This is a genomic window from Hymenobacter persicinus (assembly GCF_004167665.1).
Lineage (GTDB): Bacteria > Bacteroidota > Bacteroidia > Cytophagales > Hymenobacteraceae > Hymenobacter > Hymenobacter persicinus.
The window spans coordinates 1-41,364 of the sequence record NZ_SEWE01000037.1; the positions used below are offsets into that span (position 1 = coordinate 1).

Genomic DNA, 41,364 nt, shown 5'->3' on the forward strand with positions numbered 1-41,364 from the left:
ACCGTGGACCGGATCCGGGTGGTGGGCGCCAACCGCACCAACTACCGCCTGAACCCCGTCAATGGGACGCTGGCCGCCACCGACGGGCAGCTCACCTACACCACGGGGACCAACGTACCTTCCATCGGGGCCGTGGCCTATACCAACAGCTTCAGCGGGGCCAACGCCAACTCGGGCACCACGCTCTACAACTACGATGAGCTGCTGAACGTGCTCAACACCCAGGCTACGGCCAACCCGCCCGCCGATGGGCAGCTGACCACCGTGGGCGCCTCGGGCATCACCGTCAACGCTGCCGCGCCCAACGTGGACCTCGACATCTACAGCACCGGCATCGGCTTGAACACGGCGTACATGGTGGCCAACCCCGGCTCGTCGGTCAACAGCAACTTCTACACCGTGAACCTGGCTACGGGGGCCGCTACGCCCGTGGGCACCACCGGCCAGATCGGCAACGGCATCACGGTCCGCGACATTGCCGTAGCCGCTGCTTCCGGCGTTTCGACCGGGGCCCGCAGCCGCGCGGAGTTGGCCGCCACCGCCCTGGGTGTGTACCCCAATCCGGCCGCAGACCAGGCCAGCGTGGCGTTCCGCCTCACCAAGGCCAGCCAAGTGACGGTCACCGTGTTTGACGCCCTGGGCCGGCAGGTCGACGTGCTGACCACGGACGTGCTGGCAGCCGGCAACCAGCTGCTGCGCTGGGAATCGGGTAAGGCCCGTGCCGGCCTCTACTTCGTGCACCTGACCCTGGATGGGCAGCCCGCCGGTATCCAGCGGGTGGTCATCATCCACTAGCGCCCGGCGCTGAAACGCAAAAAAGGCCCTCCGAATCGCTCGGAGGGCTTTTTTTGCATTGGGTATTCGTCTTAAGCGGGCTCGGCAATCAGATGAGCATGGTCGCGGAGAATAGTGCGCAGGAAGGCTTCGTCTTGCAGGTCGGTCTGGATGCCGGTCAGGGCTTTCACTTTGTTGGCCACTTGGTTGAGCAGCTCGAAGTCGTGGCGCTTCAGGCTCTGGTGCAGCAGCCGGCGCACCAGGTTCACGTCGTGGTCGGTGAGGCCGCCGGCCTGGGGAAACACGACCTGGTAGCCACTGAGCAGCTCAACCTCCGCGCCCAGCTCAGTGGCCGCCCCCGGCTTGAGGCTCACCACGACCGTATTGGCGGCTAGGTCGCCGAGGCGCTGCCCGCGGCCGTTGAGCAACACGGCTACCGTGGCGATGCTGCCCGCTGTGGCCGTAATCTCGATCAGCCCCAGCAGCCAGCGCAATAAGTAGTCGCCGGCCTGGGGGCGGGAGCCGTCGCGCTTGGTCACCTTGATTTGCCGGGCCCGCTTGCCCAGGCTTTGCCCGTTGAAGAATATCTCGCAGAGCGGATGGTACAGCAGGATGGGCAGCCCCACCAGAATCAGCAGTAGAATCCGGCGCTCATCCCCGACCTCGGTGACTTTGTCGACCAGAAACGATACCACGGTCGTCACGACCAGCAGCACCAGCCAGTCGAGCAGCTGGGCCAGAATTCGGTCGCCGACGCTGGCCACTTCGTACTCGAGGGCCACATTTTGGGCGGTTTGCACGCGAATTGTACTCATTGCTGCTGCTTATTTTAACGGCCGGGCGAAAACGCGGCGGCGGCGCGGGCTATTTTTTTATATTTGTCAGACGCTGCTATTAGCGCCTATTTCTATTTATCCGCGGGTCGGCGCCGTATGCGCGAAGTTGTTTTTCTGCGTCAGAACCAGGCCAAGTGGCAGCACTACGAAACCACGCCCGCCAGCGGCCCCGATGAGCTGGCGGCCCGCTTCATTGAGCTCACCGACGACCTCTCCTACGCCCGCACCTTTTACCCGGATTCCACCACAACGGCGTACCTGAACACGCTTACGGGCAAGCTACACCAGTCCCTGTACAAAAACAAAAGCGTGGGCCGCAACCGTTTCGCCCAGTTCTGGCGCCGGGAGCTGCCTCTGCTCGTGGCCCGTCACCACGGCACGCTGGGTCTGGCTCTGCTGTTTTTCGTGCTCTGCACCGGCCTGGGCATCCTGTCGGCCGCCCTCGACGACACCTTTGTGCGCGTCGTGCTCGGCGACCAGTACGTCAACCAGACCTTGGCCAACATTGAGCGCGGCGACCCGATGGCCGTTTACAAGGGCGGCAGTGAAAGCGTGATGTTTCTCTACATCACCCTCAACAACATCAAGGTGTCGCTCTACGCCTTTGCCGGGGGGCTGCTGCCCGGCCTGGGCACGGGCACGATCCTGTTCAAAAACGGCATGATGCTGGGCGCCTTCCAGTATTTTTTCCACCACAAGGGCGTGCTGCTGCCCTCTCTGCTCACTATCTGGATTCACGGCACACTGGAAATTTCGGCCATCGTGCTGGCCGGGGGCGCCGGGCTGGTCATGAGCCGCGGCATCCTGTTTCCGGGCACCTACTCGCGGCGCGAATCCTTTCAGCGTGCTGCCCGCGACGGCATGCAGCTCGTGCTGGGCTTGGTTCCGATTTTTATCACGGCCGGCTTCCTCGAAGGCTTCGTGACCCGCCATACCGAAATGCCCCTGTGGACCAGCCTACTCATCATCGGCGGCTCGGCGGCCTTTATCGGCTGGTATTTTATTCTGTATCCACTGCTGCTGCGCCGTCGGGCCGGCGCCCTTTCCTCTATTTCCTGAGTATGGCACACCTGCCCTTTACCCGTCCCTCCGACTTTATGCGCGAGCGGGACTTCGGCCGCAAGATCGAGGCCTCGTTCGACTTTGTGCGGGCGCACTTCCGGCCCCTGGGCGCCTCCCTGCTCTACATTGTGCTGCCCCTGTTTCTGCTGCAGGGCATTGCCAGCGGCCTGCTGCAGGCCCGCCTCGGCGGTTTCCTGGTTTCCTGGCGCGCGTCCATGATTCGGGGCAAAGCCAATAGTGCTGAGTCGCTGCAGCAGTTCTCTGATATGATGAGCAGCCCCGAATACTGGGTTGCGGTGGTCGGCAGCCTGTTTTCGTTCACCCTGCTCACGCTCACTGTGTACGGCTACCTAGTGCTGCGCCTGGAGAAAACAGATCCAACCGAGCCCGTGACGGTGCGCGAGGTGTGGGCACTGGTGCGTAGCCGCTTCTGGGGGGCGCTGGCCTCGTTTTTTGGGCTGGCCCTGGTGATGATTGTAGCCGTGCTCGGCATGGCGACGGTGCTGGGGCTACTCTCCTACCTGCTGCAAGGCAATCCGGCCCTGGTCTTTTTCGTGATTTTTGCGCTCTACATCGGCATGGCCTACATCATGGTTGTGCTGAGCCTGTTTTTTATCGTGCAGCTGCGGGAGCGGACCGGCTTTTTTGCCACCATTGCCCGGTGCTTTTCCCTGGTCTGGGGCAAGTGGTGGTCCACCTTCGGACTTATCGTGGTCATGCTGCTGCTGCTCGTTATGCTGATTGTGGTCGTCTACGGGCTTACCTCGCTGATCAGCAGCCCGTTTGCGGCCACCCCGACCCAGTCGCCCACGGCCCTGGCGCGGGTGCTGTCGGTGGTGGCGGCCTGTTTGAATTCGGTGGCGATGCTGGCGCTATATCCCCTGCTGTTTCTGGCCCTGGCGTTTCAGTATTTCAACCTCGTCGAGCGCAAGGAAGGCCACGGTCTCTACGCCCTGGTTGATTCCATTGGCGGCCAGCCCGAGTCGGCCGCTACCCCGCAGTCCTTCCGGCCCGAAGATGAGGGCGAGTACTAGCCGGCCGCTGGCCGCCTCCCTGCTGGCCCTGCTGCTGACAGCAGCTGCCCCCGCCGTATCCGGTGCGGGTGATTCTGCACGCCGGGTGGAGCTACCCGCCGACCGCACCACGCCGGTACGGCTGCGGGAGCCCGCTGCGGGTCGGCTGCGCGCTTTCCGGCAGCAGTCCGAGTTTCAGTACGTGGAGCCGGTGCCGGCCGAAACCAGCGCCTGGAGTCGGTTCTGGCGGCGCTTCTGGCAGTGGCTGGGCGAGTTGCTGTCGGGGCCCGGCTACCGCACCAGGGGCCGTTATGTGGTGTACGCCGCCTTTGGAGTAGCCTTCCTGATGGTGCTGCTGCGCGTGCTGCGCCTCGATTTCACTAATGCCCTGGGGCGGACGGCCCGGCCCCTGCCGCTGGCTTACGAAGCGGCGGCCGAGGATATTCACGCCATCGATTTCCCCGCCCGCCTACAGGAAGCCGAGGAAGCCGGCAACTACCGCCTGGCCGTTCGGCTGGGCTACCTGCACGTGCTGCACACGCTCACCACGCGCCACCTCATCGACTGGCAGCCCGACAAAACCAACCACGAGTATCTGCGAGAGCTGGCCTCCACGCCCTGGCAGGACGCTTTTGCCACCCTCACCCGGCAGTTTGAATACGTCTGGTACGGGGAACTGGCTCTGACCGCCCGGAGCTACGCGCAGGTGCGCGAAACCCGGCAGCAGTTTCTGGCTGCCCTCACCAGCCGCGCCGCCTGATGACCAGCTTCCGCACCTTTCTTATCGGCCTAGTAGTGCTGTTTGCGGCCTTTGTGGCGGTGGAATACTACCGCCCCGAGCCTACCAACTGGCAGCCCACCTACCAGAACCGCGACAAGATTCCCTTCGGCACCTACGTGCTTTACGACCTGCTGCCCGACCTGTTTGGGCGCCAGGCGGTGAGCACCGTGCGCCAGCCCATTGCCAATCAGCTGCTGCCCAACCTGGGCACGCAGGAGTTTGCCAACCAGGATACTGTGCTGCCCGCCACGGCCCCCTCTGCCCGGGTGCTGCGCACGGCGGCCAACTACGTGTTTGTCCACCACACCTTCACCATCAGCCGCCTCGACCGGGACGCGCTGCTGCGCTACGTGGCCCGGGGCAACCACGCCTTTATTGCCACCGAATACCTCGACGAGCTGCTCGCCGACACGCTGCGCCTGCACCTGGCCAGTGGGGAGCTGGGCCTGAAGCGCCGGGCCCGTCGCCGGCCGGCTACCGAGCGCACCGCCGCCGACAGCACCACGCTGCACCTGCTCAACCCGGCCTTTGCGGCTCACGCCCGGTTTCGGTTTCCCAGCAGCGAGGCTAGCTGGTTTTTTGAGCCTGATAGCGCCTGCCGGGCCATAGTGCTGGCCACTAACGCCAAGCGGCAGCCAGTGCTGGTGCGCGTACCCTACGGGCGCGGGGCGCTGGTGCTGAGCTCCACGCCCGCCGCGTTGAGCAACTACTTTCTGCTCCGGCCCGCTACGGCCGGCTTCGGCTTTGCCGCCTTGTCGTACTTGCCCCAGCGGCCGGTTTTCTGGGATGAATACCAGAAGCAGGGGCCCTTGGGGGAACAGTCGCTGTGGCGGGTGGTAAGCCAGCACGCGGCCTTGCGCTGGGCCGTCGGGCTGGCGGCCGTGGGCCTGGCCCTATTTGCTTTGTTTGAGGCCAAGCGGCGGCAGCGCGTGATTCCTGTGCTCAAGCCCCTGCCCAATACCACACTGCTGTTTACGCGCACGGTGGCCTCACTCTACCGACAAAACGACAACCACGCGCTGATGGCAGAAAAGAAAATCAGTCTGTTTCTCGAGCTGCTCCGCCAGCGCCTGCAGGAGCCCGCCCTCGACTTGAATAGCGAAGCCACCCGGAAGCGGCTCACGCAGCTATCCGGCTTTTCCCGCACCCAGGTGGATGAACTGATCCGGGTGATTCACTACGTGCGCACGGCACCCCAGGTGCGGGATGCTGAATTGCAGAAGCTCAATGCCGTGCTAAGCAGCTTTCGGAAAGCCGCTTTTTCCTGATTGCACTATGACTATAAATTGACTTTAACCGTTTTATAATTTTTCCAATAAGCGCAATTATGCGCCCCTATCGAATATTATACATCCATAATTCAGAAACACCTATGTAATTATCCTGCTACTCTTTTTTCCTAACGTTTCTCGCTTTTCCCAAATATGGATAACAATTTCCCCCTTACCAACCCGGATGCTCCGGAGCCGGCCGCCTCGTTTGCTCCTCGCTCCGACTTTAGCTTGCTTACCACCAGCGCCGAGGCTATTCGTCGGGAGCTGGGCAAGGTCATTGTCGGCCAGCACGAGCTGATTGAGTTGCTGCTGACCGCCATCCTGGCCGACGGCCACGTGCTGCTGGAAGGCGTGCCGGGCGTGGCCAAAACCCTGACCGCTAAGCTGCTAGCCCGCACTTTGAGCGTGCCATTCAGCCGCCTGCAGTTCACCCCGGATTTGATGCCTTCGGATGTGCTGGGCACCTCAATTTTTCGGCCTAACAAAGCAGATTTTGAGTTTCGCCCCGGGCCCATCTTCGCCAGCGTGGTGCTGATTGACGAAATCAACCGGGCCCCGGCCAAAACCCAGTCAGCGCTTTTCGAGGTGATGGAGGAGCGCCATATTACCCAGGATGGAACCACATACCCCATGCAGGAGCCGTTTCTGGTGCTGGCTACCCAGAATCCGATTGAGCAGGAAGGCACCTACCGCCTGCCCGAGGCCCAGCTCGACCGGTTTCTGTTCAAGGTTCAGATTGGCTACCCCACGGCGGAGCAGGAAGTGGCCATCCTGCAGGGCCACCACGCCGGCTTCGGCGGCATGCCGCTCGATTCGGTGCAGCCCGTGCTCAGCGCCGCCCAGATTGCCGAGCTGCGCCAGCAGGTGCGCCGCCAGCACGTGGAGCCCAACCTGCTCGATTACATTGCCCGCCTTGTGGGGCAGACCCGGACGCATAAATCGCTGTACCTGGGCGCCTCGCCGCGGGCCTCGCTGGCCTTGCTCAACGGCGCCAAAGCCCTGGCCGCCCTGCGCGGACGCGAGTTTGTGACGCCCGAAGACGTGCAGTACTTGGCTCCGGCCGTGCTGCGGCACCGCATCCTGCTCACGCCGGAGCGTGAAATGGAAGGCACCACCCCCGACGAAGTCGTCCGGCAGATTATTCAGCAAATTGAGGTGCCGCGCTAAGGCCGGCAGCCATTCTTCCTGACTCCAATGCGCAACCTTTTTCTGACCGGGCGCTTTTTTGCGGTGGTAGCGGCCCTGGTCGGCGCGCTGGCCGTGGCCTTCTTCGTGCCCGTGCTGCTACTGCCGCTGCAGGTGCTACTCGGGGTGCTGGGCGTGCTCACCGGCCTGGACCTGCTGCTGCTTTACGGCCCCGGGCGCGGGGCCCACGGCAGCGTGTTCGGGCGCCGCGTGCTGGGCGAAAAGCTGGCCAACGGCTCCGACAACGAGGTGGCTATTTACCTCGAAAACACCTACCGCTTCGCCGTCCGCACCGAAACCATTGACGAGATTCCGCCCCAGTTTCAGCGCCGCGACGTGCTGTTTCAAGCGGCCCTCAAGCCCGGGGAAACCCAGATTATCCGGTACCAGCTGCGGCCCGTGAAGCGGGGGGAATACCATTTTGGGGCCCTGAACGTGTTTGCAGCCTCCCCCTTGGGCCTCGTGCGGCGGCGCTTTCGCTACGGGCAAGCCCAGATGGTGCCCGTGTATCCGTCGTTTTTGCAGATGCGCCAGTACGAGCTGCTGGCCATCAGCAACCGGCTCACGGAGGTGGGCGTGAAGCGCATCCGGCGGGTGGGCCGCAGCATGGAATTTGAGCAGCTGCGCTCCTACGTGCCCGGCGACGACCCGCGCACTATCAACTGGAAAGCCTCGGCACGGCGCAGCAGCGCCGAAAACGATACGCTGGTCGTCAACCACTTCCAGGATGAGCGCGCCCAGCAGGTGTACTGCCTCATCGACAAGGGCCGGGTGATGCGCATGCCCTTCGACGGGCTGAGTTTGCTCGACTACGCCATCAACGCCACCCTGGTGCTGAGCAACATTGCCATCCTCAAGCACGACAAGGCCGGCCTAATCACCTTCGCCGACAAAATCAGCGCCGTGGTGCCCGCTGACCGGCGTGGGGGCCACCTGCTGCGGCTGCTGGAGGTGCTCTACAAGCAGCGCACGAAGTACCTGGAAACCGATTTTGAGCTGCTTTACACCAACGTGAAGGCCAAAATCCGGCAGCGCAGCCTGCTGATGCTGTTTACCAACTTCGAAACCCTCAGCGGGCTGCAGCGGCAGCTGCCCTACCTGCGCCGCTTAGCTAAGGACCACCTGCTGCTGGTCGTGTTCTTCGAAAACACCGAGCTCCGCGAATTTCTGCATGCCCCGGCCGAGACGACGGAGGACATCTACAACCAGACCATTGCCGAAAAATTCGCCCAGGAAAAGCGGCAGAGTGTGCTGGAGCTGCAGCGCTACGGCATTCACGCCCTACTCACCCCGCCCCAGGAGCTGACGGTCAACGCCATCAACCGCTACCTCGAGTTCAAAGCCCGCGGTCTGATTTAGCTTTCCCGGCTAGTCCTTGATACCAATCAAGGTCAGGTCGTCGAGCACGATGCGGTTGGTGCCGCCCCCGTTCCACAACGACACGGTTACGTTGTCGTAGGCCTCGCGGGGGGCGCGCACGTCGATGTGCAGGTCGTCGGTTTGGTTGTTGTTCAGGGCGCGCTGCAGCCGGATGAGCTTTTCCTTCACTACGGTGGACCCGTTGCGGAACCGGATTGTGTACTGGGTCATTTTCCACATATCCCATTCTTTCTGGTCGCAGTGCACCAGCACGCTGGCCCGCACCCAGTCGTAGGTACCCGGCTTCAGGGGCACCACGTACTCCTCGCTGTTCTGCCGTTGGCCATCCAGCGCCAGGGAGCAGTTGCCGCGCAGGGCGGGTCCGTCGCAGGCGGGTGGGTTGGCACTCTCGAAGTCCTGGGTCCAGAGCACGTGCTGCACGGTGGGCGTGCCGGTGTAGTCGGCGTTGCTGTCGAGCAGCAGGCGGGCTTTTTCGGGCACCTGAAACCGTCCCAGAATCCGCCACAGGTAAGCCCGGTTCATGTCGCCGGCGTAGTAGAGCGAGCCCAGGTGGGACATGTGGGTGAGCCAGAGGTTGAAGTAAATGCCCAGCAGCACCGCCACCCGGGCCACTTCGGCCCAGCCGCGGCGGTAGCCCAGCCAGTGCATCAGTGCGGCCAGGGGCCACACCATCACCCCGTAGCTCTGCACCATGGCCCGGCCGCCGTACCACCAGATGTCCCAGGCGTAGGCCACGTAGATGGCGGCCAGCATAAAGATCAGAATGGCCCAGAAGCCCTCGGGCACCTGCCGGCGCAGCACCAACAGGCCCAGCAGGGGCAGAATCGACAGTGGGGAATACAGCAGCCAGCCGCTGCGGAAGCTGAAGAGCCCATCCCAGAGGTGGGGCCGCAGCCAGCTGAAGCCCTGGTCCTGGTAGCTGTACACAATCCAGTCGCCGGTGACGTAGTGCCAGTACAGGGGCTGAATGCTGACAAACAGGGCCCCGATAACGGCTGCCCCCACCAGCTTGGGCCAGTGCTGCTGCCAGAATTCAAGCCGCCCGCGCAGGCTGTCCACGCTGGGCTCCAAACCCCAGAGCAGCGGAATCAACACGGCCATCAGTTCGGTAGGGCGCGTCAGGGTCATCAGGCCAATAACGCCGCCGATGGCCAGGGCCCGGCCCATGGTGGGGCGCTTGTAGAAGGCCGGCACCACCAGCATCAGCACGGCGTACCAGGTAAACAGCCAGTTGTGGGTCATGGCCCCGTTGATAGCCGCGTAGTCGAGGTAATTGGTACCCAGCACCAGCACCAGCAGGGCCAGGGCCGTGGGCCACTCCCCGAACCGGGGGCGCAAAGCCTTGCGCACCAGGAACAGTCCTAACAGACACATCACGATGCTGGCAAACTGCAGGGCAAACTGGTAGGGCGGCGAAAAACCGTCGGCCGGATAGCCCAGGCGCTCGGCCACGGCGTGGGCCACCAGGAAAAACGGCAGCACCTGCAGGGCCAGGCCCGACGAGTACTTCATCACGTAATGGCCACTGCCAGGGTGCACGAAGGCCTGGTCGAAGGTGGGCGAAGGCTGGTACTTGGCAATGACCTCGTCGCGGAACTTGACGTCCTTCAGGTCGTGGTAGATGAAGATGGCCGGCAGGTACATGTAGTACCCGGAGGCGTCCCAGCTGATGCTGGCTTCGGTGTTGGGCTGCTTCCACTTCGGATAATACCAGAACGAAACCAGCACAATAAATACGGCACTACAGAATAGCGCCAGCCCCGAAGGAGATTTCATACCGTAAGCTTAAAGCCCAAACGCGCCGGGGTGAGCCGGCCGTGGGAAAGTAGGATGCCGTAAAAAGCCCCAAATTAGCAAGGATAGCGCTGCCACGCTAACGGCGGCCGGGTCCTTGCGTATCTTTCGGGGTTCACTTTCCCGTTCCCGATGCATTTCTCCCCGCTGGTCTGCCGGATTGTAGTGGCGCTGCTGCTGCTGAGCCCCGTTCCCCACTTGCTGTCTGCCCAGAGCCTGCCGGCCGAAACCCGGGCCCTGCTGCCCGTGCCCAGCATGCTGCGCTGGGGCACGGGCCGGTTTGCGCTTAAAAGCCAGTGGCGGGTCCAGATTCAGGCCCTCAACGTGGACTCCGCCGTGCAGCCCGCCGTGGCCGAGTTCGGCGAGTGGCTCAGCCGCCAGACCCACGACAAGCGTCTGACCACCCAGCTGGTGGCCGTGGGCGCCCCCGCCGACCTGACCATCCGCTACGGCCGCGTGGGGCAGATTACGGAGCCCATCCAGGACGAAATCTACAGTTTGCGGGTTACGCCGATGGGCATTGCGCTGTCGGCCAACACCAGCTTCGGGGTGCTGCGGGGCCTGGCCACGTTGCGCCAGCTGCTGACCGCCGACAAGAAAGCCTACTATTTTCCCGAAACTGAAATCGGCGACATTCCGCGCTTTGCGTGGCGGGGGCTGCTGATTGATGCCGTACGGCACTTCCAGCCCCTGCCGGTCATCAAGCGCAACCTCGATGCGATGGCCGCCGTGAAGCTCAACGTGCTGCACTGGCACCTCTCCGACGACCAGGGCTTCCGCGTCGAAAGCAAGGTGTTGCCCCGCCTGCACCAGGTCAGCGGCCAGTACTACACCCAGGCCCAGGTGCGCGAGGTGCTGCGCTACGCCGCCGCCCGCGGCATCCGGGTGGTGCCCGAGTTCGACATGCCCGGCCACACCACGGCCTGGATGGCGGCTTACCCCGAGCTGGCCTCCAACGACTCGACCTACGGCATTCCCCAAACCTGGCGCACGCTCAACATTGCCCTGGACCCAACCAAGGAAACCACTTACCAGCTCATCGACAAGGTGCTGGGCGAGATGACGGCGCTGTTTCCCGACCCCTACTTTCACATCGGCGGCGACGAAAACGACGGCCGGCAGTGGCGGCGCAGCCCGCGCATCATGGCCTGGGCGAAGGAAAACGGCTTTGTGAAAGACAACGGCCAGCTCGACAAGCACGGGCTGCAAACCTACTTCAACCGCCGGGTGCTGCAGTTCACCAACAAGTACGGCAAGATCATGATTGGCTGGGACGAAATCCTGGGTCCGGGCCTGCCGCCGGAAGCCGTTATTCAGAGTTGGCGGGGCCGCAAGGGGCTCAACGAGGCCGTGAAGGCCAACCACCCCGCGTTGCTGTCCAACGGCTACTACCTCGACCTGAATTACAGCGCCGCCGCCTACTACCTCAACGACCCGCTGCCGGCCGACGCCCCGCTCACCGACCAGCAGAAGCGCCTGGTCTTGGGCGGGGAGGCCGCCATGTGGGCCGAATTTGCCGACAGCGTGATTCTGGAAAGCCGGATCTGGCCCCGGGCGGCGGCCGTGGCCGAGCGGCTCTGGTCGCAGCCCACCGTGCGCGACGTGCCCGACATGTACCGCCGCCTGGCGCTGGTGTCGGATGAGCTCGAAACCCTGGGCCTGCAGCACAAGCGCGTGCCCGAGCAGCTGCTCACGGCCCTGGCCGCGGGCAAGAGCGTGGCCCCGCTGCGGGTGTTGGCTAACGTGCTGGAGCCGGTGAAAGAGTACAAGCGGCACTTCCAGGGCCTGTTCTACACCCCCCAGACTCCCCTGAACCGCCTCGTGGACGCGGCCCCGGCCGAGTCGGAGGACGCCCGGCAGTTTGGGGTGGCCGTGGCGGCCCTGCTGGCCCGGCGGCCGGCGGCGGGACCTTTGCCCCAGGACGCGGCCACGCGGGCAGCCGTGCAGGCCGTGCAGGGTCCGCTCACCCGCTGGGCCACCAACGACCAGCTGCTCCAGCCCCTGCTCACCACCGTGCCGAGCCTGGCCGAATACGCGCCCCACTCCGTCCGGCTCAGCGCCCTGGCCACGCTGGCCCTGACCCGGCTGCAGCAGTTCGAAAAAGGCCAGCAGCCGACTGCCGCCTGGCTGGCCGCGGCTCAAAAGCAGCTCGAAGCCGCCAAAGCGCCCGCCGGACAGGCTGAGCTGGCTCTGGTGCCGGCCCTGAGCCGCCTGCTGCTGGCGGGCAAAGAATAATTCTGAAAGGATAGTAGCCTCACGCCGCTTTTATTCAGAAATTACCGTCACTATGTTATACCAGGAGCATTTTGCGGGCGGCACGCTCTTTCAGCGCAGCCTGTTTTCGACCAAATATTTCAGCTTCACCGACCACAAGGTGCTCATCCGCGAGAAGAGCCTGGCGGGGGAAAAGTCCGTGCTGGTGCCGTTCGAGGAAATCGGGCGCGACCGGCTGGTGGCCCTGCGCCGCAAGCCCGAGTTTCTGGTGGTAGCGGCGCTGGTGTTTGGCGGCAGCCTGCTGGGGCTCTACGACTACCTGGCCGGCAGCGGCGGCAGCACCCTCGAGGGCGTGCTGGAAGGCATCGTGGGGGCCGTGGTGCTGGCTCTGGCGTTTTTCCTGACCCAACAGCGCACCCTGATCCTGGTCAATGACGACCAGAAGGGCGTGGTACTGTTTCTGCCCCTGAAAGGCGAGGCGCCCGCCACCGAGGAGTTTATCCGGGTGCTGCTCAAAAAGCGCGACCTGTATTTGCGCCAGCAGTACGGCCACCTCAGCCACCTGCTCGACTACGACCTGCAACTCAACCGCCTCACGTTTCTCTACAAGGCCCACGTTATCAGCCAGGCTGAATTCACGGCCCGCCGCGACAAGCTCGACGCGCTGTTTCCGCAGAAAACGGATATGCCCTCGGGATTCTCATTTAGCCTGAACTAAACCAGACCGCCCCCACTTTTGGGTGCCAGCCGCTTCTAAAACAGCACCGACACCTGCATGCGACCCGTGTGCACGGCGTTGAGGCCGTTGGCCTTGCGGCCATCGTAGGCTACGGTCACGTTGAGGCCGTTGCTGAGGCGCTGCTCCAGGTTCAGATTCCAGGTGTAGTTGCTGCCGGGCCGCAGGGCATTCAGAATTTCCAGGCCCACCAGCGAGGTTTCGGAGCCGCCCTTGAAGCCGACACCCACGTAGCGCACGGCACCCGTCACGGTGCGCTTGCTGACCTGACTCAGCCTTGTCTCCAGTCCCAGCTCGTTGAAGGTGCCCCGCGTATCCTTGTTAATGCCCTCGCGGGTGTTGCGCTTAGTGGTGTGCAGGTAGGTGCCGGTGAAGCGCAGCGAGTTGCTGGGCTGGTAGCTGAGTTCGGGCGCCACCTCGTAAATCAGCAGGCGAAAGTCGCGGGCAGCCTGGGCGTCGGGCAGGTTGGCCAGGTAGTTCGACAGGCTGGCCCGCACGCTACGCGAGGTGCTCAGGCGGCCCGTGAAGCTCTGGGCCAGCGTGCGGCGCAGCAGCACCTGCTGGCTGGCCAGGTTGCGCGTGTCGGTGCCGTTGGTAAGCAGCACCTTCTGCTGGGTTTGCTGGACCGTAAATTCAGCCCCAAAAATCGGATTGGAGCGGTTGAAGTAGAGCGTGTTGCGCAGCAGCTTGTTCAGGGACAGCAAAAACAGGTCGTCGGTCTGGAAGGCAAACGGGTTCAGCCGGGAGCTGAGCGAGGTGTCGGTGGTGCGGCGGTCCAGCGTGACGGTGGTCAGCACCGAGAAGCGCCCGAGGAGGCTCAACAGCCCATCGGCGTCGCGCCACTGCCGCGGGGCGTTGGTGGTCAGGCGGTAGCTGAAGCGGTTGGTAAAGGCAATGATGTAGTCGTCGGTGGGCAGGTATACCTTGATATGGGTGCGGTACTGGGCGTCGGGCGTCTGGGCTTCGAAAAACTCCTCTTTGTCCTGGCGGCCGTTGCCGTTGGCGTCGCCGCCGTAGTAGTGCGTGCCCTGCCCGTTCACAACCGGGATAAACGAATAGTCGCGCTTGAGCTCCCGGCCGGTGGCAATGCTGTAGCTGAGCTCGGAGCGCAGCACGTTCTCGAAAAACGACGCGTTCCAGTCAATTTTGCTGAGCACGGTGCGCTGGCGGGCACTGTCGCGGGCGGCCAGGTCGCGGTAGGCCAGCAGCACGTTCAGGTCCTGGTACTGGCCCAGCCGGCTGGTGAAGGTGCCCTGCCAGGTCTGGGCCCGGCCCCGCTCCCGCAGCTCGTTGCCCGTGGGGGCCTGGTCGCGGCGGTAGGTGTAGTCGAGGCGGAAGCGGGTTTTGGCGCTGTCCTGGCTTTGCAGGAAAAAGGCGTGCTCGTCGTAGTAGTTGGCCGACGTGAGCGAGTCGCCATTGGGCAGGGCCACCCGGTTTTTGTCGAAGCGGTAGGCGTAGCCGGGCACCACGGGGCCGCGCACGTAGCGGGCCGTGGCCTCGCCCCGGGCCCAGCTGGAGTGGCGGCGCCCGGCTTCGGAGCTGAGCAGAAACAGGCCGCTGCGCACTTCCACATCCCCAATTTTGCGGGCCACGTCGAGCCAGTTCTGCACCCCGCTCACCTCCCCGGCCCGGTAGCGCCGACTCAGGCGGTAGTTGAAGTTGTTGTTGATATCCTTCACGGCCCCCACCGAGAAGTTGAAGATGTTGTCTTCGCGGGCCGCGCGGCGCACGGCGTTGCCCTGGGTGGTGCTGGTCGTGCTCCAGTTGCGGTCAAATTCCACGTCCCGGTACCGGTCGATGGGCGCAAAGCGGTGGCTGGTGTACTCGTAGTCGAGGGTGCTGCGCAGCTTGTAGTCTTTGAGCACGGGCAGGTTCAGGGGCCGGTCGAGCACGGCGTAGCCCACCCGAAAGGCCTGCCCCTGGTCGGCTGCCGGCGAAAAGCGGTTCAAGTCCAGCTGGGACGAGGCCACATCCACAAACACCGTGGCCGTGGAGTCGACGCGGTAGCTGGTGCCAATCGAGACGAGCTGCTTTTGCAGGGGCGTCGGAATCAGCCGCTCGGCCCGGTAGCTGCCCCGGTTGGGGCCCACGTACTTGAACACCCGGCCGTTGGCATTGGCGTTTTCGGTGCTCAGGCTGTAGTCGCCCTGGCCCGTGCCCACCTGGGTGAAGCGCACGTTGTAGACGTTGGTTGAATCGGTGGGCGGGTACACGAACGTCTCGACCGGCAGCCCGGTGCCGGGGTCCGTCACCACCACGCGGTTGTACTGCACCTGCTGGCGGTCGTAGCTGGCGCGCACCCCGCCGGCCAAACTAAGCTGGCTCACGTTGCCGGGCAGCTTGCGCAGCGTGTCCTTCTCGGCGGCCGTGAGCGTGAGGTTGGGCGAGTTGTCGGGATTGTCGGCCTCGCGGTAGTAGTTGGCGTGCACGCTGAGCCGGCCCAGCTCCTGGTAGTGACTCAGGTGGGTCAGGGAACGGGAATAGTTGAAGTCGGAGTACTCGAAGTCGACCTTGATGCGGGAGTTGCGGGTTATCAGGTGCTTGGGCGAGAAGGTTACCTCGGCCTGGTTGTAGTCGATGACGTAGTCGAAGTCGAAGCCCCGGGTCATCAGCCGCCCGTCCAGGTACACCCGCTCGGAGTTGGCCAGCACGATGATGAACTGCTCGCCGTTGGGTCCGCGCAGGCGGTAGGGCCCCTGCACGTTTTCGAGGGAGGGAATGTCGATGGAGGCGAATTTGCCCTTGGCCACGCCGGCCGCCACCACCGAGCTGCTGCGCCGGCGCGGGGCGCCCAGGTTTACTTCGGCCGCGGCGCCCTGCACGTTTTTGTAGAAGCGCAGGAAGTAGTCGGGCTTGTTGCGCAGCACTACGTCGCCGGCCGTCAGGTTCCAGTTGGGGTGACTGAGGGTGATGTAAATTCGGTCGAATTCCTGGAGCTGCTGGGTGTTGCCCTCGGGCTGAAACGGCACGTTCTGGTCGGAAATAGCCGCCGTCAGGTTGATTTTGTCGGTGAGCTTACCCTCGAGCTGCAGGTTGAGCGAAGAGTTGACAAACACGTTTTGGGTGTTGCCAAACGAGACGCCCCGCGACAGGTTGCCGGTCTTGCTGATGCCGGGCGTACTCAGAATCTGCTCTTTCACGGCAAAGTCGTCGTATTGCAGCAGGCGGCGGGTGAAGCCCAGGCTATCCATCAGGCTGCGGGGCCGACGGTAGCGCGCGGCCGTGAGCTGCACGGGCAGCACCCGGTAGCACACCAGCACCGAGTCGGGGCCCGGGGCCAGAATCAGGTCGGGCTGGCCGGGCTCGGGGCTGGGCAGGCGGCGGCCGGGCTGCACGTAGCGGTACTGGTCGGTGCGAGCGTCGTAGGCCAGGCTGCGGCCGTCCACGTTCACCGACGTCGGCACCACCGTAAGCGTATCGGGCAGGGCAAAGCTGGTTGTGTCGCGGCCCGGGGCAAGGCGCACCCAGCGGCAGCGCCGCGACGAGGGCGCCCCCAGTTCCTGGGCCACGGCGGCGTGGGCGGCCAGCAACGTCAACAGCAGCAGGCAGACGGGCAGAAGCCGATGCGTAAAGCTGCGGATCATAGAAACGGGGTGCGGTGGGAAGCGGAACGAGCTGGCTCCACAACGTGCAAAGGTCGCCGATTCGTGCCAGCTTCCGCCGGGAGTTGCCCGGGACTTAGGCCGGGGCCAGCGGCAGCTCAATATAGAACTTGGTGCCCACTCCTTCCTGGGTTTCAAACCAGATGCGTCCTCCCGCACTTTCGATGCCGCGCCGGGCCACGGCCAGCCCGATGCCGGAGCCGGTTTCCTTGGTCGTGAAGTTGGGCACAAACACTTTTTCGCGCACGTGCTCCGGAATACCCGCCCCGTTGTCCTGGATGCAGATGCGCACGCGGTCCGAGCCCACCAGGTCCACGGCCGCCGTAATGGCGGGCTTGCGGCTCTCGGGCACCGACTGCAGGGCGTTGATGAGCAGGTTGTTAAAAGTGCGCACCAGCAGGTTTTCGTCGGCAAACACCAGGTACTGCCCCTCCCCTGCTTCGCGCAGGTGAATGGCGCCGCCGTGGGCCCCGCCCTGGTGCAGGGCCACGCAGCGCCGCAGAATGGCGGCCACGTCGAGGCGCTCGGGGCGCATGGCGGGTAGGTTGGTGAAGTTGCTGAACGAGGTGGCAATGTCGTTGAGCACGTCGACCTGGGTTATCAGGGTCTGGGAAATCTTGCCGATCAGCTCCTCCACGTTGGGCCGCTGCTCGTTGATGGCCTTCTGCAAGAATTGCAGGCTCAGCTTCATGGGCGTGAGCGGGTTCTTGATTTCGTGGGCTACCTGCCGGGCCATTTCGCGCCAGGCGGCCTCCTTTTCCTGGGTGGCCAGCTCCTGCTTGCTTTCCTCGAGCTTGAGCAGCATGGCATTGTACTCGCGCACGAGCAGCCCGATTTCGTCGGTCGACTCGTAGGCCAGCATCTCGTTTTGCCCCGTCAGGGTGGTGTGCTTCAGCTTTTCGGTGATGATCTTGAGCGGGTTGGTCAGCAGCCGCGAGGCCACGAAGGTGAGCACCAGAAACAGGATAAACATCACGGTGAAGATGTTCAGAATGGTCGAAATCAGCTCGACGAGCTTGTTGTCCAGCTCCTTCTCAGAGTCGAAGAACGGAATGCCCACGTAGCCCGCCACAGCCCCCGTGCGGCCATCTTCCAGGGTGGTGTGCAAGGGCAGGTACAGGGCATTAAACGACAGGGTTCCGGCCCGCTCCATGAGTAGCACCCGGGGCTGGCCCCGCTCGGCTAGTGCGGCCACCGCCTGCGGGTTCATCAAGGGGCTCAGCAGCCCCGACTCGAAAATCAGGGGCTGACTGCTGACCAGCAGCATACCGTGGGAATCGTAGAGGTTGAGGTCGGTTTCGGTGAGGCCGGCCACGTTTTCGGCCAAGTCAATCAGCGGAGCTTTGCTGGCGGAGTCGGCGAGCAGGGCGTCGTGGCGGAGCAGGTTTTCCTGCACGGCCTTGCCCCGGCGCTCGTAGGTGCGGAGCAGGTCGCGCTTATACGACGACGTCACCTGGCTGGCCGTGGCCACGCTCACAATCACCAGCGGCACCAGGATACCGAAGTTGAGAAACAGCTGAATCTTGGTGCTGAAGTTGGTCTGGAACACGTCCACGTACCGGCCCCGGCTGAGCATGTAGAGCCCGATGCACAGCAGCCAGAAAAACGTGTGGGTCAAAAACAGGAAGGAGAAGTTGGCCAGCCAGTTGCTGAACGAGTACGTGGCGGTGGTCACGACTACCGTACGGTTCTGGGGCCCGCGCACGGCCAGGTGGTGGAAGCCGTCGACCGACAACCCCGTCGTGTACAGGCGCGGGTCGCGCAGCTCCGGACCGGTGAGGTTGTTGACGTAGTCGAAATTACCCTCGTTGTACACCAGCCGGCCGTTTTCATAGCCCGCGTAGCTCAGTTCGGGGCCCAGGTTGGGCTGGAAGAACTTCTGGTCGACCAGCAGCTCGGGCACCACGCTGTTGGCGGTCAGCTTTTTCAACGACAGCTCCAGCACCACCGTGCTGACGCCCCGCTGGGAAGTAGGCACCCGCACGAAGGCCACGTAGCGCCGGGTGCTAAACGAGTTGCTGCCCCGCACCAGGTACAGGTTGGCCTGGTCGGTGGACGAGGCTTTGCGCAGCAGGTCGCGGCGTACCTGGTACAGTGACTTGGCCTTGCCGACGCTGTCCACCGAGTTGCCGTTGGGGTCGAAGAGCGACACGGCAATTTCGTACTTGTCGAAGTAGTCGCGCAGGTAGTACTTCACGATTTTCTGCCGCACCATGTCCTGGTTGGCAAACGGACTGGCCAGCTTGGCGCGAATCAGCGGGTCGGCAGCCAGCTCCCGGGTGCGCTCGGCCAGCAGGTACTCGCCCTGCAGGTCGTTATCGACGAGCAGGTTGCCGGCAATTTTCTGCTTGCTGAGCACCAGCTGGTTGTCGAAATGCTCGTAGAGGGCCAAGGCGCCCACCGCCGAGCTGACGCCCAGCATCAGGAAGATGAACAGGTAGATCTGGTAGGGCACCACCGCGGCCAGCTGCTTGAGCCCGGTGAGGCGCACGACGAAGAAAAACAGCAGCGTAATGCCCACCAGCACCAGGTCAATCTGGTCGAGAGCCAGGCCCAGGGGCAGAAAGATGATGGTGCAAATACCCAGCAGCGCGATTCCCAGGCGCTTAGTGCTGGGCCGCACGATGGAAATAAACATCTGCGACAACACGTAGAACCCCATCAGGTAGCCGCCGGTGTGCAGCACGATGGCCAGGCAAAGCAGGAGCTTGAAGCCGCTGAACTGAATGTTCTGGGTGATGTCGAGCACCAGCTGGGAGTTGTCGAAGCTGTTGCCGTAGAACTGGAACAGCAGCTCCATCAGGCCCAGAAACAGCAGCACTACAATGCCGCCGAACAGGGCCCGGCTGGGCAGGCCGTAGATGTGGCGTCCCCAGCGCACGACCCCGTAGCGCCGAAACAGCAGCAGGCCGTAATAGGCCCAGCAGCAGCAGCAGGGCGTTGATGAGCAAGTCGCCGAGTGAGGGTGCCAGCCAGGAAGCGGCGTACACCCGCGGGTCGAAGAGCGGCACTTCGATAAAGGAAAACGGTAGCCCGAAATACAGCAGCGCCACCCGGAACGCGCCCAGCGGCACCACTACCGCGGCGGCAGCCATTAGCACCTCCCCGCGGGCCAGTAGCTGCCGGGCGCGCTGCAGCCAGCCCCACAGATACAGCCCGAAGCCCAGCAGCAGCAGCAGCAGCGGCAGGTATTTGCCCGTCACGGGGTTGGCCTGCACGCTTTCCACCGAAAACAGGTAATTGCCTTCGTCGGAGTATATTTTGGGCAGGGCCCGGCCGCCGGGAATGCCGGCCACCAGCCGCACATTCAGGCCCCGGAACAGCGCGTTTTCTTCCCCTTCCTTCAGGTAGCGGTTGCTGATGCCGTAGTGCTTTTCCAGGGGCACGTAGGTCAGGATAGTGTAGGGGCCGGCCAGGCGGCGCAGGGCCAGAAACTTTCCGAACTTCATGTCCACCAGCTTCTCCTCGAAGTGCTGGCCGACGTTTTCGGGCTCGGGCTGAATGGTATGGTCCGACCAGTACCAGAGCTGGTCGCCGCGGAAAATAAAGCACGGATAGGTGGTGCGGCCCACGAGGGAGGTAAAGCTCACCTGCCCTTCCAGAAGCCGGCCGGCCACTTCCTCGGCTTCTTGCTCGGCCGTGCGCTCAGCATCCACGACCAGCGCCTGGAGGCGGGCCACGTCGGCCTGGAGCAGTACGGCGTCATCCTGTCCGTAATGGCTGCTGAGGTAGGCACCGGCAAAGCACAGCATGGCCCCAATCAGTAGCAGTAACGGAGACAGGCGGGGCGACTTCAAAGGCAACTGGGGCTGGGCCGGCGTAGGCGCCGGGGCGGAAAACAGGAACCGGGCACCAACAAAAATGCCGCCAAAGGGCGGCATTTCCTAGCTTTCCGGCCTTTCTGCCGGGCTGGGTGCTGCGTAGCTGAAGCCGGCAACCCAGCGTCAGGAAGCTACTTTTTCTGCTGGTGGGTGTGGCGGTACCAGAAGTAGCCGACGGTACCGATGAGGATGTAGGGCACCGTCATCAGGTACAGAATGCCACTATTGAGGCCGGAGGTGTCGTATTCGCCCTTTTCGTCGCGGGCCGACTCCACCTGGGTTTTGCACATGCTGCACTGGGCCTTGCCGGCCAGCGGCGCCAGGCTCAGCAGCACACTCAGCACCAGCGCAAACAAGCTAAAAATTGCCGTCTTTTTCATCTCTCTGCTAACAGCCCGGGCTGCGTTAAGTTTCCCTGTTCTCAGGTATAATACGGAGCAATCATGAAGTAGACAATCACGCCCGTTACGGATACGTAGAGCCAGATCGGGAAAGTCCAGCGGGCAATACGGCGGTGCTTGGCAAACTGCTCGGTAAGGGCGAAATACAGCGTAAAGAGCACCAGGCCTACCGTTACGGCCGCCAGCACGATGTGGCTCAGCAGCAGCGTAAAATATACGGTCCGAATCAGGCCCTCGCCACCAAAGCGCGTGGAAGGCACCTGGGAGTGGTAGACCACGTACGAAACGAGAAATAGGGCACCCAGCAGAAAGGCCGTTCCCATCATGGCGCGGTGCTTCAGCACTTCCTTACGGCGGATGAAATAATAGCCCAGCAGCAGAAAGACGGCCGTCAGGGAGTTGAGCCCGGCGTTCAGGGCGGGCAAAAACTTCACCTGGGCCCCGGGAATGCGGAACGTTTCGGGGAAGTAGTGCAGAATGGCCACCAGCAGGGGCACTACCGCGGCCAGAACGGCCATCGTCACCCTAATCTTGGTGTGGTTGCCGGGGTTAGCGGCCGGGCTGGTTGTGTTCATATTCGTACAGCATGACGCTGATTTCGGTAATGAGGCGGTTGATTTCCTTGGCCTTGGTGCCGTCGTAGATGCCGCGCACCCGCTTGTCCCGGTCGACCAGGTACAGATTCTGACTGTGAATCAGGCCGGGCGCGGCGCCGGTGGGGGCTGGCAGCCGATAGTCCTGAGTGGCCAGCCGGTACAGGTCCGCCTTGTCGCCGGTCAGGAAATACCATTTGCCGGCAATGGCGCCGTACTGCTCGGCGTAGCGTTCGAGCACTGCTACCGAGTCGTGCGCGGGGTCGACGGTATAGGACACCAATTTCACCCGGGGCTCGTGGCGGAATTTCTCCTGCACCTGCATCAGTAGGCTGTTCATGCGCGGACAGGCGCCGGGGCAGGTGGCAAAGAAAAAGTTGGCCACGTAAAGGCCACCATCGAGCTCCTTCTGGGTCACCACGCGCCCGGTTTGGGACAACAGGCGGAAATCACCCAGCTGGTGAAAAACAGTATCGCGCTGCCACTTCCCCCCCACCAGCGTCGAGTCGACACGGTCGGGCAGGTAAGTTGGCAGCGCGTAACGGTTGGTACCGAAGGTTTTCAGAAACAGAAAAGCCAATACCGGCACGAGTAGCAGAAGGCCCAGCAACAGGGTTTGTTTGGGCCGCATCGACTACTTAAAGATGTTATATACGGCTTCGCCGATGTAGGACCCTTCCGTGATAAGAGCTACCAGCAGCCAGATCAGCAGGGCCATTGGAATCAGGATGGTCCAGATCAGACCCTTGGTTTCGTGCTTCAAGTGCATGAACTCCGCCACGATGAAGAACGCCTTGAAGATGGTCAGGATGATCAGAATCGAGTTCCGCAGGGTACTCGGGTCCATGATAAACGTCACGGCGAATTCCAGGGCCGTAATGCCGACCAGGACGAAGAAGGTTTTCCAGATCCAGCCGGTATTTGGTTTGGCGATTTCGCCGGGAGCCAGATGCTCGGTATTTGCGTGAGAAGCCATAAACAGGAAATGAGTAAATGGGGAAATAAGTGAACGAGGAAAGTAAAGATGAGCGGCCGTGAACTCTTAATTCACTTAGCCACTCATTGGCCCATTCACTATTAAACCAGGTAGAAGAAGGTGAAAACGAACACCCATACCAGATCCACAAAGTGCCAGTACAGGCCCACTTTCTCGATCATCTCGTAGTGGCCACGCTTTTCGAACGTGCCGTTGGTGGTGGCAATAAAGCAGTACGCCAGCAGGCACAGGCCCGAGAATACGTGCGTACCGTGGAAGCCGGTGATAAAGAAGAACAGGTCGGCAAACAGCACCGGGCCGTACTGGTTCATGTGCAGGTTGGCGCCGAAGAAAGTAGTGCCGTCGAGCATCTTGGTGCCCGCGTCCGTGCCGTGGATAAAGTGGGTCCATTCCCAAGCCTGGCAGCTTACGAACGTGGCGCCGAACAGCAGGGTCCAGAGCAACCATTTCTGCACGTCCGCCTTGTCCATGCGGTGGCCGGCTTCTACGGCCAGTACCATCGTCACGGAGCTGAAAATCAGAATCATCGTCATCAACGCCACGAAGGCCAGCGGCAGGTTCATGCCGTGCAGGCCGGGGAAGGAGTTGAACACGTGGTCGGGAATCGGCCAGTACGCCGTGCTGAACACGAAATCCTTGTGGTCGCCGGTGTAGGCGAGGTGACGGTGACGAACCAGCCCGTAGGTGGTTAGGAAGGCGGCAAACGTGAAGGCGTCAGACAGCAGGAAGAACCACATCATCAGCTTGCCGTAGCTTGCCTTGAAGGGTTCGTTGCCTCCGTCCCAGGTGCCCGAGCGGGGCTCTTCGTGGGAAGTGCTGGGTGAAAGCGTCTGCGTCGTGGAAGTGGTGGACATAGCGGGCAGGGTAAAAACGAAATCAGTGGTTCAAAAGTAGGAACAAATACAGGTACAACCAAAGCGCGCCGAGGAAGTGCCAGTAGATGGTCACGTTGCCAATGGAGAGCATCTGGCGCGAATGCACCTGGTAGTTGAAGCTTTTACGCAACACGATGAGCAAGAAGATCAGGCCCGTAATGAGGTGAAACGCGTGCACGCCCGTGAGTACGTACAAAAACGAGCCCGACGGATTGGAGTCTACGCCGCCGAAGAAAATCTTGTTCTGCACCAAGTCCACCCACACGTTCCACTGCCCGATCAGAAACGCGACGCCCAGCACAACGGTCAGAATCAGACCAATTTGCACCCGGCGCACTTCATCCTTGCGGGCCGAGAAGTAGGCCCACTGCACCGTGGCGCTGCTCAGGGCCAGAATGATGGTGGTGACCAACAGGCGGGCTGGCAGGTCAAATTCCAGCCAGTTGCCTTCCTCCCGGCGCACGATGTAGGCGCTGGTGTAAGCGGCAAAAATCATAGTGATGCTCACCATCATCAGCCAGAGCAGAAACCGCAGCGGGTGGGTGCCCGTGCCGGGTTCTTTTTCCGGTAAAATCTCCGAAGTATTCATGCTACAGAATTAAAGTTTGTCGAGCACCAGCGCAATCTGGACGATGGGCAGGTACAGAAACGAGCCGAACATGATGCTCATGGCGGCTTTTTTGGTGCAGGTGCGCATCAGATAGAACGTCTGCATCAGAAACAGCACCCCGCAGACCACGGCGACCAAAGCGTACACTTTGCCGCTGATGCCGAACTGAAACGGCAGCAAGCTCAGCGGAATCAGCAGCAGCGTGTAGGTCATGATCTGGAAGGCCGTGCGCATGTCCTTGCCGCCCGGGGTGGGCAGCATCTTGAAGCCAGCCTTCTTGTAGTCGTCATCCAGAACCCAGGCAATGGCCCAGAAGTGCGGAAACTGCCACATAAACTGAATGCCGAACAGCACCAGTGCCTCCAGGCCCAGCACGTTGGTGGCAGCCACGTAGCCGATCAGCGGGGGCATCCCGCCGGGAATGGCGCCCACGGCCACGCAGATTGGCGAAATGCGCTTCAGCGGGGTGTACACGAAACCGTACAGAATCAGGGAAAGCAGCGAGAGGGCCGCGGCCTGGGCGTTGAAAAAGTACGTCAGCAGACCCAGGCCCAGCAGACCCAGCACAATGGCAAACCCCCAGGCTTCGGGAATGCTGAGCACACCGGTGGGCAGAGGGCGCTTAGCCGTGCGCTTCATCAGCTTGTCGAGGTCCCGCTCGAATATCTGGTTGATGGTGTTGGCGGAGCCCGTTACGGCCAGCCCCCCCACCATGACCAGCAGGGCGCGGCCCCAGTCGAGTTCCTGCACGCCGAGCAGGTAGCCGACGGCGCTGGAAAACGCCACCGTCAACGCCAGCCGGAACTTAATCAACTGGAAATACGCCTTGGCTTTTATCATTAATACAGAAAGCAAACCACCCGCTGAATCAGCTGCAAACGGGGCCGCAAAGTTACGCAACAACGCCCGGATAAGCGACCTGCGGGGTCAATTTCGTCAGCCGCCGGTAGGTGACGATGGTCAGAAACTGGGTGCCGAACAGCAGCGTGGCCACGGTAAGGTGCACGGGCTGCACGGCGGCCGGGAAAGCCAAGTAGGCCAGCGTGATGCCCGCCAGTATCTCCAGACCAATAAAAAACAGCGTGGCGGTGGCCAACCGGTGCAGGCGCCGGGCCGGCAGCCGGTAGAGTCGGTAGGCCACGTACAGATTCAGCAGCAGCAGCAGGGCCGAAAAAGTGCGGTGAAACTTGAACGTGTTGCCCAACTGCTCCACCCAGTCGCCGCGGTGCAGGTAACTGTCGGCAAAGGCAACGGCATCGACTTGCTCCCGCACTTGAGTGCCCAGCACAATCTGCGCAAAGGTCAGCACCGTGACCAGCCAGAGCCAGCCCGTGAGCCCCGCCCGCGCCAGAGGCTGCGAAGCCACGTAGTCGCGCTGGGAGCGGACGACGGCATACATCAGCATGGCTACGATGAGCAAAGCCAGCCCCATGTGAATCGTTACCATCACCGGCAGCAGGTTCGTGGACACGACCAGGGAGCCCAGGTAACCCTGTACGCCGGTCAACAGGAATGACCAGAAGGCCAGCCAGAACACCGGCCGGTCGCGCCCCCAGTACGGCAGCGCAAACACCACCGTCAGAAACACGAAGATGCCGATCAGGGCCCCCAGCAGCCGGTTCAGGTATTCAATCCAGGTTTTGGTGGCGTTGAAGTCCGTTTCGATGTACTGCGTGGGGTGGGCGAAAATCTCGCCGGCCACCTGCTCGAAGCCCAGCCGCTCGAGCGTTTTGGCCAGCTTCTGGTTTTTGGCCACCCGCTGGGCGGTGTATATTTCTTTGTAGTCGGCGGGCAGCTGGCTGACCTGGGTGGGTGGCACCCAGCTCCCGAAGCATTTGGGCCAATCGGGACAACCCATGCCCGAGCCGGTGCTGCGCACCACCCCACCGACGAGAATCAGCAGGTACACGGCGACCACCGTGAGAATGCCCACGAACCGAAAGCGCCGTACAAAAGCAGGTGTTTGCATGCGTACTTAAAGTAAAGCTGAGAAGGTAGAAGATAACAGTTCAGACCCGGGTTTGGCCGGAAAAGCAAAGGGGAAATCCAGCCGGTGGATTTCCCCTTCGGGCAAGAAAAACGGGCCGCCGTAGATACAGCGGCCCGTTTCAAATGTCAGTGCCAAAAGGCGCTTATTCCATTTCGCGCTCGTAGGGCAGGTTCGACGACTGCGTCTGCGAGTACGGTACGTTCTGCGGGATGAAGTCCTGCTCGGCACCGGGCTTGCTGTAGTCGTACGGCCAACGGTAGACGGCGGGAATAGCACCAGGCCAGTTGCCGTGGCCGGGAACCACTGGCGTCGTCCATTCCAGCGTCGTCGAGTTCCAGGGGTTTTCGGTAGCGCGACGGCCGCGGAAGATGCTGTAGAAGAAGTTGATGATGAAGACAAACTGGGCAAAGAAGGCCAGAATAGCTGCCACCGAGATGAACTTGTTCAGGTCAGCAAACTGGCTGAAGGTATCAAAGCCAGTCCAAGCGTAGTAACGACGGGGGAAGCCGGCGATACCCACGTAGTGCATCGGCAAGAATACCAGATACACGCCCAGGAAAGTCAGCCAGAAGTGGATGTAACCCAGCTTTTCGTCCATCATGCGGCCAAACATCTTCGGGAACCAGTGGTAAACCCCGGCAAACAGACCGAAGAATGCCGACGAACCCATTACCAAGTGGAAGTGAGCTACCACGAAGTAGGTGTTGTGCATCTGAATGTCCAGAGCAGCGTTGCCGAGAATGATACCGGTCAGACCACCCGAGATGAACAGCGACACGAAGCCAATGGAGAACATCATGGCCGTTGTGAAGCGGATGTTACCGCGCCACAGCGTAGCCAGCCAGTTAAAGGTTTTTACGGCCGATGGAACAGCAATAATCAGCGTCAGGAACATGAACACCGAACCCAGGAAGGGGTTCATGCCGGTGATGAACATGTGGTGAGCCCATACCACGAAGGAGAGCAGCGAAATGCCCATCAGCGAGCCAATCATGGCGCGGTAGCCGAAGATTGGCTTACGCGAGTTGGTAGCCAGGATTTCCGACACCATACCCATGGCGGGCATAATAACGATATACACCTCGGGGTGACCCAGGAACCAGAACAAGTGCTGGAACAGGATAGGTGAACCACCCACGTTGGGCAGGGCCTGTCCGGCGATGTAGATATCGGAGAGGAAGAACGAGGTGCCGAACGAACGGTCGAAGATCAGCAGCAGAGCGGCCGAGAACAGAACCGGGAACGAGAGCAGACCCAGGATAGCCGTCAGGAAGAAAGCCCAGATGGTCAGCGGCAGCTTCGACATCGACATGCCGCGGGTGCGCAGGTTGATGACGGTGGTGATGTAGTTAACGCCACCCAGCAGCTGCGACACGATGAACAGCGCCATCGACACCAGCCAGAGCGTCATACCCATACCCGAACCGGGAATAGCCTGGGGCAGGGCGCTCAGCGGTGGGTAGATTGTCCAGCCAGCGGAAGCCGGCCCGGTTTCCAGGAACAGCGAGGTGAACATGATAACGCTCGACAGGAAGAAGAACCAGTACGAGAGCATGTTCATGAAGCCCGAAGCCATGTCACGGGCACCCACCTGCAGCGGAATCAGGAAGTTGGAGAACGTACCCGACAGGCCGGCCGTCAACACGAAGAACACCATGATGGTGCCGTGCATCGTCACCAGGGCCAGATAGAACTCCGGATTCAGCTTGCCAGCTTCGATCCACTTACCCAGGAAAGGCGTGAGCCATTCCATCGTCGACTCGGGCCAACCGAGCTGCAGACGGAACAGGCTCGAAAGCGTGCCGCCCAGGATAGCCCAGAAGATACCCGTAATCAGGAACTGCTTGGCAATTACTTTGTGGTCCTGGCTAAACACATACTTGAACAGCCAGTGCTGGTCATGATGGTCGTGCTCGTCGTGGTGCTCGTCGTGCCCGGTGTGCGGCACGGCCGCGCCGATACCGCCTTGCACCTGCGAGTTGGTAGGAATGTTAGCAGCCATAGAGAAGCGTGCGTTTAGTTGAATTTAGAGGGCAGGATTGAGTTGAGCACCAACGGCAGCCGTGGCGGCCGGAACTACTTCTTTTTCAACCACGTCACCCGACTTCTGTTTGAGTTTAGCCAATACATCGGGGTTCTGCTCCGAGAAAGACTTCTGAGCGGCAACCCAGGCCACGTAATCGTCGGGCTCGTCGACTACGATGTTCAGCTTCATGGCGAAGTGGCCACGGCCGCAGATCTGGTTGCAGGCCAGTTCGTAGTTGAATTTAGGGTTGCCCAGTTTGGCGCGCATCTCGTCGGTAGTAACGGTGGGCGTGAACCAGAACTTGGTTGGCATCCCGGGCACGGCGTACATCTGCACGCGGAAGTGCGGCATGTACACGGCGTGCAGCACATCGCGGGAGCGAATCTTCAGCAGCACGGGGTGGCCCTTGGGCACGTGAATCTCCCCGGCAACGAAGTCATCGAGGCCGCTCTTGTCGTTGAGGTCGAAACCAAACTCGTTGGTGGCATCGATGAGGCGGTAGTTAACCACGCCTAGTTTCAGGTCGCGGCCGGGGTAGCGCACGAGCCAGTTGAACTGCTTGCCCATCACTTCCAGCACAACCGAATCTTTGGGGGCCGGACCGGTGATTTTAGTCCACTCCTTCCAACCGGCGAACACCAGACCGGCCATCACAATGGCGGGAATGATTGTCCAGATGATTTCAATCTTGTTGTTGTGCGAGAAGAAGAAAGCCCGACGGCCTTCCTGGTGCTGATACTTATAGGAGTAGAAGAACAGCAACACCTGGGTCAGCACGAACACGATGCCAATGATGATCATCGTAATCCAGAACAGGCGCTCCATCTCGTGGCCGTGCACGGAAGCAATGGGCGGGTTCATCTTGCCGAAGTTGTCGGCGAAGGAATAGGCGAACCAGGCGCCACCCAACACGAGGAACACCAGCATCAGAATGGCATTCACGCGGTTGCTGGTGCCAATCTCACGGGTGGAGCTGCCCGAGAAAATAGAGGTCAGAATCTGGATGCGGAACAGCAGGCCAAACACGACCAGCAGCAACAGCAGCAGAAAGATACCGAGAGCAATCATCAGAGGAGGAAAGAGGTGAGAGTCGAGAGGTTAGAAGTGAGACTACTTCTCACTTCTCAATACTCAGGTCTAATATTAAGTGGTGTGATGCACGCTCTCATCCAGGAACGGATGGTGAACGGGAACCAGGGAAGCCTGCGACAAACGCTTGGTGAACAGAATCAGGAAGCTGCCCAGGAAGATCAGCGCAACCCCAATCTCAATGATAAACCCATTATCACCCTTCATAGTTGCCGGCATGAACATCAAATAAAAGTCCGACCAGTGGCCAATCAGAATGGCGATGCTCACGATTTTGAGCATGATCATCTGCCGCTTGGCATCCCGCGTCATCATCAGCAGGAAGGGGAACACGAAGTTGATAACCAGGTTGAAGAAGAAGATCCAGGTATAGGCGCCGTTGAAGCCGCCCAGGCGCTGGTTGAAGTACACGGCTTCCTCGGGGAGGTTGGCGTACCAGATCAGCATGAACTGGGAGAACCATACGTAGGTCCAGAAGATGCTGAAGCCGAACATGAACTTGCCCAGATCGTGCAGGTGGTTCGAGTTCACGAAGCGCAGGTAGCCGGCTTGCTTGAGGTAGATGGCCGTGAGCGTGGTAACGGCAATGCCCGATACCCACCACGAGGCGAATACGTACCAGCCGAACATGGTCGAGAACCAGTGCACGTCAACCGACATCACCCAGTCCCAGGCCGACATCGACGAGGTCACGGCGTAGAGCACCAGGAACAGCGCCGCTACGTTGATGCTCTTGTGGAAGTATTCGGTACCGCCGTTCAGGTCTTCGGCCAGCGAGATTTTGCGCAGCCGCTCGGAGAAGAACCACCAGATGCCCAGGTACACTACCATGCGGATCAGGTAGAAGGGCAGGTTCAGAAAGCCGCTCTTACCGGCAATGATGGCGTCGTAGTTGGCCGACTTAGGGTCCATGATGCCTTCGTGGGTCCAGTGGAACAGGTCGTGGCGACCTACGAAGAACACGATGAGCATGATGATGGCGCCGGGCAGAATCCAGGCGCTCATGGCTTCGTTGATTCGCTTAATTAGCACCGACCAGCCGGCGTAGGCGACGTACTGCAGGGCAACGAAGAACGTACCGATGGTCGATACGCCGACGAAGAAAATGTTGCTGTGCCAGAGGCTGACCAGAACTCTCTTCAGCCAGATAGGGCTGCCTTCGTGTTCGGCGCCGTGGGCCGCCGCGGCACCGTGGGCTGCGCCGGCAGCCTCGTGGTGGCCGCCCCAGCCCAGAACGGAGGCGAGGATACCGATGGCCAGCAGGATTACGCCAGCCACGATGATCATGAAAAACTTGCGGTTAGTGCCCGGCGAAACCTCGAGGTATTCAGCCGTGGCGCTTTCGTGATGCGTCAGAGTTGCCATATCGTTAGTTCGCTGAGCCGTTACGTCCTTTATCCCCTTGGCCCGGATTTTCCGAACCTTTCTCCGCGCCAGCCTGACCGGTTGGCTTCTGCGTCATTGGATCCTTGGCCTGGGTGGAGTCGCCGCTCATGCTGGCGTTGCCGCCGTAAGCTTTCAGGTAGTCAGCCATTCCATCAGCACCTTTGCCGAGTTGCAGAACCTTCACGTACATGGCAATCTTCCAGCGCTCCTCGGGGTTCACCTGCGAGCCGTGCGGCATCATGCGGTTGCGCCCCCACTGAATCACGTGGTAGATGTGGCCTTCGTTCATGGTCTTGTAGGCACCCGTCGAGTAGTTGGGTACGCCCTTGAACTTCACGCCCACCAGACCCTGACCGTCGCCGGCTTCGCCGTGGCAGTGCAGGCAGTTACGGGTGTAGAGCGTCTTGCCCTCCTCCAGATTCGCCTTGGAGTGGGCCAGCGGGTTGCGCAGCTTACGCTCAGCCGTGGTTACGCTGTCCTTGGGAATGTGGGAGTAGTAATCTTCCTTGCCCCGGGCTACGGTGCCGACTACGGGAGTCCGCTCGTTGGTGCCCATCGGGTTGATGGTATTCGTGCTTACCTGGCGCAGGGGGTCGTACGGGATGGACTCGTACATCTGCGGCGCGTACTCGATGCCGGGGTTATCGGCCTGGTTACAGCTGGTGGCGACCACCGAGCCGAACAGGATAGCCGACGCTTGCAGACCTAGTTTCAGCGAGTGCGTCATTAGTTCTTAGTCATTTCTTTTTCGTTCACCTCCGATGCGCCGTTCTCGCGCAGCAGTTTGGCCAACCCATTCAGGTCCGAATTCTCGTTCAGCTCAATGGCTACCACAAACTTGTCGTCCGTCGAGCGCACATCCAGAACCGGGGTTTTCCAGCGTGGATACAGCTTGCTGATGGTGTAGAAGGTAATCACCATGCCGTGGCAGCAAAAGAATACCGTCAGCTCAAAGGAAACCGGAATAAAGGCGGGCAGCGCAATGTGGGGCTTGCCACCGATAATCATCGGCCAGTCAAAACCCAGCGTGTAGATCTGCAGCCACAGGGCGAAGGCCAAACCCGTCATACCGTAGAAGAACGCGGCAATCGGGAGGCGCGACCGTTCGATGCCCATGGCATCGTCCATGCCGTGAATCGGAAAGGGCGTGAATACTTCGTAGATTTTAACACCCGCCCCGCGGATGTTTTCTACCGCGTGCAGCAGCACATCTTCGTCTTCAAAGATGCCGAGGGCGAAGCGCTTAGTCATGCTTGTTGTAGTTTACCGGAGCGTTAGCAGGAACTCCGTGGGTGGTCGACTCGTGGTGGATAGCGTGGGCGTGCGGGTCAACGCCGGTGTAAGTCGGGCCGTTGTCGACGGTGTACTTCAGAATGGTTTTCACCTCGGCCATGTTGATCACGGGGAAGAACTTGGCGAAGAGCAGGAACAGGGTGAAGAACAGGCCCAGCGTACCCACGTAGATGCCGATGTCGATGCGCGTCGGCGAGAACATGGCCCACGAGGAGGGCAGGTAGTCGCGGTGCAGCGAGGTCACGATAATTACGAAACGCTCGAACCACATACCGATGTTCACGATGATGGACAAGATGAAGGTCAGCGGGATGCTGTAGCGCACCTTGCGGATCCAGACCAGCTGGGGCGTAATCACGTTGCAGGTCATCATCGAGGCGTAGGCCCACCAGTACGGACCGGTAGCGCGGTTGATGAAGGCGTACTGTTCAAACTCCACCTGCGAGTACCAGGCAATGAAGAACTCGGTGATGTAAGCTACCCCTACGATCGAGCCCGTAATCATCATGATTTTGTTCATGAGGGCAATGTGCTCGATGGTGATGTAGTCTTCGAGCTTGAATACGACCCGGGTGATGAGCATCAGGGTCAGTACCATGGCGAAGCCCGAGAAGATTGCACCAGCCACGAAGTACGGCGGGAAGATCGTGGTGTGCCAGCCCGGCACGACCGAGGTTGCAAAGTCCATCGATACGATGGTGTGTACCGAGAGTACCAGCGGGGTCGAAACACCGGCCAGAATCAGCGACACGGTTTCGTAGCGGCTCCAGTGCTTGGCCGAGCCGGTCCAGCCCATGCTCAGCAGCGAGTACGCTACTTTGGCAATCGGACCTTTAGCCCGGTCACGGATGGTAGCGAAGTCGGGCACCAGACCCGTGTACCAGAACACCAGCGACACGGTGAAGTAGGTCGAGATGGCGAAAACGTCCCAGAGCAGCGGGGAGTTGAAGTTGGCCCACAGCGAACCGAAGGTGTTCTGCAGCGGGAAAACCCAGTAAGCCAGCCACGGACGGCCCATGTGCAGTACTGGGAACATGGCGGCGCAGATTACGGCGAAAATCGTCATAGCCTCGGCCGCGCGGTTGATGGACGACCGCCACTTCTGACGGAACAGCAGCAGTACCGCCGAAATCAGGGTGCCGGCGTGACCGATACCTACCCACCACACGAAGTTGGTGATGTCCCAGGCCCAGCCGACGGTTTTGTTCAGACCCCACTCTCCAATGCCGTACCACAGGGTGCGGTACACGGAATAGAGGAAAATGCCCAGGAAAAAGAGGGCTACGCTCAGGGCCGCCATCCACCGAACATTCGGTTTGGCTTCTACCTGGCGGCACACGTCTACGGTGACGTCGTGGTACGTTTTCCCCCCGGTAACGAGCGGCTCGCGTACTGCTGATACGTGCTGCATATATTTTGAACTTAAAAGGAGTGGGTGGGAAGGCTGGGTTGCGGTGGGCAGCTCAGCCCTCCCCTATTGCTCAGTTACTAGGCGTTTTCTTCGGCAAAGAAGTTGGACTTCTCTACGTTGCGGATCTTCGTCAGGTAGGTGATGTTGGGCTGCACGTTGATGGAATCCAGCACGTGGAAAGCCCGCTCCCCGTCCTCACGACGCAGCAGCTTCGAGATGCGCGTCTCGGGGTCGCGCATGTCGCCGAACACGATGGCCTCGGTGGGGCAGGACTGCGCGCAGGCCGTTACCACTTCCCCATCTTTCGGACGACGCTTCTCCTTCTTAGCCTCCAGCTTACCAAGCTGGATGCGCTGCACGCAGAAGCTGCATTTCTCCATCACGCCGCGGGCCCGTACCGTTACGTCGGGGTTCAGTACCATGCGGCCCAGGTCGGTGAACATGTGGCCGTTCACGTTCTCAAACTTCTCGTTCGAGGTGTACGAGAACCAGTTGAAGCGACGAACCTTGTAGGGGCAGTTGTTGGCGCAGTAACGGGTACCTACGCAACGGTTGTAGGTCATCTGGTTCAGCCCTTCCGAGCTGTGGGTGGTAGCCAGTACGGGGCACACCGTTTCGCAGGGAGCGTGGTTGCAGTGCTGGCACAGCATCGGCTGGAAGATAACCGACGGGTTGTCGGAGGGGTCTTCCATCGAGGCGTAGGTGGCCAGCTTGCCTTCCTTCTCGAACTCGTCCTTATGATGGTCGGAGCTGTAGTAGCGGTCGATGCGCATCCAGTGCATCTCGCGGCGGTTGATAACCTCCTGCTTGCCTACTACGGCAATATTGTTTTCCACTTGGCACCCAATTACGCACGAGCCGCAGCCAATGCACGAGTTGAGGTCGATGGCCATGCCCCAGTGGTGGTTCTTGTACTCGTAGTCATCCCAGAGCGACACCTTGTTCGGAGCTTCCAGGCCCTCGGGCGTGGCAATCTTCTCGTACTCGGTTACTTCCTTGGGGTTCTTAATGTACTGGGCCAGCGTCGACTCCTGTACCACCGGCCGGCGGTCCATGATGGTGTGGTGGGTCTGGGTCTGGGCAATCGGCGACTCCGCGCCGGTTTTTTCCAGGGTCACCGTGTTGGAGTACACGATGTTGTTGCCGTTCATCGAAGCCAGTGGGTAAGCGTTGGCACCCACTTTGTCGCCTACTTTGCCCGCCATCTCGCGGCCGTAGCCGATGGCGATGCTAACGGTCCCGTTGGCCTGGCCGGGCTGAATCAGCACGGGCAGCTCAATCGACTTGCCGTTGGCCGTTACTTTCAGCACGTCGCCCTGCTCCCACTTCTGAGCTACTGCCATTTCGCGCGGCACGGCGACGTAGTTGCCCCAGGTAGCTTTCGAAACTGGGTCGGGCAGTTCTTGCAGCCAAGGGTTGTTGCCCTCAACGGTACCGGTACCGACGCCTACTTTCTCGTACAGGGCCAGCTCCACGCCGGAGCCTTTCGGGGCGGCCGACAGAGCCGACACGGCCTGCTGGGCGCTCATGGATGCGGCCATTGGCGCCGGAGCAGCCGACAGCGTGCCCATGGCAACGCCGTCGTGCACGGCCTTATCCCAGGCTTTGGCATCACCGCCAGTGATACCGCGCCAGGAGGCTTTCAGGTAGTTGTAGTACGTCTGCGGATTGCCAGCCCAAGTGAGCAGGCTGTCCTGGGCCTGACGCGTGGCGTAGAGCGGCGAAATCACGGGCTGAGCCAAGCTCAGGTAACCGCGCTTCGGCTCGTAGTCATTCCACGATTCGAGGTAGTTGTGGTCGGGGCAGGCGTAGTAGCACAGCGAGCCAGTTTCGTCCAGACGGTCGTTGAACGAAATGCTCAGCGGCACTTTGGCGATGCCCGTCTTCACCTTGTCGGCCAGTGGGTGGTCGTAGGCGGGGTTGGCGTTGTAGAAGATAACGGCACCAACAGCGCCGCTGTTCATGTCGTTTACCAGCTGCACCATCTGGGCGTCGTTGCCCTGACGGATCATCGAGGGGTTGGCCAGATCAACGGCAGCGCTACCCAGCGCCTGGTTGATGGCCGCTACCAGCGTCTGCACGGCCGGGTCGTTCGAACCCGAAACCACGAGGCCAGCGCTACCGGCAGCTTTCAGCTCGGCGGCGGCCTTTTTCAGGCGGGCGTTGGAAGTAGCGCCACCGCCTACGATTTCGCCGTACAGCTCGCGGGCAACAGTGCCCATTTCCGAAGGCTTCACCGGCACGCGCACGTCGGCGTTGGAGCCGGTCAGCGACAGCGCCGTTTCGAACTGGAAGTGACGCGACATGGTCTTCTTCTCGTTCGACACCTTGCGGTTGGTGATGTACTGCTTGGCAAACTCCACCGGCGAGAGCCAGGTACCGAGGAAGTCGGCGCCCAAGCTCACAATGACGTTGGCTTTGCTGAAGTCGTAAGCCGGCAGCACGCCGCCGTTGGCTTGCAGCAGGGCCGAGCTCGAGTTCACGTCGTACTGCACGTGCTGCGTGTTGGGATAACGCGCGGCAAACTCGGCAATGACTTTCTTGGTGGTCGGGCTGATGATGGTGTTCGACACGATAGCCACGCGGCGGCCACCGAGACCGGCGAGCTTCGTGCGGATTTCCTGGTCGACCTTATCCGTCGCGGCTTTCTGGCCTTTGATGGCGAAGTGCTGCAGACGGTTGCCGTCGTAAAGGTTGAGCACCGACGCCTGAGCGCGGGCCGAGAGGCCACCACGCGTGATGGGCGACTCGGGGTTGCCTTCCAGCTTGATGGGCCGACCCTCGCGGGTTTTCACCAGTACGCTGTTGTAGTCCGTCCCGTTGAAGTAGGTGGACGCGTAGAAGTTGGCGATGCCCGGATCAACCTCCTCGGGCTTGTTCAGGTAAGGAATGGCCTTACGGACGGGCGCTTCGCAGCTTGCCAGGGTGGCAGCGGCAATGCCGAAGCCCATGAGTTTGAGGAAGTCGCGGCGGGGAGCTACCGTAGCGTCCGAAGTGCCATAGGCTTCCTTCATCGGCAGGAACTCGCCAAACTCGCTGAACGCGGTTTTTACGAACTCCGGTGAGCTTTCCAGTTCCTCAATTCCCTTCCAGTACTTAGGCGACTCTTGCATCTTGTGTTGGTAGTCGGGGTATTTTAATAGAGAAATGAGAAGAAAGCCGGACCGATTAAACTCGTTCAGTGCTTCCTTCTCAGCACTCAGTACTTTTTCAGATTAGTAGTGGCACTTCGAGCATTCCGTACCGCCGTTCGACGATACCGTGAATGGAGCAGCGCCGTTGGCCGTCTCGTGCAACTTCACGAGGTTGTTGTAGTAGCCGTTGCCCTTCGTGTTGAGGGGCGTCTCGCGGTGGCAGTTGATGCACCAGCCCATGGTCAGGGCCGAGTACTGGTACACTACTTCCATGTTCTGGATCGGGCCGTGGCAGGTCTGGCACTCAATGCCGCCCACCTGGGTGTGCTGGCTGTGGTTGAAGTAGGCCAGATCGGGCAGGTTGTGAATGCGTACCCACTGGATGGGCTGCTTCCGCTCGATAGCACGGTAGATTTTCTTAATCTCGGGCGACTCCGTCTTGATCTGCGAGTGGCAGTTCATGCAGATGTTGGCCGAAGGAATGTTGGCCGACTTGCTCTTGTATACCGACGTGTGGCAGTAGGCGCAGTTGATCTGATGCTCGCCGGCGTGCAGCTTGTGCGAGAAGGCAATCGGCTGGGTGGGCTGGTAGCCCTGGGTCAGACCGATGGCCATCACGCCCTGCACCGACTCGTACAGTACCACGAGGGCAAACAGGCCGACGGCCAGCCCGCGCACCACCGGCGACTTGTAGATCTTGGCGAAGTCGAAGCGCTGCTCGATCAGCTCTACGTCGCGACCGTCGAGGTCTTTGCGGCCGCGGAGCACGTCCTTCATGATGTTGGCGATGATAACCAGCGTTACCACCATCACAATCAGCACCACTACCAGCACGATCAGCAGCATGTCGACGTATTTGCCGGCACCAGCTTCACCGGTAGATGCATCAGGAGCACCAGTGTTGTCACCAGGCTTGATGCCGGTGCCCTGCGTAGAAGCCGGACCAGCCGACTTGCCTTCTTCGGCCGTGATGTACGAGACAATCGAGGTGATTTCAGCATCCGAGAGCTGGAAGCTCGGCATCTGCTGCTTCTGGTACTGGTTGAAGAGCTTCACGGCGTAGTCGTCGCCGCTGGCTACTACTTTGCTCGAGTTCTTCACCCACGGAATGATCCAGGACAGCGGACGGCGCTTGGCGATGCCACCCAGGGCGGGGCCCACTACCACGTCGTTGACGGCGTGGCACTGGGCGCAGTTGCCTTTGAATAGGGCGTCGCCGGCCGCAATTGCGGCAGCATCACCAGTGGTTGCGCCAGCAGCGGCAGCGGGAGCAGCGGCGGCCGTAGCGCCGGGAGCCACACCTTCTTTACTCACTGCCGGAGCCGCGCCCACCGTTTGGGCCGAAGAACGACCAACGGCAGCAAACGTCAGGAACAGAGCGAGAAAGAGGTGGGAAAGAGGACGAAGTCGGATGCTATTCATAGCACTATTTGACTGGGAAAAGGAAACGCGGGGGGTACTTCAAGGCCACAAATGTAGGTCGTGAATCGCAGAGAACAAACCCGCCCGGCCTAATTTTCGGCTTTTGGAGCTTGTCTAGAATGATTCTAAAACAACCACCTACTGCGCCCTCACTCTGTCCGTCGCAGCTGCCCGGCCGGAGGGCTGCATTTAAAGCAGACTACTACTAATAGGAGTCGGGGATGCGCCTACTTTCCCTACCCGCTCGGGTAGGGAAATGTTTGCTCATTCTTATTCAGCCTCTTACCACCGACTGCTTTCGGGATATTTCGACGCTACGAATGGTATCAGGCGAAATAATGTGTACCTTTGCCCCCTCAATAAGTTTTTCACCCTAATTTTTTCATCCCGTCTAATGGAAGTAAGAAATTACGAGACGGTCTTCATCCTGACTCCCGTGCTGAACGAGAGCCAGGTGCAAGAGACGATCGAGAAGTTCTCTCAGGTGCTTAAGGAAAATGGCGCCGACATCATTCACGCTGAAAACTGGGGCCTCAAGAAATTGGCCTACCCTATTCAGAAGAAATCGACCGGGTACTACCACCTCGTTGAATTCACTGGCTCGGGCAACATCGTTGACGTGCTCGAACTGGCCTTCCGCCGCGACGAGCGCATCATCCGCTTCCTGACCACCGTGCTCGACAAGCACGCCGTGGCTTATGGTGAGCGTCGTCGTAAGGGCGAGATGAACCAGCAGAAAGCTAAAAAAGAATCGGAAGCCGCCGTAGCACAATAAGGATATGAGCCTCGCCAACGAAAGAATCCACAAGCAGGACACGCGCGTTAAGTATTGCCGCTTCAAAAAAGCCGGCATCAAGTACGTGGACTACAAAGACCCGAACTTCCTGCTGAAGTTCGTGAATGAGCAGGGCCGCATCCTGCCCCGTCGCATCACCGGCACTAGCCTGAAGTTCCAGCGCAAAGTAGCTCAGGCCGTGGCCAAAGCCCGTCACCTGGCGCTGATGCCGTACGTAACCGATTCGCTGAAGTAACCCCCTAACGACGACTGACCATGGAAGTAATCCTGAAAGACGACGTAAAGAACCTGGGCTACAAGAACGACATCGTTACTGTGAAGTCCGGCTACGGTCGCAACTACCTGCTCCCGCAGGGTCTGGCTATTCTGGCCGACAAATCAAACAAGAAGATCATTGCTGAGAACGTCCGTCAGGCCGCTCACAAAGCCGAGAAGATCAAAACCGAAGCGGAAGGCGTAGCCAACCAGATCGGCGACGCCGCTTTCGACATCAAGGCGAAAGTAGGCGAGACCGGTAAGATCTTCGGTCGCGTAACCACGCTGCAGCTCGCTGAGGCCCTCAAGGCCCGCGGCATCGACGTGGACCGCAAGCGCATCTCCTTCGATCAGGAGCCTACGGCCGCTGGTGAGTACACCGCTACCGTTAACCTGCACAAGGAAGTGAAGCACCAGGTTCGCTTTAACGTGGTAGCTGAGTAAGCTTCCCCACTACGCTTTAAAAGCCCGACCACTCCGGTGGCCGGGCTTTTTTGTTGGGTTCCTCCGCCCGGGATTATCGGCTGCAGCAGGGAGTTTTACCGGCTAAACGGTTTTCTGTTCTTTTCCCGGTACCTTTGGTAAACCAAAATGCGGAATAATCCTGTTCACCAGGACGCGTTTGGTCCCCATCATATCCAGCTGCTGCGGACTGCCCACGGCGCTTCTTTTACCTGAAAGAGGCGGATTGAGTAGGTTGTCGGTCCGTTGGCCAGCGCATGGCCCTATTGCTTTCGAATGTTTCGCACTGAAATAACGCTTACGCCCTCCCCCTCGCAGCTGCCGCTTTCGGCGCGCGTGCTCACGGTGGGCTCCTGCTTCGCCGATACCATCGGGGGGCGGCTGGCGGCCCACAAGGTCAACACCCTGGTCAACCCGTTTGGGACCGTATTCAACCCGCTTTCCGCCTGCCGGCTGCTCCGGGCCGCGGCCGGGGAGGAAATGGACTGGCAGCAGCACTTAGTGGAAGCCCGGGGCCGCTGGCAGAGCTACGACCTGCATTCCACCGTCGGGGCCGACTCCCCGGTAACCTTGCTCCAGCAGATTCGGGACGTGGTAGCGCAAACGGGCCGGTTTTTGGAAACTGCCGACGTGGTGGTGCTCACGCTAGGCACTGCTTTCGCCTACCGCTTGCTCGAAACCCAGGAGCTGGTCAGCAACTGCCACAAGGTGCCGGCCGAAAAGTTCGAAAAGGAGCTGCTCACTCCGGACGAGGTGATAAACGCCGTGGCCGAAACCCACGCCTACCTGCGCCTGAAAAACCCGAAGCTGCGCTTTATTTTGACCGTGAGCCCGGTGCGCCACCTCAAGGACACGCTGCCCCTGAACGCGGTGAGCAAGTCGGTGCTGCGCGTGGCCTGCCATTACCTGAGTGAGCTGCTGCCCGACGTATCGTATTTCCCGGCCTACGAGTTGCTGGTCGATGATTTGCGCGACTACCGCTTCTACGCCTCCGACATGCTGCACCCGTCGGAAGTGGCCGAAAACTACATCTGGGAGAAGTTTACCCGCACCTATTTCGACGCTAACTTCGGGCGCTTCCGCAAGGACTGGGAAGCGGTGCGGCAGGCCCTGGGGCACCGGCCGCTGTACCCGGCGGCGCCCGAGCACCGGGCTTTCCTGGAAAACACCCTTGAGCGCCTGCACAAGCTGGCTGCCCAGACCGATGTGCGGCAGGAACTGCGCGAGGTGCAGCAGCAGCTGGCGGCGCTGCCAGTACCAGCTCGCCCGCAGCCAATAGCCGAGCCCGAACCGGATGATGACGAGGAGCGGATTGATATTGGAGAATCCGACGAGACGCCGGCTCCGGCCCTGCCGGCCGCCGCGCCGGAACGAAGCCGCCGGGACCAAAACCGTCGGGACCCGAACCGGCCGGCGCGCCCGGTTCCGCAGCCAGATATCCACGTTACGCCCGTTGAAATTACTGAAGTTGCGCCCGCCACGGTAGCGGAGGTAGTGCCGGTAGAGGCGACGGAAGTGGAAGTCGGCAGTCAGCTGCCCGAGCTGCCCAAGAAGAAACGTCGCTCCCGGGGTGGCGCCAAGCGTACGGCCCGCAAAAACGCCGCCCGGGCCGCGCTGGAAGCCGCGCAGCAGTCGGTGCAAAGCGTGCAGCCAGTGGCCGTGGAGGCGGTGGAAACGCAGGCTGCGGCAGTCGACATCCCGTCCGTTCTGGCGCAGCCGGAGCCGACGCCGGAAGTGCCGCTGCTGACCCAGGAGCTGGAAGTGGTGCACGAGCTACCACCCGTTGCGGAGCCTGCCCCCCGCCCTGCCCCGGTGGTGGCGGAGGTAGTACCGCCCGCGGCCACGGAAGCGCCGGCCCCGTACACCGACTGGCTGGTGCCCATGCAAAGTGCCGAAGCTGCGCCGAAGTCGGCTAAAAGGCCGAGCAAGGGCATTGTGCGCACGCCCCCAACCAAGACAAGCCGCTCGAAAGAGCCTATTGTGAAACCGCCTAAGGCCGCGGCCAAGCCAGCGGCCAAAGCTCCGGCTAAAACGACTAAAACGGTCAAATCTGCCGAAAAAGTGGCGCCCAAAGCCGCAGCCAAGCCGAAAGCTGAGCGGGCTCCGCGCCGCAAAGCAGCTTCGCCCCCGGTTCAGGATGAGGCCGCCCCGA

34 protein-coding genes are annotated in these 41,364 nt (G+C 61.1%); 13 read left to right on the forward strand and 21 right to left on the reverse strand.

All coding sequences use genetic code 11. The features are described 5' to 3' along the window. A partial coding sequence (locus tag EWM57_RS15635; protein ID WP_129922095.1) for a DUF4394 domain-containing protein occupies positions 1-795 on the forward strand: 795 nt, incomplete at its 5' end. 71 nt (positions 796-866) lie between these two features. Here the strand turns inward: EWM57_RS15635 and EWM57_RS15640 are convergent. Further along, a complete protein-coding gene (locus EWM57_RS15640) occupies positions 867-1,589 on the reverse strand; it encodes an RDD family protein (RefSeq protein ID WP_129922096.1) in 723 nt (240 codons plus the stop codon). Positions 1,590-1,706: 117 nt separating this feature from the next. On the opposite strand from EWM57_RS15640, the gene EWM57_RS15645 reads away from it, so the two are divergent. The 6 genes from EWM57_RS15645 to EWM57_RS15670 all read left to right on the forward strand — a co-directional run bounded on the left by EWM57_RS15645 (position 1,707) and on the right by EWM57_RS15670 (position 8,284). Further along, positions 1,707-2,669 carry a stage II sporulation protein M gene (locus EWM57_RS15645; protein WP_129922097.1) on the forward strand — a complete coding sequence of 321 codons (963 nt, stop codon included), beginning with the start codon at positions 1,707-1,709 and terminating at the stop codon, positions 2,667-2,669. A 2-nt stretch (positions 2,670-2,671) separates the two neighbouring features. Next, positions 2,672-3,706 (forward strand): hypothetical protein, encoded by a 1,035-nt coding sequence (locus EWM57_RS15650; RefSeq protein WP_129922098.1) that lies wholly within the window; start codon positions 2,672-2,674, stop codon positions 3,704-3,706. Continuing rightward, on the forward strand, positions 3,690-4,445 hold the full coding sequence (locus EWM57_RS15655) for a DUF4129 domain-containing protein (RefSeq protein ID WP_129922099.1): 756 nt from the start codon (positions 3,690-3,692) through the stop codon (positions 4,443-4,445). Before EWM57_RS15650 ends, EWM57_RS15655 begins: the two co-directional genes overlap by 17 nt. Beyond that, positions 4,445-5,734 (forward strand): DUF4350 domain-containing protein, encoded by a 1,290-nt coding sequence (locus tag EWM57_RS15660; protein WP_129922100.1) that lies wholly within the window; start codon positions 4,445-4,447, stop codon positions 5,732-5,734. Before EWM57_RS15655 ends, EWM57_RS15660 begins: the two co-directional genes overlap by 1 nt. Positions 5,735-5,890: 156 nt before the next feature. Then, positions 5,891-6,907, forward strand: coding sequence for an AAA family ATPase (locus tag EWM57_RS15665; protein WP_129922101.1), 1,017 nt, complete (start codon positions 5,891-5,893; stop codon positions 6,905-6,907). A gap of 18 nt (positions 6,908-6,925) precedes the next feature. Then, positions 6,926-8,284, forward strand: coding sequence for a DUF58 domain-containing protein (locus EWM57_RS15670; protein WP_242510099.1), 1,359 nt, complete (start codon positions 6,926-6,928; stop codon positions 8,282-8,284). A gap of 9 nt (positions 8,285-8,293) precedes the next feature. On the opposite strand, the gene EWM57_RS15675 is transcribed toward EWM57_RS15670, so the two are convergent. Further along, positions 8,294-10,081: a hypothetical protein gene (locus EWM57_RS15675; protein WP_129922103.1), complete on the reverse strand. Its 1,788-nt coding sequence runs from the start codon at positions 10,079-10,081 to the stop codon at positions 8,294-8,296. Positions 10,082-10,231: 150 nt separating this feature from the next. On the opposite strand from EWM57_RS15675, the gene EWM57_RS15680 reads away from it, so the two are divergent. Continuing rightward, positions 10,232-12,334, forward strand: coding sequence for a family 20 glycosylhydrolase (locus EWM57_RS15680; protein WP_129922104.1), 2,103 nt, complete (start codon positions 10,232-10,234; stop codon positions 12,332-12,334). A gap of 52 nt (positions 12,335-12,386) precedes the next feature. Next, a complete protein-coding gene (locus tag EWM57_RS15685; protein ID WP_129922105.1) occupies positions 12,387-13,031 on the forward strand; it encodes a hypothetical protein in 645 nt (214 codons plus the stop codon). A 35-nt stretch (positions 13,032-13,066) separates the two neighbouring features. On the opposite strand, the gene EWM57_RS15690 is transcribed toward EWM57_RS15685, so the two are convergent. The 19 genes from EWM57_RS15690 to EWM57_RS15775 all read right to left on the reverse strand — a co-directional run bounded on the left by EWM57_RS15690 (position 13,067) and on the right by EWM57_RS15775 (position 37,699). Beyond that, positions 13,067-16,633, reverse strand: a complete 3,567-nt coding sequence (locus EWM57_RS15690; RefSeq protein WP_129922106.1) for a hypothetical protein — start codon at positions 16,631-16,633, stop codon at positions 13,067-13,069. Between the two features lie 94 nt (positions 16,634-16,727). Continuing rightward, positions 16,728-19,313 (reverse strand): ATP-binding protein, encoded by a 2,586-nt coding sequence (locus EWM57_RS21845; protein ID WP_317128195.1) that lies wholly within the window; start codon positions 19,311-19,313, stop codon positions 16,728-16,730. Beyond that, positions 19,258-20,403, reverse strand: coding sequence for a hypothetical protein (locus EWM57_RS21640; protein WP_242510095.1), 1,146 nt, complete (start codon positions 20,401-20,403; stop codon positions 19,258-19,260). Before EWM57_RS21640 ends, EWM57_RS21845 begins: the two co-directional genes overlap by 56 nt. Positions 20,404-20,603: 200 nt before the next feature. Beyond that, positions 20,604-20,852 carry a hypothetical protein gene (locus tag EWM57_RS15700; RefSeq protein ID WP_129922108.1) on the reverse strand — a complete coding sequence of 83 codons (249 nt, stop codon included), beginning with the start codon at positions 20,850-20,852 and terminating at the stop codon, positions 20,604-20,606. A gap of 41 nt (positions 20,853-20,893) precedes the next feature. Next, positions 20,894-21,448, reverse strand: coding sequence for a DUF420 domain-containing protein (locus EWM57_RS15705; protein WP_129922109.1), 555 nt, complete (start codon positions 21,446-21,448; stop codon positions 20,894-20,896). After that, complete coding sequence (locus EWM57_RS15710) at positions 21,423-22,097, reverse strand: SCO family protein (RefSeq protein ID WP_129922110.1); 675 nt, start codon at positions 22,095-22,097, stop codon at positions 21,423-21,425. Before EWM57_RS15710 ends, EWM57_RS15705 begins: the two co-directional genes overlap by 26 nt. Positions 22,098-22,100: 3 nt before the next feature. Then, a complete protein-coding gene (locus EWM57_RS15715) occupies positions 22,101-22,442 on the reverse strand; it encodes a cytochrome C oxidase subunit IV family protein (protein ID WP_129922111.1) in 342 nt (113 codons plus the stop codon). Between the two features lie 101 nt (positions 22,443-22,543). Then, positions 22,544-23,317: a cytochrome c oxidase subunit 3 gene (locus EWM57_RS15720; RefSeq protein ID WP_129922112.1), complete on the reverse strand. Its 774-nt coding sequence runs from the start codon at positions 23,315-23,317 to the stop codon at positions 22,544-22,546. 22 nt (positions 23,318-23,339) lie between these two features. Beyond that, complete coding sequence (locus tag EWM57_RS15725) at positions 23,340-23,927, reverse strand: cytochrome c oxidase subunit 3 (RefSeq protein ID WP_129922113.1); 588 nt, start codon at positions 23,925-23,927, stop codon at positions 23,340-23,342. Positions 23,928-23,936: 9 nt separating this feature from the next. Continuing rightward, positions 23,937-24,788 carry a heme o synthase gene (cyoE, locus tag EWM57_RS15730; RefSeq protein ID WP_129922114.1) on the reverse strand — a complete coding sequence of 284 codons (852 nt, stop codon included), beginning with the start codon at positions 24,786-24,788 and terminating at the stop codon, positions 23,937-23,939. A gap of 52 nt (positions 24,789-24,840) precedes the next feature. Further along, positions 24,841-25,917 (reverse strand): COX15/CtaA family protein, encoded by a 1,077-nt coding sequence (locus EWM57_RS15735; protein ID WP_129922115.1) that lies wholly within the window; start codon positions 25,915-25,917, stop codon positions 24,841-24,843. Between the two features lie 163 nt (positions 25,918-26,080). Beyond that, positions 26,081-27,940, reverse strand: coding sequence for a cytochrome c oxidase subunit I (locus EWM57_RS15740; protein ID WP_242510096.1), 1,860 nt, complete (start codon positions 27,938-27,940; stop codon positions 26,081-26,083). Between the two features lie 24 nt (positions 27,941-27,964). After that, positions 27,965-29,032: a cytochrome c oxidase subunit II gene (locus tag EWM57_RS15745; protein WP_129922116.1), complete on the reverse strand. Its 1,068-nt coding sequence runs from the start codon at positions 29,030-29,032 to the stop codon at positions 27,965-27,967. A gap of 75 nt (positions 29,033-29,107) precedes the next feature. Continuing rightward, positions 29,108-30,418 carry a quinol:cytochrome C oxidoreductase gene (locus EWM57_RS15750; RefSeq protein WP_242510097.1) on the reverse strand — a complete coding sequence of 437 codons (1,311 nt, stop codon included), beginning with the start codon at positions 30,416-30,418 and terminating at the stop codon, positions 29,108-29,110. Positions 30,419-30,422: 4 nt separating this feature from the next. Further along, entirely contained in the window at positions 30,423-31,166 is a 744-nt protein-coding gene (locus EWM57_RS15755) for a c-type cytochrome (protein WP_129922117.1), read from the reverse strand. Continuing rightward, the gene (locus EWM57_RS15760) at positions 31,166-31,690 is read right to left on the reverse strand and encodes a DUF3341 domain-containing protein (protein WP_129922118.1); all 525 of its coding nucleotides are present in this window, start codon (positions 31,688-31,690) and stop codon (positions 31,166-31,168) included. Before EWM57_RS15760 ends, EWM57_RS15755 begins: the two co-directional genes overlap by 1 nt. Further along, complete coding sequence (nrfD, locus tag EWM57_RS15765) at positions 31,683-33,143, reverse strand: NrfD/PsrC family molybdoenzyme membrane anchor subunit (RefSeq protein ID WP_242510098.1); 1,461 nt, start codon at positions 33,141-33,143, stop codon at positions 31,683-31,685. The genes EWM57_RS15760 and nrfD overlap by 8 nt, the downstream gene beginning before the upstream one ends. A gap of 77 nt (positions 33,144-33,220) precedes the next feature. After that, positions 33,221-36,256, reverse strand: a complete 3,036-nt coding sequence (locus tag EWM57_RS15770; RefSeq protein WP_129922119.1) for a TAT-variant-translocated molybdopterin oxidoreductase — start codon at positions 36,254-36,256, stop codon at positions 33,221-33,223. A 102-nt stretch (positions 36,257-36,358) separates the two neighbouring features. Next, positions 36,359-37,699, reverse strand: a complete 1,341-nt coding sequence (locus tag EWM57_RS15775) for a c-type cytochrome (protein WP_129922120.1) — start codon at positions 37,697-37,699, stop codon at positions 36,359-36,361. Between the two features lie 394 nt (positions 37,700-38,093). Between EWM57_RS15775 and rpsF the strand changes: the two genes are divergently transcribed. The 4 genes from rpsF to EWM57_RS15795 all read left to right on the forward strand — a co-directional run. Then, positions 38,094-38,474, forward strand: coding sequence for a 30S ribosomal protein S6 (gene rpsF, locus EWM57_RS15780; protein WP_129922121.1), 381 nt, complete (start codon positions 38,094-38,096; stop codon positions 38,472-38,474). A 4-nt stretch (positions 38,475-38,478) separates the two neighbouring features. Beyond that, positions 38,479-38,730 carry a 30S ribosomal protein S18 gene (gene rpsR, locus EWM57_RS15785; protein ID WP_073106224.1) on the forward strand — a complete coding sequence of 84 codons (252 nt, stop codon included), beginning with the start codon at positions 38,479-38,481 and terminating at the stop codon, positions 38,728-38,730. Positions 38,731-38,750: 20 nt separating this feature from the next. Next, a complete protein-coding gene (rplI, locus tag EWM57_RS15790) occupies positions 38,751-39,194 on the forward strand; it encodes a 50S ribosomal protein L9 (RefSeq protein WP_129922122.1) in 444 nt (147 codons plus the stop codon). Between the two features lie 294 nt (positions 39,195-39,488). Continuing rightward, on the forward strand, positions 39,489-41,364 hold a 1,876-nt coding region (locus EWM57_RS15795; RefSeq protein ID WP_129922123.1), incomplete at its 3' end, for a GSCFA domain-containing protein.

Bases quoted from the DNA above. Each gene is read 5' to 3' on its own strand.
- EWM57_RS15740 (WP_242510096.1), bottom strand. From the start codon at position 27,940: ATGGCTGCTAACATTCCTACCAACTCGCAGGTGCAAGGCGGTATCGGC.
- EWM57_RS15745 (WP_129922116.1), bottom strand. From the start codon at position 29,032: ATGATTGCTCTCGGTATCTTTCTGCTGCTGTTGCTGCTGGTCGTGTTT.
- EWM57_RS15650 (WP_129922098.1), top strand. From the start codon at position 2,672: ATGGCACACCTGCCCTTTACCCGTCCCTCCGACTTTATGCGCGAGCGG.
- EWM57_RS15755 (WP_129922117.1), bottom strand. From the start codon at position 31,166: ATGACGCACTCGCTGAAACTAGGTCTGCAAGCGTCGGCTATCCTGTTC.
- EWM57_RS15720 (WP_129922112.1), bottom strand. From the start codon at position 23,317: ATGTCCACCACTTCCACGACGCAGACGCTTTCACCCAGCACTTCCCAC.
- EWM57_RS15775 (WP_129922120.1), bottom strand. From the start codon at position 37,699: ATGAATAGCATCCGACTTCGTCCTCTTTCCCACCTCTTTCTCGCTCTG.
- nrfD (WP_242510098.1), bottom strand. From the start codon at position 33,143: ATGCAGCACGTATCAGCAGTACGCGAGCCGCTCGTTACCGGGGGGAAA.
- EWM57_RS15655 (WP_129922099.1), top strand. From the start codon at position 3,690: ATGAGGGCGAGTACTAGCCGGCCGCTGGCCGCCTCCCTGCTGGCCCTG.
- EWM57_RS15715 (WP_129922111.1), bottom strand. From the start codon at position 22,442: ATGGCTTCTCACGCAAATACCGAGCATCTGGCTCCCGGCGAAATCGCC.
- EWM57_RS15685 (WP_129922105.1), top strand. From the start codon at position 12,387: ATGTTATACCAGGAGCATTTTGCGGGCGGCACGCTCTTTCAGCGCAGC.
- EWM57_RS15690 (WP_129922106.1), bottom strand. From the start codon at position 16,633: ATGATCCGCAGCTTTACGCATCGGCTTCTGCCCGTCTGCCTGCTGCTG.
- EWM57_RS21845 (WP_317128195.1), bottom strand. From the start codon at position 19,313: ATGGGGTTCTACGTGTTGTCGCAGATGTTTATTTCCATCGTGCGGCCC.
- EWM57_RS15725 (WP_129922113.1), bottom strand. From the start codon at position 23,927: ATGAATACTTCGGAGATTTTACCGGAAAAAGAACCCGGCACGGGCACC.
- EWM57_RS15700 (WP_129922108.1), bottom strand. From the start codon at position 20,852: ATGAAAAAGACGGCAATTTTTAGCTTGTTTGCGCTGGTGCTGAGTGTG.
- EWM57_RS15665 (WP_129922101.1), top strand. From the start codon at position 5,891: ATGGATAACAATTTCCCCCTTACCAACCCGGATGCTCCGGAGCCGGCC.
- EWM57_RS15675 (WP_129922103.1), bottom strand. From the start codon at position 10,081: ATGAAATCTCCTTCGGGGCTGGCGCTATTCTGTAGTGCCGTATTTATT.
- rpsR (WP_073106224.1), top strand. From the start codon at position 38,479: ATGAGCCTCGCCAACGAAAGAATCCACAAGCAGGACACGCGCGTTAAG.
- EWM57_RS15640 (WP_129922096.1), bottom strand. From the start codon at position 1,589: ATGAGTACAATTCGCGTGCAAACCGCCCAAAATGTGGCCCTCGAGTAC.
- EWM57_RS21640 (WP_242510095.1), bottom strand. From the start codon at position 20,403: ATGCTGTGCTTTGCCGGTGCCTACCTCAGCAGCCATTACGGACAGGAT.
- EWM57_RS15760 (WP_129922118.1), bottom strand. From the start codon at position 31,690: ATGACTAAGCGCTTCGCCCTCGGCATCTTTGAAGACGAAGATGTGCTG.
- EWM57_RS15680 (WP_129922104.1), top strand. From the start codon at position 10,232: ATGCATTTCTCCCCGCTGGTCTGCCGGATTGTAGTGGCGCTGCTGCTG.
- EWM57_RS15735 (WP_129922115.1), bottom strand. From the start codon at position 25,917: ATGCAAACACCTGCTTTTGTACGGCGCTTTCGGTTCGTGGGCATTCTC.
- rpsF (WP_129922121.1), top strand. From the start codon at position 38,094: ATGGAAGTAAGAAATTACGAGACGGTCTTCATCCTGACTCCCGTGCTG.
- cyoE (WP_129922114.1), bottom strand. From the start codon at position 24,788: ATGATAAAAGCCAAGGCGTATTTCCAGTTGATTAAGTTCCGGCTGGCG.
- EWM57_RS15750 (WP_242510097.1), bottom strand. From the start codon at position 30,418: ATGGCAACTCTGACGCATCACGAAAGCGCCACGGCTGAATACCTCGAG.
- EWM57_RS15705 (WP_129922109.1), bottom strand. From the start codon at position 21,448: ATGAACACAACCAGCCCGGCCGCTAACCCCGGCAACCACACCAAGATT.
- rplI (WP_129922122.1), top strand. From the start codon at position 38,751: ATGGAAGTAATCCTGAAAGACGACGTAAAGAACCTGGGCTACAAGAAC.
- EWM57_RS15660 (WP_129922100.1), top strand. From the start codon at position 4,445: ATGACCAGCTTCCGCACCTTTCTTATCGGCCTAGTAGTGCTGTTTGCG.
- EWM57_RS15645 (WP_129922097.1), top strand. From the start codon at position 1,707: ATGCGCGAAGTTGTTTTTCTGCGTCAGAACCAGGCCAAGTGGCAGCAC.
- EWM57_RS15770 (WP_129922119.1), bottom strand. From the start codon at position 36,256: ATGCAAGAGTCGCCTAAGTACTGGAAGGGAATTGAGGAACTGGAAAGC.
- EWM57_RS15710 (WP_129922110.1), bottom strand. From the start codon at position 22,097: ATGCGGCCCAAACAAACCCTGTTGCTGGGCCTTCTGCTACTCGTGCCG.